This is a genomic window from Tabrizicola sp., assembly GCF_016792905.1.
In the GTDB taxonomy this organism is placed as follows: domain Bacteria; phylum Pseudomonadota; class Alphaproteobacteria; order Rhodobacterales; family Rhodobacteraceae; genus Tabrizicola.
Window position 1 is genome coordinate 1 of sequence record NZ_JAEULP010000025.1, and the last position, 46,363, is coordinate 46,363.

Annotated in this window: 47 protein-coding genes; 17 read left to right on the top strand and 30 right to left on the bottom strand. The window is 67.2% G+C overall.

The annotated features are described in order from the left end of the window. The 4 genes from JNL31_RS04770 to JNL31_RS04785 all read right to left on the bottom strand — a co-directional run. The coding region (locus JNL31_RS04770; protein WP_294970619.1) for an ATP-binding cassette domain-containing protein at positions 1 to 734 on the bottom strand (734 nt) is incomplete at its 3' end. Continuing rightward, complete coding sequence (locus JNL31_RS04775; RefSeq protein ID WP_294970620.1) at positions 731 to 1,723, bottom strand: ABC transporter permease; 993 nt, start codon at positions 1,721 to 1,723, stop codon at positions 731 to 733. The genes JNL31_RS04770 and JNL31_RS04775, both read right to left, overlap by 4 nt. Positions 1,724 to 1,784: 61 nt before the next feature. Further along, the gene (locus JNL31_RS04780; protein ID WP_294970622.1) at positions 1,785 to 2,756 is read right to left on the bottom strand and encodes a sugar ABC transporter substrate-binding protein; all 972 of its coding nucleotides are present in this window, start codon (positions 2,754 to 2,756) and stop codon (positions 1,785 to 1,787) included. 99 nt (positions 2,757 to 2,855) lie between these two features. Next, positions 2,856 to 3,872, bottom strand: a complete 1,017-nt coding sequence (locus JNL31_RS04785; protein ID WP_294970624.1) for a sterol desaturase family protein — start codon at positions 3,870 to 3,872, stop codon at positions 2,856 to 2,858. A gap of 162 nt (positions 3,873 to 4,034) precedes the next feature. Here JNL31_RS04785 and JNL31_RS04790 point away from each other — a divergent pair, with 162 nt between their 5' ends. The 3 genes from JNL31_RS04790 to JNL31_RS04800 all read left to right on the top strand — a co-directional run bounded on the left by JNL31_RS04790 (position 4,035) and on the right by JNL31_RS04800 (position 6,414). Beyond that, the gene (locus JNL31_RS04790; protein WP_294970626.1) at positions 4,035 to 5,057 is read left to right on the top strand and encodes a LacI family DNA-binding transcriptional regulator; all 1,023 of its coding nucleotides are present in this window, start codon (positions 4,035 to 4,037) and stop codon (positions 5,055 to 5,057) included. A 101-nt stretch (positions 5,058 to 5,158) separates the two neighbouring features. Continuing rightward, on the top strand, positions 5,159 to 5,863 hold the full coding sequence (locus JNL31_RS04795) for a Crp/Fnr family transcriptional regulator (protein ID WP_294970628.1): 705 nt from the start codon (positions 5,159 to 5,161) through the stop codon (positions 5,861 to 5,863). Continuing rightward, entirely contained in the window at positions 5,863 to 6,414 is a 552-nt protein-coding gene (locus tag JNL31_RS04800) for a DUF4202 domain-containing protein (protein WP_294970630.1), read from the top strand. The genes JNL31_RS04795 and JNL31_RS04800 overlap by 1 nt, the downstream gene beginning before the upstream one ends. A gap of 80 nt (positions 6,415 to 6,494) precedes the next feature. Here the strand turns inward: JNL31_RS04800 and JNL31_RS04805 are convergent, their stop codons facing one another. The 6 genes from JNL31_RS04805 to JNL31_RS04830 all read right to left on the bottom strand — a co-directional run bounded on the left by JNL31_RS04805 (position 6,495) and on the right by JNL31_RS04830 (position 11,956). Further along, a complete protein-coding gene (locus tag JNL31_RS04805; protein WP_294970632.1) occupies positions 6,495 to 6,740 on the bottom strand; it encodes a hypothetical protein in 246 nt (81 codons plus the stop codon). Beyond that, positions 6,737 to 7,237, bottom strand: coding sequence for a cytochrome c oxidase subunit 3 (locus JNL31_RS04810; RefSeq protein WP_294970703.1), 501 nt, complete (start codon positions 7,235 to 7,237; stop codon positions 6,737 to 6,739). The genes JNL31_RS04805 and JNL31_RS04810 overlap by 4 nt, the downstream gene beginning before the upstream one ends. Positions 7,238 to 7,350: 113 nt before the next feature. Continuing rightward, positions 7,351 to 9,270, bottom strand: a complete 1,920-nt coding sequence (locus JNL31_RS04815; RefSeq protein ID WP_294970634.1) for a VWA domain-containing protein — start codon at positions 9,268 to 9,270, stop codon at positions 7,351 to 7,353. Between the two features lie 8 nt (positions 9,271 to 9,278). Beyond that, positions 9,279 to 10,085, bottom strand: a complete 807-nt coding sequence (locus JNL31_RS04820) for a CbbQ/NirQ/NorQ/GpvN family protein (RefSeq protein WP_294970636.1) — start codon at positions 10,083 to 10,085, stop codon at positions 9,279 to 9,281. A gap of 5 nt (positions 10,086 to 10,090) precedes the next feature. Next, positions 10,091 to 11,488, bottom strand: a complete 1,398-nt coding sequence (locus JNL31_RS04825) for a cbb3-type cytochrome c oxidase subunit I (RefSeq protein ID WP_294970638.1) — start codon at positions 11,486 to 11,488, stop codon at positions 10,091 to 10,093. Positions 11,489 to 11,500: 12 nt separating this feature from the next. Next, on the bottom strand, positions 11,501 to 11,956 hold the full coding sequence (locus tag JNL31_RS04830; RefSeq protein WP_294970640.1) for a cytochrome c: 456 nt from the start codon (positions 11,954 to 11,956) through the stop codon (positions 11,501 to 11,503). Between the two features lie 223 nt (positions 11,957 to 12,179). Between JNL31_RS04830 and JNL31_RS04835 the strand changes: the two genes are divergently transcribed. Continuing rightward, positions 12,180 to 12,653 carry a hypothetical protein gene (locus JNL31_RS04835; RefSeq protein WP_294970642.1) on the top strand — a complete coding sequence of 158 codons (474 nt, stop codon included), beginning with the start codon at positions 12,180 to 12,182 and terminating at the stop codon, positions 12,651 to 12,653. Between the two features lie 100 nt (positions 12,654 to 12,753). Here JNL31_RS04835 and JNL31_RS04840 read toward each other — a convergent pair whose 3' ends face one another. The 3 genes from JNL31_RS04840 to JNL31_RS04850 are packed head-to-tail and all read right to left on the bottom strand — an operon-like array spanning position 12,754 to position 16,831. Beyond that, the gene (locus tag JNL31_RS04840; RefSeq protein ID WP_294970644.1) at positions 12,754 to 13,611 is read right to left on the bottom strand and encodes an FAD:protein FMN transferase; all 858 of its coding nucleotides are present in this window, start codon (positions 13,609 to 13,611) and stop codon (positions 12,754 to 12,756) included. Continuing rightward, positions 13,608 to 14,813: an NnrS family protein gene (locus JNL31_RS04845; protein ID WP_294970646.1), complete on the bottom strand. Its 1,206-nt coding sequence runs from the start codon at positions 14,811 to 14,813 to the stop codon at positions 13,608 to 13,610. The genes JNL31_RS04840 and JNL31_RS04845 overlap by 4 nt, the downstream gene beginning before the upstream one ends. Further along, a complete protein-coding gene (locus tag JNL31_RS04850) occupies positions 14,810 to 16,831 on the bottom strand; it encodes a NosR/NirI family protein (protein WP_294970648.1) in 2,022 nt (673 codons plus the stop codon). The genes JNL31_RS04845 and JNL31_RS04850 overlap by 4 nt, the downstream gene beginning before the upstream one ends. 132 nt (positions 16,832 to 16,963) lie before the next feature. Here JNL31_RS04850 and JNL31_RS04855 point away from each other — a divergent pair, with 132 nt between their 5' ends. The 11 genes from JNL31_RS04855 (at position 16,964) to JNL31_RS04905 (ending at position 26,636) form a co-directional block, all read left to right on the top strand. Beyond that, positions 16,964 to 18,724 carry a nitrite reductase gene (locus JNL31_RS04855; protein WP_294970650.1) on the top strand — a complete coding sequence of 587 codons (1,761 nt, stop codon included), beginning with the start codon at positions 16,964 to 16,966 and terminating at the stop codon, positions 18,722 to 18,724. Between the two features lie 111 nt (positions 18,725 to 18,835). Continuing rightward, positions 18,836 to 19,651, top strand: a complete 816-nt coding sequence (gene cobA / locus JNL31_RS04860) for a uroporphyrinogen-III C-methyltransferase (protein WP_294970652.1) — start codon at positions 18,836 to 18,838, stop codon at positions 19,649 to 19,651. A 157-nt stretch (positions 19,652 to 19,808) separates the two neighbouring features. Then, the gene (locus tag JNL31_RS04865; RefSeq protein WP_294970654.1) at positions 19,809 to 20,111 is read left to right on the top strand and encodes a cytochrome c; all 303 of its coding nucleotides are present in this window, start codon (positions 19,809 to 19,811) and stop codon (positions 20,109 to 20,111) included. Beyond that, complete coding sequence (locus JNL31_RS04870; protein WP_294970655.1) at positions 20,108 to 21,268, top strand: cytochrome D1 domain-containing protein; 1,161 nt, start codon at positions 20,108 to 20,110, stop codon at positions 21,266 to 21,268. Before JNL31_RS04865 ends, JNL31_RS04870 begins: the two co-directional genes overlap by 4 nt. A 1-nt stretch (position 21,269) precedes the next feature. Further along, on the top strand, positions 21,270 to 22,247 hold the full coding sequence (locus tag JNL31_RS04875) for an AsnC family transcriptional regulator (protein WP_294970657.1): 978 nt from the start codon (positions 21,270 to 21,272) through the stop codon (positions 22,245 to 22,247). Beyond that, positions 22,247 to 22,717 (top strand): AsnC family transcriptional regulator, encoded by a 471-nt coding sequence (locus JNL31_RS04880; protein WP_294970659.1) that lies wholly within the window; start codon positions 22,247 to 22,249, stop codon positions 22,715 to 22,717. The genes JNL31_RS04875 and JNL31_RS04880 overlap by 1 nt, the downstream gene beginning before the upstream one ends. Then, the gene (locus JNL31_RS04885; RefSeq protein WP_294970661.1) at positions 22,714 to 23,211 is read left to right on the top strand and encodes an Lrp/AsnC family transcriptional regulator; all 498 of its coding nucleotides are present in this window, start codon (positions 22,714 to 22,716) and stop codon (positions 23,209 to 23,211) included. Before JNL31_RS04880 ends, JNL31_RS04885 begins: the two co-directional genes overlap by 4 nt. After that, positions 23,211 to 24,419 carry a heme d1 biosynthesis radical SAM protein NirJ gene (gene nirJ, locus JNL31_RS04890; protein ID WP_294970663.1) on the top strand — a complete coding sequence of 403 codons (1,209 nt, stop codon included), beginning with the start codon at positions 23,211 to 23,213 and terminating at the stop codon, positions 24,417 to 24,419. Before JNL31_RS04885 ends, nirJ begins: the two co-directional genes overlap by 1 nt. Next, complete coding sequence (locus JNL31_RS04895; RefSeq protein WP_294970665.1) at positions 24,394 to 25,944, top strand: nitrite reductase; 1,551 nt, start codon at positions 24,394 to 24,396, stop codon at positions 25,942 to 25,944. The genes nirJ and JNL31_RS04895 overlap by 26 nt, the downstream gene beginning before the upstream one ends. Positions 25,945 to 25,993: 49 nt before the next feature. After that, positions 25,994 to 26,158: a hypothetical protein gene (locus JNL31_RS19125; RefSeq protein ID WP_366928917.1), complete on the top strand. Its 165-nt coding sequence runs from the start codon at positions 25,994 to 25,996 to the stop codon at positions 26,156 to 26,158. 67 nt (positions 26,159 to 26,225) lie between these two features. Continuing rightward, positions 26,226 to 26,636 (top strand): c-type cytochrome, encoded by a 411-nt coding sequence (locus JNL31_RS04905; RefSeq protein ID WP_294970669.1) that lies wholly within the window; start codon positions 26,226 to 26,228, stop codon positions 26,634 to 26,636. A 66-nt stretch (positions 26,637 to 26,702) separates the two neighbouring features. On the opposite strand, the gene JNL31_RS04910 is transcribed toward JNL31_RS04905, so the two are convergent. The 14 genes from JNL31_RS04910 to JNL31_RS04975 form a co-directional block, all read right to left on the bottom strand. Continuing rightward, positions 26,703 to 27,608 (bottom strand): LysR family transcriptional regulator, encoded by a 906-nt coding sequence (locus JNL31_RS04910; RefSeq protein WP_294970670.1) that lies wholly within the window; start codon positions 27,606 to 27,608, stop codon positions 26,703 to 26,705. A gap of 9 nt (positions 27,609 to 27,617) precedes the next feature. Next, the gene (locus JNL31_RS04915) at positions 27,618 to 28,604 is read right to left on the bottom strand and encodes a putative sulfate exporter family transporter (protein WP_294970671.1); all 987 of its coding nucleotides are present in this window, start codon (positions 28,602 to 28,604) and stop codon (positions 27,618 to 27,620) included. Positions 28,605 to 28,845: 241 nt separating this feature from the next. After that, positions 28,846 to 29,955 (bottom strand): Gfo/Idh/MocA family oxidoreductase, encoded by a 1,110-nt coding sequence (locus JNL31_RS04920; RefSeq protein ID WP_294970673.1) that lies wholly within the window; start codon positions 29,953 to 29,955, stop codon positions 28,846 to 28,848. Further along, entirely contained in the window at positions 29,952 to 31,028 is a 1,077-nt protein-coding gene (locus JNL31_RS04925) for a Gfo/Idh/MocA family oxidoreductase (RefSeq protein ID WP_294970674.1), read from the bottom strand. Before JNL31_RS04925 ends, JNL31_RS04920 begins: the two co-directional genes overlap by 4 nt. Positions 31,029 to 31,039: 11 nt before the next feature. Next, positions 31,040 to 32,014, bottom strand: a complete 975-nt coding sequence (locus JNL31_RS04930; RefSeq protein WP_294970676.1) for an ABC transporter permease — start codon at positions 32,012 to 32,014, stop codon at positions 31,040 to 31,042. After that, positions 32,011 to 32,970, bottom strand: a complete 960-nt coding sequence (locus tag JNL31_RS04935) for an ABC transporter permease (RefSeq protein ID WP_294970678.1) — start codon at positions 32,968 to 32,970, stop codon at positions 32,011 to 32,013. Before JNL31_RS04935 ends, JNL31_RS04930 begins: the two co-directional genes overlap by 4 nt. 154 nt (positions 32,971 to 33,124) lie before the next feature. Beyond that, entirely contained in the window at positions 33,125 to 34,609 is a 1,485-nt protein-coding gene (locus JNL31_RS04940; protein WP_294970680.1) for a sugar ABC transporter ATP-binding protein, read from the bottom strand. 75 nt (positions 34,610 to 34,684) lie between these two features. Next, the gene (locus JNL31_RS04945; protein WP_294970682.1) at positions 34,685 to 35,701 is read right to left on the bottom strand and encodes a substrate-binding domain-containing protein; all 1,017 of its coding nucleotides are present in this window, start codon (positions 35,699 to 35,701) and stop codon (positions 34,685 to 34,687) included. A 33-nt stretch (positions 35,702 to 35,734) separates the two neighbouring features. Next, positions 35,735 to 36,649 carry a sugar phosphate isomerase/epimerase gene (locus JNL31_RS04950; RefSeq protein WP_294970684.1) on the bottom strand — a complete coding sequence of 305 codons (915 nt, stop codon included), beginning with the start codon at positions 36,647 to 36,649 and terminating at the stop codon, positions 35,735 to 35,737. Positions 36,650 to 36,660: 11 nt separating this feature from the next. Continuing rightward, positions 36,661 to 37,815: a Gfo/Idh/MocA family oxidoreductase gene (locus JNL31_RS04955; RefSeq protein ID WP_294970686.1), complete on the bottom strand. Its 1,155-nt coding sequence runs from the start codon at positions 37,813 to 37,815 to the stop codon at positions 36,661 to 36,663. Beyond that, positions 37,808 to 38,533 carry an SDR family NAD(P)-dependent oxidoreductase gene (locus JNL31_RS04960; protein ID WP_294970688.1) on the bottom strand — a complete coding sequence of 242 codons (726 nt, stop codon included), beginning with the start codon at positions 38,531 to 38,533 and terminating at the stop codon, positions 37,808 to 37,810. The genes JNL31_RS04955 and JNL31_RS04960 overlap by 8 nt, the downstream gene beginning before the upstream one ends. Next, complete coding sequence (locus tag JNL31_RS04965) at positions 38,530 to 39,432, bottom strand: MurR/RpiR family transcriptional regulator (protein ID WP_294970690.1); 903 nt, start codon at positions 39,430 to 39,432, stop codon at positions 38,530 to 38,532. Before JNL31_RS04965 ends, JNL31_RS04960 begins: the two co-directional genes overlap by 4 nt. After that, complete coding sequence (locus JNL31_RS04970; protein WP_294970692.1) at positions 39,432 to 40,208, bottom strand: oxidoreductase; 777 nt, start codon at positions 40,206 to 40,208, stop codon at positions 39,432 to 39,434. Before JNL31_RS04970 ends, JNL31_RS04965 begins: the two co-directional genes overlap by 1 nt. A gap of 77 nt (positions 40,209 to 40,285) precedes the next feature. Beyond that, entirely contained in the window at positions 40,286 to 41,485 is a 1,200-nt protein-coding gene (locus JNL31_RS04975; protein WP_294970693.1) for a replication initiation protein, read from the bottom strand. Between the two features lie 495 nt (positions 41,486 to 41,980). On the opposite strand from JNL31_RS04975, the gene JNL31_RS04980 reads away from it, so the two are divergent. Both JNL31_RS04980 and JNL31_RS04985 read left to right on the top strand, forming a co-directional pair. Further along, positions 41,981 to 43,354 (top strand): AAA family ATPase, encoded by a 1,374-nt coding sequence (locus JNL31_RS04980; RefSeq protein WP_294970695.1) that lies wholly within the window; start codon positions 41,981 to 41,983, stop codon positions 43,352 to 43,354. Between the two features lie 3 nt (positions 43,355 to 43,357). After that, a complete protein-coding gene (locus tag JNL31_RS04985; protein ID WP_294970696.1) occupies positions 43,358 to 44,440 on the top strand; it encodes a ParB/RepB/Spo0J family partition protein in 1,083 nt (360 codons plus the stop codon). Positions 44,441 to 44,452: 12 nt separating this feature from the next. Here JNL31_RS04985 and JNL31_RS04990 read toward each other — a convergent pair whose 3' ends face one another. From JNL31_RS04990 to JNL31_RS05000, 3 genes are read right to left on the bottom strand one after another with little or no spacing between them, the layout of a single operon-like run. Then, positions 44,453 to 45,496 carry a tyrosine-type recombinase/integrase gene (locus JNL31_RS04990; protein ID WP_294970698.1) on the bottom strand — a complete coding sequence of 348 codons (1,044 nt, stop codon included), beginning with the start codon at positions 45,494 to 45,496 and terminating at the stop codon, positions 44,453 to 44,455. Further along, a complete protein-coding gene (locus tag JNL31_RS04995) occupies positions 45,493 to 45,858 on the bottom strand; it encodes a type II toxin-antitoxin system RelE/ParE family toxin (RefSeq protein ID WP_294970699.1) in 366 nt (121 codons plus the stop codon). Before JNL31_RS04995 ends, JNL31_RS04990 begins: the two co-directional genes overlap by 4 nt. Next, on the bottom strand, positions 45,855 to 46,112 hold the full coding sequence (locus JNL31_RS05000) for a type II toxin-antitoxin system ParD family antitoxin (protein ID WP_294970701.1): 258 nt from the start codon (positions 46,110 to 46,112) through the stop codon (positions 45,855 to 45,857). Before JNL31_RS05000 ends, JNL31_RS04995 begins: the two co-directional genes overlap by 4 nt. Positions 46,113 to 46,363 lie beyond the last annotated feature (251 nt).

Genomic DNA, 46,363 nt, shown 5'->3' on the forward strand with positions numbered 1-46,363 from the left:
CCGGCCATCAGGTCGGTGATCTCTTCGCGGGTCTTCTCGCCCTTCTTGAAGTCCGCGGCGACGGCGCCCCGGATCAGCACGGCGAAATGGTCGCCCACCGCCATCGCATGCATCACCTGATGGGTGATGAACACCACCGCCAGACCCCGCCGCTTCGCCTCGTTCACGATGCGCAGGACGTGGGTCGCCTGCTTGACGCCAAGCGCGGCGGTCGGTTCGTCAAGGATCAGCACCCGCGCGCCGAAGTGGACGGCCCGCGCAATCGCAAGGCTCTGCCGCTCGCCACCCGAGAGGCCGCCCACCAGCCGGTCGCCGTCGGTGATCCGGGTGATGCCCATGTCCTGCACGGCTTTCACCGCGATGGTGTTGGCCTTCCTGCGGTCATAGCGCTTGAACGGCCCCCAGCCTTTGGTCGGTTCGACGCCAACGAAGAACGACCGCCCGATGGACATCAGGGGAAACGTCCCGCCGAACTGGTGGACGGTCGAGATTCCCGCCTCCTGCGCCGCGCGGGGGGTGGGGAAGCTGACCTCTGCCCCGTCCATCTCGATCCGGCCCGTGGTGGGCTGGTGCACGCCCGAGAGGATGCGGATCAGCGTCGACTTGCCCGCGCCGTTGTCGCCGAGAAGGCACAGCACCTCGCCCGGCCGAACTTCGAGATTGATGTCATGCAGCACGTCGATCGGGCCGAAGCTCTTGTTCACGCCCCGCAGGGCAAGGATCGGGGCGGTCATGCCTTGGCTCCCTTCTTCCTGGGCGCGGTCGACAGCGCCATCTTGCGGAAGGTGTTGTTCATCAGGACAGCCCCGAGCAGCAGGACGCCGATGACAAGGTTGGACCAGGTCTGGTCGAACTCGGTGTAGTAGATGCCTTGCGTCACCACGGCGAAGGTGATGGTGCCGAAGAAGATGCCCAGCACCGACCCGAAGCCCCCGGTCAGCAGCACCCCGCCCACCACCACTGCAATGATGGTGTTGAAGATCAGCGTCAGCTGCGGCGTGGCCTGCACCGACTGGAACAGGATGGCCTGGCTCATCCCCACGAAGCTCGCGCAGACCGAGGAGAAGACGAAGAGCAGGATCGTCATCCGTCGGGTCGGGATGCCCGCATTGCGCGCGCTGTCCTTGTCGCCGCCCATGGCGAAGACCCAGTTGCCGTAGGGCGACATGTGCATGAAATAGGCGAAGGCGGCGGTGATCCCCAGCCACCACAGGATCAGCACCTGGAAGCCACCGACATACATGCCGAAGATCGTCTTCGCGGCCTCGGGCGCCTTGATCGAGATCGAGGTCGTGCCGGTCAGGACCACTGTCGCCCCCAGAAGCACGCCGGAGACGGCGAAGAGCGTGCCGAGCGTCACGATGAAGGACGGCACCCCGGTCTTGATCACCAGCCAGCCGTTCAGGAGGCCGACCAGCACGCCGAAGGCCAGCGTGGCGAGCATCCCCACCAGGATCGGCGCGCCGTAGAAGCCCGAGACGAGGGCGGTGATCAGCGCGCCCGCGGTGATGGTGGCGCCGACGGAAATGTCCAGCTCTCCGGCGATCATCAGAAGGCCCACGGGGATGGCGATGATGCCCAACGTGGCCGAACGCGAAAGCCAGCTGCCGATCGAGGACGGATACAGGAACTCGACCCCTCCGACGATGGCGAAGAAGACGGTGACACCGATAAGGCCGATGAGGGCACCGGCTTCGGGACGTCGCAAGAGGCCCGAGAACATGGCGTGGCTCCTGTCGTGGAGGGAAAGGTGGGCCCGCCGGACAAGGGCGGGCCCGACGATCTTAGCGCGCGCCGATCTGCACGCCCGCGATGGTCGCATCGACGTTCGAGGCGTCGACGATGCCCGGCCCGGTCAGCACCGGGGCGGTCGGCAGGTCGGTGCCGAAGTCGATATGCGCGGCCAGCAGCGTGACAGCCAGCATCGCCTGAAGATAGGGCTGCTGGTCGATGGCGAAGGCCTGGGTGCCGCCCTTGATGCGGTCCAGTGTCGCTTCGTTGAAGTCGAAGCTCCCGAGCTTGACCGCGCCGGTCTTGCCCGCCTGTTCGATGCCGACCGCAGCCGCATCCGCCTCGCCCGCGCCGATGGTCAGCGCACCGTCGACATCGGCATGTTCGGTCAGGTAGGCCTTGACGGCTTCCGCAATCGCCGCCGGGTCGCCGAACGAGGTCGAGGGCAGGGGCAGCTGTTCCGCCGTGGCACCTGCCGCGGTCATCGCGTCGATCATGCCCTGGCAACGTGCCTCGATGTTCGCGGTGCCGGGCAGCGTGTTGATGCAGACGCCCTTCTTGGCCCCGAGCTTCACCAGCTGGTCGCCACCGGCCTTGCCGGCGATGTATTCGTCCGACCCGATGTAGTTGATCGCGCCCAGTTCGCGGGCCTTGTCGATGGTGCCCGCGTTGAACAGGATCACCTTGATCCCCGCCGCGATGGCCTCCTGGATGGCCGGGTCCTGCGATTCATAGACCCAGTCCGGCACCGCGATGCCGTCGGGGTGCTGGCTGATTGCCACGCGGATGATATCCGCGGCATCGGCGGCGAAGTTGTCGTAGCTCTGCATCCGCAGGTAATCGACCTTGCCGCCGTTGGCCTCGACGATCAGGCGGGCATCATCGACGCCCTTCTTGATCTTGTTCCAGAACTGGTCCGAGTTCATGCCGCCGATGATGGCAATCTCTGCCGCCATCGCCGAGGACGCGCCCGCGACCAGCGCGGTGGTTGCCATCACCCTGGCAAGCGTCTTCATCAGTCCCATGGTCTTTCTCCTCCCTTGGTCCGCCTCTCCCGGCGGGTGTTGATGCCTTGGTCTTCCCCACGCGAACGGCCTCTCCCGCCACCCGGTGGAATGCTCTTGTCAGTTGGGGACGGCCTTCGCGTTCATTCGCTCTTTCTTCTTGCGGAACCGCTCCTTCATCCGCTCGTCGGCGGCCTTGGTGCCGTCGTGCCAGTAGCCGAACCACTTATCCAAGGGGATCAGCCCATCGCCGCCGTAGTTTACCTCGAAATACTTGTGGTGCAGGTAGTGGGCATAGGCGTGGCTATCGAGTGCGGTGTCCTCGGTCAGCTCCAGCTTGTCGAAACCGATGTGGCCATTGACCGCCCCGAACCCCGCGCCGTGCAGCTGGAACAGCGCCACGATCGGGTTCGACGGGATGATCAGGTGCCAGAAGGCTACGGCGTGGTAGAGGAACGCCTCGACCGGATGCATCGACAAGGACGACCAGGGCGAGGGGTTGATCGAGTTGTGGTGCACCGAATGGATCCACTTGTAGAGCACCGGCACATGGATCAGCCGGTGGATGCAGAAGAAATGCACCTCGTGGATCGCCGGGCTGATCAGCGTCAGGACCACAAGCCACAGCCAGTTGTCCGACCATGACAGCCAGGGCACGAAGCCGTTGGCAAAGCACCAGAGGATCAGCACCTGAACCAGCGTCCAGAGCGGGATCGAGATGAAGAACGAGCGCAGGAAGTTGTCGATATTCTGGCTCTTGAACCAGAACACGTCCGACGGGCTTTCGGCGGGGAACTTGTGGTTGTACTTGAACCGGGTGCCCTGCTTCTTCTTCACATACCAGAAGAGCTCGATCGCGCCGTAGAAGACGAAGATCGCCGCCGCGTTCACCGTGTAAAGCCACAGCGCCCAACCCCAGGACAGGGTCTTCAGCACCTCGACATCCGGCACGACGAAGAACCACCACAGAAGCGCCGTCGCCATATGGAAGGCGTTCCAGGGCCAGAGATAGCCCGGGATCCAGGCCACCACCTTCGGCAGGCTGAAGGGCTTGCGCCAGAACGGCGCAACGTCGAGGGCCTCGTTCGGGGACCAGTTGCCGCGCTTGTCGCGGGTGCCGAATTGCAGGTCGTCCATCTGTCGCCCCCGTTGATACGTTCGTTCCGAGTCGTTCTGCGATTGGAATTTTCATACTGTTGACAAACCATCCTGCATAATCCTTTCATTCATTCTGAAGCATTTCCCCTCATTTCCTTCTTTTGCCCTGCGCAAGAATGAAGGAATCCTTCAGGAGGACACATGGCTCGCCGGTTCACCATCCACGACCTCGCCGCCAGGGCAGGCGTCAGCGTCTCGACCATCGACCGCATCCTGAACGGGCGCAGCGAGGTCCGGGCCGCCACCGGCCAGCGCGTGCTGGAAGCGGCCGAGGCAATGGGCTTCTACGCCCTGCCCGCCCTGCGCCAGCGGCTCCAGGCCGAACGTCCGAAGGCGCGGCTGGGCTTTCTGCTGCAACAGTCGCACCGCACCTTCTACCGGATGATCGCCGATGCCCTGCGCCAGGCCGAAACCGAAACGCCCGGGCCGGTCGCGGTTCTGGTCGAACACATGGACGATCTCTCGCCCGAGGCGGTGTCGGACCGGATCCTGCGCCTCGGCCAGCAGGTCGATGCCCTGGCGGTCGTGTCCGCCGAACATCCCCGCGTCGCCAACGCGATCGAGACTCTGGCGGCCGGGGGCGTTCCGACCTACGGGCTGATCTCCGAACTGACCGCTGCCTGTGCCACGGGCTATGTCGGGCTTGACGCCTGGCGCATGGGCCGGACAGCCGCATGGGCAATGACCATGCAAAGTCGCCGCGCGGGCCCGGTGGCGATCATCGTCGGTAACCACCGCTATCGCTGTCAGGAACTGAGCGAATCCGGCTTCCGGTCCTATTGCCGGGAACATGGCGTCGGCTTCACCATCCTGGAACCGCTGCAGACCTTCGAGGACAAGTCGATCGCCCGGGACGTGACCGAACAGCTTCTCCGCCGCGAGCCGGACCTTGTCGGCATCTACATCGACGGCGGCGGGGCGGCGGGCGTGCTGGAGGCCATGTCTTCCCTCGGCCGCGACCGGGGCATCGTCGCGATCGGCCATGACCTGACGGAACACACCCGGATGGGCCTGATCGACGGGCTCCTGTCCATGGTTCTCTCGCATCCGGTCCAGCGCCTGGCCAGCGATGCCGTCGGCCACATGATGAAGGAACTCGACGCGGGCACCGGCCCGACCAAGAAGGTGCTGGCCTTCGACATCTACGGTCCCGAGAACATCTAGCCTGCCGTCCGGCAGATGCTCGACCCCGTGCAGCTAGCGGTGGAATATCCGCCCGGATCGGGTTAGGGAAAGAACAGCGGCTGACAGTGCATGGACCCTGAATGAAACCCGAACTCATCGCCCTTGCGCGCCGGTCGCTGCTTCTCGCCGCCGCACCCGAGCATGTGGCGAAGACCGTGCTCGACAGCGCGCGCGTGCGCAGCTTCTCGCGCGGCGAGACCATCTTCCTCCAGGGTGAGCGGGCCAGCGCGATCTACATCGTCGCGGATGGCTGGGTGAAGCTCTACCGCATCGCGCCCTCGGGGACCGAGGCGGTGGTGGGGGTCTTCACCAAGGGCGCGAGTTTCGGCGAGGCGGTGGCCTTCCGCCACGATACCTATCCCGTCGCGGCCGAGTCGGTGACGGACTGCACCCTGATCCGGATCGAGGCGGATGTCCTCCTGCGCCAGATCCGCGACAACCCGGAGGTGGCGATCTCGATCCTGTCGGCCACCTTCGCACATCTTCACGCGCTGGTGGGGCAGGTCGAGGCGCTGAAGGCGCAGACCGGTGCGCAGCGGGTGGCGGAATTCCTGCTGGAGCTGGCCCCCTGCCCCGACGGCGCCTGCGAGGTGACGCTGCCCTACGACAAGGTACTGATCGCTGGGCGTCTGGGGATGAAACCGGAAAGCCTGAGCCGGGCCTTCGCGCGGCTGAAGGACCAGGGCGTGACGATCAAGCAGAACACCGCGCAGATCGACGACGTGGCGACGCTGCGCGACTATGTCGAGGAAGATCCGGCGCTGGCCTGGTCGAAGGGGGGCTGATGTCCGATCGCCTGCGCCGGGCGCTGGCCCTGATCGACGCGGCGAACGTCGCCGATCCGAAGGGCGAGGCGCTGGTCTATGGCCAGCGGATGAGCACGGAACTGGCCCGGCTGTTTCCGGCCGCCTCCGAGGGGCTGCAAGTCGCGGCGCGGGGGCAGCATGTGGAACGCTGGCTCTTGCCAAGGGGCGACTATCCCGAGGGCAAGGCGGGCTATCTGGACTGGCGCCGCGAACAGGGGCGGCGGCATGGGCTGCGCGTCGCGGCGATCATGACCGAGGCGGGCTTTCCCGAGGCTGATGGCGCGCGGGTCGGGGTGCTTCTCCGCAAGGAGGGGATCAAGCGCGACCCGGAGGTGCAGGCTTTGGAGGACGTGATCTGCTTCGTCTTCCTGAAGTGGTATTTCTCGCCCTTCGCGGCCGACCGGGATGCGGAGCAGACCCTCGATATCGTGAGGAAGACCGCGCGGAAGATGTCGGCGGAGGGCCGGGCACGGGTACTGGCGGAGTTCGACCTGCCCGAACCGCTGGCCGGAGCCTTCCGGGCCGAGTGAGGGGCTGTCCACGGTGGACAGATTTTCTGACCCTTTGAAATCAAGGGGTTGGTTGCGGGCGTTTACCACATCTTAATCTGTCACGCCGCCAGAGCGAGGCCCGCGAAGGCCAGGATCAACAGGCTCAGGCCCAGGTCGAAGCCGCGCAGCCAGCCGGGCGCGACGACAAGGCCAAGATAGTCGCGCAGGATCACATGCGCCTTCAGACCCGAGAGCGCCAGCACCGGCAGGGCCAGCGCCGCGCCGATCAGGCCCGATGCCGCAAGGGCGGTCGACGCGGCGGAGAGGGCCAGCAGCAGAATCCAGGCTTTGGTCGCGCGCGTCATAGCAGGTAGACCACCGGGAACAGCAGCACCCAGACCAGGTCCACCATGTGCCAGAAGGCCGCCCCGGTCTCGACCGCCTTCGGCGTGCCAAGCCAGCCGACCAGCGCCAGCAGGACCATCCCCGCCAGCACATGCGCGGCATGGAAGCCGGTCAACAGGTAGCTGAAGGTATAGAAGGCATGGGTTTCGGTGCCGATGCCCTGCGCCCAGAGATCGGCATATTCGGTGCCTTTCAGGATCAGGAACACCGCGCCGAAGCCGATCGCCACGGCAAGCAACAGACGCAGCCTTCGCCTCTGCCCGGCCTCGGCCGCCCGGGTGGCCAGCGCGGCAAGCCAGCCCGAGGTCACAAGGACCAGCGTGTTCGCGGCAGCGCCCGTGCGGTGGAGGTGGGACTGCGCCTCGGCAAAGCCGGTGGGGTCGGTCAGGCGCACGGAAAGGAAGGCAAGGAGCCCCGCACCGAAGACGGTGATCTCCGAAAGGATCAGCACCCACATGAGGAGTTCGCCGGGAAGCTGGCCGGAGGGGGGCTCGTCGTGCGTCTTCGGCTTCTCTTCGCCGGGCGCAAGCGATGAGGCACGAAGTGACTGAGGAGAGTCCGGCGGAATCGTCATCCGGTGACAAGCTGCCGGTAGATCTGCGGCAGCGCCTGGGTCAGTTTCTCGGGATGCGGGATCAGGGCAAAGGCGCCCTGGCCGAACAGTCGGGGGAACCACGACTTGCCGTCACGGTCCACGGTGATGCCGAAGACGGCGTGTCCGGCACGGCGGGCTTCCTGAACCGCCATCCGGCTGTCCTCGATCCCGTGGCGGCCCTCGTAGTGGTCAAGGTCGTTCGGCTTGCCATCGGTGATGACCAGTAGCAACCGCCGCTTGCGGGCTTCCTTGGCCAGCAGCGCCGACATGTGCCGGATCGCCGCCCCAAGCCGGGTGTAGTGACCCGGTTTCAGCGCGGCGATGCGGTGTTCCACCGCCTCCGCCATCGGCTCGGCAAAGCGCTTCACCTCCTGCACGAAGACGCGGTTCCGCTTCAGCGAGGAGAAGGCGTGGATCGCGAAACTGTCGCCGCAGGCATCCAGCCCCCAGGCCAGCGCCGCCAGCGCCTCGCGTTCGATGTCGATCACGCTGCGCCCGTCATGGCCGTGGCCGGGGATCGCGCTTTCGGTCGAGCGGGAAATGTCCAAGAGGATCGACACGGCGAGGTCGCGGCGCTCCGGCCTGGTCTGGCGCCAGACCCGATCCGTCCCCTCACCGTTGGCAAGAAAATCGACCCGCGCGCGCACCGCCCGTTCGGTGTCAAGCACGTCGCCGTCCGGGTAGCCAGGCATCGAGACGAGGCTGGGACGCAAGGCCTCGAACTGGCGGCGGACGGCGCGGATCCGGGCGGAGGCGCGCGGGTCAGCCCGAAACGGGGGCGTCAGGTCGCTGGCTTCAGCCCGGGAATGAAGCACCCGGGCGTGTGAGGGAAGGTAGCTGGCGGTGCGGACGTCCCATTCGGGATAGGTGAAGCTGCCGGAAATCTGTTCGCGGTCCACGTCTTCGGGCGCGAGGTCGAGATGCAGTTTCAGGCGGGTGGCCGGGGCCTTGGAAACCTGGGCAAGGCCGATCTCCTCCTGATCGTCGGCAGCCTTTTTCGCGGTGTCCTCGTCGTCATCCTCGACCCGGCGGTTGAGGTTGAGGAATTCGGTCATCGACAGGATGGCCTCGAACTTGTGCAGGATGAAGCTATCGTTGCGGTCGGCCTGGTCGGCCTTGCGGCGGCGGGCCTTGCGGGCGGTTTTTTCCTCGGACTCCTCGGGCGGGCCTTCGGTGGCGCGGGCCTCGACGGCGGTATGCTCGCTGCGGGCCAGGACGCGCAGGTCGGGCCAGAGCGGCACCGGCTTGAACGGACGATAGCCGCGCGGCGCCTTCGCGGGCAGCGGCGGGAGGGTGACGTTGGCGCCAAGGGCGGCCCGGATGCGCGCCTCGACGGCGGCCTCGACGGGGGGAAGGTTCGGGGTGCGGCGGAAAAGGAGCGTCGCCTCGCAGAGGTCGGCATGGAGTTTGGTGTAGCCGGGGGCAAGGCGCAGGGCTGCGGCGGTCATCGTCTTCGCGGTTTCGAGCGCGGCGAGATCGGCTTGCAGCGGATCGGCGTCCTCAGAGGGCGTCAGGTCGCGCAGGGCCACGGCGGCGGCGGCAAGCCAGAGGTAAAGCGCCGCATTGGCGCGGGGGTCGGGAAAGGCGGCGAGGCTTTCCGGCAGGCGCAGGGTCGCGCCATCGAAACTGGCGCGCGGGGTCGCTTCGGCCCAGGTGCCAAGGCGGCGCAGGAAGGACAGCCGATGGTGGCTGGTTTCAGCGGCCACCGGCTTGATTTCCACCGCCGGATCGCCGCCCAGGCCGCGGAAAAGGACTGCCAGCCGTCCGCCCACCTGTGACAGCGGGACACGGGCTCCGTCGTGGATGGGGTCGCCATCCAGACGGCTGGCAAAGGCGTGCCACAGTTTCCCGACAGATTCCTCGGGTTCCCATGGCTCGAACTCGATCCGTGACATTGCCGGCCTCACCCGAAAACGGCAGTCACGAGATCGCGGAGCCCGGCCTTCACATCCGGGTCGTCGGTCAGGGGTTCGATCATCGCCGCGCGGATGGCGCGATCGACGGGCATGCCCCCGTGGATGAGTTGCGCGCAATAGACGACGAGGCGGGTGGAGACGCCCTCCTCGACATCCTGGCCCTTCATGGCGCGGAGCTTGTTCGCCAGCCGGACCAGCGGCTGCACCTGCGCTTCGGGCAGGCCGGATTCGCGGGCGACGACGGGGACTTCGTGTTCCGGCTTCGGGAAGCTGAATTCCAGCGAGACGAAGCGCTGGCGGGTGGAGGGTTTCAGCGTCTTCAGGATGTTCTGGTAGCCGGGGTTGTAGCTGGCGACCAGCAGGAAGTCGGGATGCGCCACCAGCTCCTCTCCCGTGCGGTCGATCGGCAGGATGCGGCGGTCGTCGGTCAGGGGGTGGAGGACGACGGTCACGTCCTTCCGCGCCTCGACCACCTCGTCGAGGTAGCAGATCGCGCCTTCGCGCACGGCGCGGGTGAGGGGGCCGTCGACCCAGACCGTCTCGCCGCCTTTCAGCAGCCAGCGGCCGATCAGGTCGGCGGCGGAGAGGTCGTCATGGCAGGCGACGGTATGGAGCGGGCGGCCGAGTTTCGCGGCCATGTGGGTGACGAAGCGGGTCTTGCCGCAGCCGGTCGGGCCCTTGAGGAGGATCGGAAGGCGGTGGGCGGCGGCGGCCTCGAAGACCGAAACCTCGTCGCCCTGGGGGAGGTAGAAGGGGGCTTGCGCCCCCCTCGTGTCGATGTGGGAACCGTCCATCAGCATCACTCCGCCGCGACGTGGTCGGGGTCGTGCTCAAGCCGGTCGCTTTCCAGCGGGCCGGGGGTCACGATCTCGCGCCGCGGGAAGGCTGTGGCATAGATGAACAGGATGGCGCCCAGGACCACGGCCGCACCGGCGCCGAAGCGCATGGCGTAGAAGATCCAGAGCTGGTCCTGCACGTCCATATAGGCCTCGCCGTTGACGCGTTGCAGGTGGGTTTGCAGCGCACCGGCGAAGGTCAGGACCACGGTCATGAACACCACGCCCGAGGACATCAGCCAGAACGAGGCCATGTTCAGGACCTGGTTGTAGGGATCGCGTCCGCGCAGGTGCGGCATGGCATAGCTGATGATCGCAAGGTTGAGGCAGACATAGGCGCCGTAGAAGGCAAGGTGCCCGTGCGCGGCGGTGATCTGGGTGCCGTGGCTGTAGTAGTTGATCCCGTGCAAGGTGTGCAGGAAGCCCCAGACGCCCGCGCCGAAGAAGGCCAGCGTGGCACAGCCGAGCGACCACAGGAGCGCGGCCTTGTTCGGGTGGTCGCGGCGGCCTTTCCAGACCATGACGAAGGCGAAGGACATCATCGCGAAGAACGGCACGATTTCGAGGCTGGAGAAGATCGAGCCGATCCATTGCCAGTAGCCCGGCGTGCCGATCCAGTAGTAGTGGTGGCCGGTGCCGAGGATGCCGGAGAAGAGCGCCAGCGCGGCGATGACGTAGAGCCACTTTTCAACGACCTCGCGGTCCACCCCCGTCAGCTTCAGCATCAGGAAGGCGAGGATCGAGGCCATCACCAGCTCCCAGGTGCCTTCGACCCAGAGATGGACGATGTACCACCAGTACATCTTGTCCAAGGCCAGGTTGTCCGGGTTGACGAAGGCGAACAGGAAGAGGAGCGCCAGCACCCAGAGGCCCAGGAGCAGGATGTTGGTGATCGCGGTCTTCTTGCCCGCCAGCACCGTCATCGAGATGTTGTAAAGGAAGATCAGCGCGGCGACGACGATCCCGGCCTTGACCCAGCGCGGCTGTTCGATGAACTCGCGCCCCTCGTTGCCCAGAAGCCAGTTGCCGTCGAAGAGGTTGAAGAGATAGGTCACGACCACCCCGGCGGTGCCGAGGACGAAGATCGCCAGTTGCAGCCAGGCGAGCTTGGTCGAATGGATCTCGCGCTCGCTTTCCTCGGGGATCAGGTAGTAGGCGGCCCCGAAGAAGCCCAGAAGCAGCCAGACGATCAGGCTGTTCGTATGCAGCATCCGGCCGATGTTGAAGGGAATCAGCCCGGACAGGAAATTCGGGCTGACATATATCCAGCCCAGGACAAGACCCATCGTCACCTGCACGGCGAAGAGGGCGAGCGCGACCGAAAAGTAGGCCAGCGCGATCTTCTGCGATTGGTATTTCATGATGGCGTCTCCTCAGCCCGCGTCATTCGGCGGCCAGTCCTGCGCGCGGATCGTGTCGACCCAGAGCAGGAAGTCGGCGAGGTTCTGGTATTCGGCGTCGGTCAGGCCGAAGTTCGGCATCTGCCGACGGCCCTCGACACCCGAGGGCATCGCGTCCATCCAGGCCTTCAGCGCATCGAACGCGGCCACATGGTCGCCGGGTTCCACGCCCCAGCGGGTCATCACGTTGCCAAGTTCGGGCGCGAAGTAGGCGCCTTCGCCCAGAATCGTGTGGCAGTTGATGCAGGAGTGCTTTTCCCACAGGTGTTTGCCCGCCGCGACACTTTCGGTCAGCGTGGCTTTGTCGGTCGAAGTGGAGGTGATGTAGAGGTGTGACTGGGCCGTAAGGCCCACGAATATCAGGATGAAGAACAGTGACCCGCCGTAGAAGATGTTGCGGGCCATGCTCTTGGTCATGACTTCGCGCATGGCGGAATCCTTTCCTGGAGCGTTTCAGGTAACGCGGGTGTGACCGTTCGGGCAGGACAGGGCCTTAACAAAAGTCAACCATCTGACAGGGATATGCCCGGTGCGACAATCCGGCAGGTCTTGCCGCCGCCTTGGTCCCGGATTAAGCGCGGTTTCGGTGCCGGTAACAAGAGGGATCATGGCAAGTCTTGGAAAAGTCGCGGGAATAGCAGCCTTGGCGGTCGTGGCCTTCGCAGGCCTGGTCGGGGGCAAGTGGTATCACACCGCCGCGCTGGAGAAGATCGACCCGCAAGAGGGCATCTATGGCATGGCCGGTCTGGAAATCTGGATCGACCTCAACGCCCGGATGCCTGCCGCCCTGCGGACTTGGGGCTGCGACACCCTGCGCGCGCGAGAGCGTGAGGTTCTGGGCGGTCAGAACAGCCTGCCGCCCTATAGCTGCCAGCCGGGATTCGGCGAGATGGCGGACAAGACCGCCTATCAGTCCACGGTCGATGCCAATCTGGCGCAGGCGGTGGCGGGGCTGGATGCGGCGAAGGCCGAGGCGGTGAAGGCCTGTTTCGAGGCGAAGATGGCCGCAGCCGTCACGCCGGAAGAGGTTCAGGCGATGAACGACTTTGATCAGGCGGTCATGTCCAAGGTGGTGCTGGCGATCAGCGACAGCGCCCGCACCTGCAAGGATGAGGTCGCGGGCTGAGGCTTGCTGCTGGCGGATCAAGGAAAACCCCGTCCCGGGCCTGACCCGGGACATCTTTCGCCACCCTTGGCCCCGGGTCAGGCCCGGGGCGGGGTCTCTGTCAGGCCAGCGCCTCGATCCGGGTGCCGGGGAACCGCGCCAGCGCCGCGTCAATGCTGGCGCGGTCCATCAGGCAGAAGGCGGTGGACAGCGCATCGGCGACGGCGGCGCGCGGGGCGCTGACGCTGACCGTCTGCCACAGCGGCGGCTGGCCCTGCGGCCCCAGGATATGCGGCTGGCCGTTCACCAGCGTCCCGCGCGGGGAGGACGTGGCCAACGCGCGGTTGGTGAGGCGGGTTTCGGCCAAGGCTGTGCCGTCGGGGCCGGTGATCCGGGCAGGCCAGCCGCTCTCGCCCAATGCTGCAATCTCGCCCATGTCGACCAGCGCTTCGGTAAAGCCCTGCGCACGGAGGAGGTCGGCGATCCGGTCGGCGGCCCAGCCTTGCGCGATGCCGTTCAGCGTCAGCGCCTGACCCGCGTCGAGGCGGAGTCCTTCGGGCGAGAGGCGGATGCGGTCCCAGCCGATCAGGGCGCGGGCCTTTTCGCGGTCGGTGCCGTTGGCCAGCGCCAGCCACAGGGGCTGCACGGTCGGTTCGAAGGTCCCGCCGGTCGCAGCATGGACCTGACCGGCGAGGGTGAGAAGGTCGATGAGGTCGGGCGAGGGCCAGGCGAGGTGGCCGTCACGGTTCAGCCGGGTCAGCGCCGAATCGCGGTGCAACGATGCGAGGGTTTGGATGCGGGCGATCTCGGACTCGACCCGGGCGAAGCACTGGCGCGCGCGGTGCGGGTCGGTCCCGACGAGGCGGAGCGAGAGGCTGGTGCCAAGGCCGCTGCCTTCCCATGTCGTGACCGTTCCGGCATGACCGGGCAGGGGCGCAAGCGCGGCGGCAGACAGGCACAGGAAGCGGCGGCGGTTCATGTGGGCGCGGCTCCGGCCGGGCTGCGCTTGGCGCGCGGACCCCAGAACACTGGCCAGAGCGCAGCGGTGAAGAGGCCGAAGGCCAGAAGCCAGAGCGCCCCGGCGGTGAGGATAGCGGGGGTGGCGAGCGACGGGATCTCGGCCCCGAGGCAGCGGGCCAGCGCGGCAAGCGGGATCAGCGCATAGGCCAGCGCGACGGGGCGGGGGGCGACAAGCGCGCGCCCGGTGTGGCCGAGCGTGGCGCGGGACATGATGGCAAGGGTCATGCCGCCGACCCCGCCGATTCCCAGCAGGTGCAGTGCGGCGATGTCGGTCGTGAGGCCGAGGTCGGCAAGACCAAGCGTCAGGAACCCCAGCGCGTTCAGGGCGTAGGAGAGGTGCAGGGTCCAGAGGATCGGCTTGTTCCTGGTCCAGAACCCGCGCCAGAGCGCGACGCGGATCAGACCGGCAGTCCCGGCGATCAGCGCAAAGGGGGCGAGCCAGCTTTGCGGTGCCCCGACAAGGTAGCCGAGGGGCTGGGTCAGGGCTGCGGCGATGGCGATGGCGGCCAGCGGCATCGGGTTCAGCGGCAGGCCCTGCTCGCGCCCGGACTGGACCATGGCGTTCCTGGTGAAGCCGGGGGTGACGCGACCACCCAGCACCATGATCATCGCGCCCAGCGTCAGAAGCCCGGCGCGCAGGCCCGCCCAGGCGGTGTCGGCGGTCAGACCGGTCCATTCCAGATGCACCATCAGGTTGGCGATCCAGTAAGTCGTGAGGATCGCCAGGATGATCATCTGCTGCGGCTTCGGACGCTTTATCAGCTGGGTGAGCAGATTCGCCGCCAGCACCGGGACAAAGCCAAGGTCCAGCACTGCCACCAGCGCGGACGGCAGGCTCCCCGAGGCCCAGACGGCGATCCTGCCCGCCAGCCAGAGGCCCGCGACCACGGCAATGAAGCGGTGCGGGGCGGACTTCGCGCCGGTCCAGCTTGGGACGGCGGTCAGCAGGAACCCGGCAAGCGCGGCGGACCCATAGCCGAAGATCATCTCATGCGCATGCCACAGATGCGGCGGCGCGGCGGTGGGCAAGTCCAGCACGCCGCCAAGCGCCTGGACGATCTGGTAGAACTCCCAGACCGCCATCGAGGCCAGCGCGAAAAGGCCCGCCGCCAGGAAGAAGACGCGGAAGCCGTCGCCGAAGAGGCGCTTGAGCGGGGTCATGGGGTGGCTCCTTCCGCGCGGGCGCGGCGTTTCAGGACGGGGCATTGCGTCCCGTCGTTCATGATCACCTGGCAGCGCAGGCACAGGACGCATTCGTTGGCGTTGATCCGCCCGATCGCGTCGATGGCGCCGACGGTGCATTTCGTCTCGCACATCCGGCATTCGCGGCCGCATTGCGGGCGGCGCTTCAGCCAGTCGAATATCTTCAGCTTGGCCGGGATGGCGAGGCCCGCGCCGAGGGGGCAGAGGTAGCGGCAGTAAAACCGTTCGATGAAAAGCCCGGCGGTCAGGAGCGCGGCGACGAAGAGAAGGAAGGGCCAGGCGCGCAGGAAGCGGAGGGAGATGGCGGTCTTGAAGGGCTCGGCTTCGGCGAGGATCAGGGCGTCGCGCATCGAGTAGAAGGAGAGCGCGAGGATAGCCATGAAGAGGGTGTATTTGATGACCCACAGCCGTTCATGCAGCGCCTGCGGCACGGCGATTTGCTTGACGCCGAGCTTCTGGGCGGCGGCGTTGGTCAGTTCCTGCAACGCGCCGAACGGGCAAAGCCAGCCGCAGTAAACCCCCCTGCCCCAGAACAGCATTCCCAAGGCGGTGAAGCCCCAGAGGATGAAGATGACCGGCTCGATCAGGAAGGTTTCCCAGCGGAAGCCGGTGAGGAGGGAATGGACGAAGGCCACCACCTGCACGACGGAAAGCTGGCCGTTCAGCCCCATGCCGAGGACCAGGAAGGTCGAGGCGAGGAAGGAAAGCCGCCCGATCCGCCAGAGACGGGGCCGCCGGGTGATCCATTCCTGCGCGAAGAGGATCAGGGTCAGGACGGTCAGCATCAGGCCGACGATGGCAACCTGCGGGCGCTTCGACTCCCACGCCTGTTTCCACAGGGGTTCGGGTTCCGGCGGCGGCGCGAGGCGGAAGGCCTCGGGCAGGGTGTAGGGCACGGCGACGGTCATGGCGACCTCGCCCGTCGCGGTGGGGCGGGTGGCGCGGATTTCGACCGTCAGCGGTTTCGTCGGGTCGATCTCGGGCGGCAGGGCGAAAAGGCTGATCTCCTTCATCTTCGGCGCGCCCGTCAGCTCCAGCGCCTTCAGCATCTGGTAGCGGTCCTCGGTCGGCTGCCAGCGTGTCGCGCCCTGCACGACAGTCACCCGGTCGAACACCCCGGTCTTCTTCCACTCGGTCCCCCGGTGCGATTGCACCCCCTGCCCCATCACGATCAGCGCCGAGCCACCGGCGCCCAGATTGCCCACAGCCCGGGTGAAATCCTGCTGGCCGAGGAGGTTCTGACCCACGGTCGGCGTGTCGATCACCCCCACCCAGAGGCGCAGGAAATCGCCCTCGCCCGGCTCGACCGGAACCTTGGCGCCCGCCAGCGCCTTCGACGCCTCGGTCATCGTCACCCGGACTTCGGCCAGCGCGCCCATGCCCAGAAGCTGGTCCCAGGTCGCAGGCGCATAGGTCAGCCGGTCCACCCCGCCGCCCGCCGATATCAGGCCCCGCCCGATGGCCAAAGTCCGCGCCGTGCGCAGGATACCGTCGCGGATCACCCCGGTCGAGACGGTGGCGCGGGAGATAACAGGCGGCAGCGCGCTGGTGTCCGGTTCCGGGGCGCCGAGGTCGAAGCCCCTGAACCCCGCGACATAGGCGGCGATGTCGGCATCCGAAATGCCCAGCGTCAGCACGGGTTCGTTGTGGCGGACCAGCACCGCCCCCGCGATCCGCGCCTGCGGCGACACCGCCACCAGCACGTCCAGCGGGCGCCCGGAATAGCCGACCGACCCGGCGATCTCCCAGGTCGAGCCGATCTCGCCCATCACGCGGCCATCCTTCAGGACGCTCCAGCCCGGCACGCCCGCGTCGATACGCTGCACCTGCACCGGGCCCGCCAGGTCCAGCAACGCCGCCGCCTGCTCCGCAGTCGGCGCCGTCACCGCCAGCGCATCGTCGGCGATCAGCCCCTCGGCCCGCGCCAAAGGCACGGACAGAAGCAACGCCAGGACGGCAGCGAGAAGCGCGCGCATGGGGCAGGGGCCTTTTCCAGTGCCCGGACCCTGCGGCGACAGGCCTTGCCGCGCCTTAACGAAAGTCAAGGTAACGGCGGCGTGACTGGCACAGGGTCCGCGCAGCCTCACCAGCTGAACGGAGAGATTCCCATGACCACCCGAGCAAGACCCGCCAGGACGTTGTTACTGGGCACGGCAGCCTTGTTCCTGGGGCTGGCCGCGCCCGTGATCGCGGAAGACAAGCCCAAGGACCACGCCGACGGACCTGCCGCATCGTATGAGCCCTCGATGACCACGCTGGGTCAGATCAAGGTCGAGATTCCGGGCTTCAAGCCCGACGACCCGGTGATGACGCCAGAAGAGTTCCAGAAGGCGGCCACGATCTACTTCGAACGCTGCGCAGGCTGCCACGGCGTGCTGCGGAAAGGGGCCACGGGGAAACCCCTGACCACCGACATCACCCGCGAGAACGGCTACGACTACCTGCAAAGCTTCATCACCTACGGCTCGCCCGCGGGCATGCCGAACTGGGGCACCTCGGGCGCGCTGACCGAGGAAGAGGTGGGCATGATGGCCCGCTATCTGCTCCTGGAACCGCCGCAGCCGCCGGAATGGGGCATGCCGGAGATGATGGCGTCCTGGAAGGTCCTGGTGAAACCCGAGGACCGGCCGAAAGAGAAGATGAACGACATCGACATCGACAACCTGATGTCGGTCACGCTGCGCGACGCGGGCCAGGTGGCCCTGATCGACGGCGGCACCTATGAGATCAAGGCGGTGATCGACACCGGCTATGCGGTGCACATCAGCCGCATCTCGGCCTCGGGGCGCTATCTCTTCGTGATCGGCCGCGACGGCCTCGTGAACATGATCGACCTCTGGATGGAGACGCCCGCCACGGTCGCCTCGATCAAGATCGGCATCGAGGCCCGCTCTATCGAGACGTCCAAGTTCGAAGGCTGGGAAGACAAGCTGGCGATCGCCGGGGCCTACTGGCCGCCGCAATACGTCATCATGGACGGCGAGACGCTGGAACCGAAGAAGATCGTCTCGACCCGGGGCATGATCTACGACGAACAGACCTACCACCCGGAACCCCGCGTGGCCTCGATCCTGTCGTCGCACTTCAAGCCCGAGTTCATCGTGAACGTGAAGGAGACGGGGAAGATCCTCTTCGTCGACTACACCGACCTGAAGAACCTGAAGGTGACGGAGATCGAAGCCGAACGTTTCCTGCATGACGGCGGGTTCGATTCGACCAAGCGCTACTTCCTGGTGGCGGCGAACCAGCGCGGCAAGATCGCGGTGGTCGACACCAAGGAAGACAAGCTCGCGGCGCTGGTGGAAACCGGCGGCCAGACCCCGCATCCGGGGCGCGGCGCGAACTTCGTCCACCCGGTCTACGGGCCGGTCTGGGCGACGAGCCACCTTGGCGATGAAAGCGTGGCGCTGATCGGCACCGACCCGGAAGGGCACCCCGACCAGGCCTGGAAGGTCGTCGACAGCTTCTTCGGGCTGGGCGGCGGGTCCTTGTTCATCAAGACCCATCCTGCTTCGAACCATCTCTACGTCGACGCTCCGCTGAACCCGGATGCCGAGATTTCCGGTTCGGTCGCGGTGTTCGACATCTCGAAGATGGGCGGCGATCCGAACGTGGACCCGGAATACACCACGCTGCCGATCGCGGAATGGGCCGGGATCCCGGAAGGCCAGCCGCGCGTGGTGCAGCCCGAGTTCAACAAGGACGGCACCGAGGTCTGGTTCTCGGTCTGGAACGGCAAGGACCAGGAATCGGCCATCGTCGTGGTCGATGACAAGACGCTGGAACTGAAGACGGTGATCAAGGATCCGAAACTGATCACGCCCACCGGCAAGTTCAACGTGCTGAACACGAAGGATGACGTCTACTGAGGCGTTCCCTTGCCCCTGCGGCCGGTCGTGCTGCAGGGGCAACCTGGCGGGGGCGTCCATTCCCTTTCACCCCCGCCTCTTTTTTGCCAAAGCCATCGGGATCCGACAGCCATGAAAATCATCAGCCGTGCGCAGCTTCCGGGCCCCCTGTCCGGCCATGTCCACCTGATCGGTGCTGGCCCCGGCGATCCCGATCTTCTGACGCTGAAGGCGCTGCGGCTGATCCAGTCGGCGGATGTCGTGGTGCATGACCGGCTGGTCTCGCCCGAGATCATGGCGCTGGTGCCCGCGGGCGCGCGCCGGATCGACGTTGGCAAGCTGCCGAAATTCCACAAGGTTCCACAGGAAGCGATCAATGCCCTTCTGGTCGACCTCGCCCGCGAGGGGCTGGTGGTCGCCCGGCTGAAGGGCGGCGATCCGCTGATCTTCGGGCGCGGCTCGGAAGAGGCCGAGGCCTGCCGCGCCGCCGGTGTCGCCGTGAGCTACACCCCCGGCATCACCTCGGCGCAAGGGGCCGCCGCCTCGACCGGGGTGCCGCTGACCCACCGGGGCCTGGCGACCGGCGTGCGCTATGTGACCGGCCACCGGGCGAAGGATGCCGTGCTGGACCTCGACTGGGCCTCGCTCGCGTCGGAGGACACGACGCTGGTCGTCTACATGGGCGCGGGCAACATCGCCGAGATCGCGCTGCAACTGATGCGGCACGGGCTGGCCCCTGCCCTGCCGGTGCTGGCCGTCAGCGCGGCGACGACCCCGCGCGAGACGCGGCTCCTGTCGACGCTGGGCCAGATCGGCACCGACGTGGCCAAGGCCCAGCCCGAGGCGCCGGTCCTGTTCGTGATCGGCCGCGTCGCCGGGATGTATCCCGAGATCGCCGAACTGGACGCGTCCCTCTGCGAGGGGGCCGGGATGGCGGCCTATGCGTGATCGTCTTCCAGCGATGTCAGCGCCCCCCACCCCCAGCCCCTCCCCACAAGGGGGAGGGGAGGCGCGGATCGCCGACCGCTCCGCCTGCTTCCCCATCAGTTTTTCGCACCGCCGGTTCCACAAGCGCCTCCCTCCCCCCGCGTGGGGGAGGGCCGGGGTGGGGGGGCTGGCCCTTGCCATCGGGCTTGCGCTCCCTGCCGCAGCCGACATCCCCCCGATCCGCGCGACGGAACTGGAGCACATGGTCCTGCAGGACTGCGGATCGTGCCACGGCCTCACCCGCAAGGGGGGCCTTGGCCGTCCCTTGACCACCGAGGCGCTGGCCCATGCCGACCGGGAGGGCCTTGCGCTCATCATCCTCGACGGTGTGCCCGGCACCGCCATGCCGCCCTGGCGCCCGCTTCTCACCGAAGCCGAGGCGCTGTGGATCGCCGATTACCTGAAAGGGGAAACCCCATGACACGCCCCACCTTCCTCGCGGGCCTTCTCGCCGCCTTCCTCGCCGCGCCGCTCTGGGCCGGAACGGATGACCTGACCGCCACCGGCGACCTGGGCCTCGTCATCGAACGTGCCACCGGCAGCCTTGTCCTTGTCGACCGCTCCGACCGGGCCGCCGTTGGCCGCATCGAGGGGCTGGGCGACCTGTCGCATGCCTCGCTCACCTATTCTCCCGATGAACGCTTCGCCTATGTCTTCGGGCGTGACGGCGGGCTGACCAAGGTCGACATCCTGACCCGGACGATCGTCGCCCGCACCGTGCAGGCCGGGAACTCCATCGGCGGGGCGATTTCGGACGACGGCAAGCTGGTCGCCGTCTCGAACTACGAACCCGGCGGGGTCAAGGTCTTCGACGCGGACACGCTGGCGCTGGTCGCCGACATCCCCGCCGACGGCAAGACCATCGGCCTGGTCGATGTCCCCGGCCGCCGCTTCGCCTGGACGGTCTGGGACACTGGCGAGGTGTTCCTGGGTGATTTCTCCGGCCCGCAGCCGGTGATCACCCCGCTCGGCAACGCCGGGAAGAACCCGTTCGACGCGGTTCTGACCGATGATGCCCATACCTACCTGATCGGCCTTTTCGGCGAGAAGGGCGTCACCGCCTTCGACCTCTGGGATGACCATCCCGAACCGCAGAAATTCCTCACCGACTACGGCAAGGAGGGTGAGGACATGCCGGTCTACAAGATGCCCCACCTGCAGGGCTGGGCATTCACCGAAGGGCAATATGCCCTGCCCGCCGTCGGTCGCCACGAAATCCTCTGGGTGAACCGCGACAGCCAGGAGACGGTGGCCACGACGCCGGTCCACGGCCAGCCCGTCTTCATCATCGCCCAGCCCGCCAGTCCTTTCGTCTGGGTCAACTTCGCCACGCCGCTGAACGATACCGTGCAGGTCGTCGACAGCCGCAATCACGAGGTCGTCGCCACCCTGACCCCCGGCAAGGCGATCCTGCACATGGAATTCGCGCCGCGCGGCGCCGAGGTCTGGATCAGCTCGCGCGATGACAACAAGGTGCTGATCTACGACACCCACACCCGCGAGAAACTGGCCGAGATCCCTGCCGAAGCACCGAGCGGCATCTTCTTCACCGCCCGCGCGCACCAGACCGGCCTCTGAGATGGACCGGATCGACCCCATCGACCTTGCGCTTCTCGACGGGTTCCAGCGGGACTTCCCACTGGTCAGCCACCCCTTCGCGCGGATCGCCGAAAGACTGGGGCTGAGCGAAACGGAAGTGATCGAGCGCCTGTCCCGGATGCAGGCCGCGGGCCGGATTACCCGCGTCGGCGGCACGGTCCGGCCCAACACCGCGGGGGCCTCCACCCTCGCCGCGCTGGCGGTCCCGGAAGACCGGATCGAGGAGGTCGCAGCCCTTGTCGGGGCCGAGTCCGGCGTCAATCATTCCTACCTGCGCGAGGCCGAGTGGAACCTGTGGTTCGTCGCCACCGCACCGGATGCCAACGCGCTTGCCGCGATGCTGGCCCGGATTGAAAATGCAACCGGCCTCCCCCTTCTCGACCTGCGCCTCGTGCGCCCGTTCAACATCGACCTCGGTTTTCCGCTGGCGGGAAGCCCGGTCACGATGCCCGTCGGGCGCGGGGTGGAAACCGCCGTCCTGCGCGCGAATGACCGGCCGCTTCTCGACGCCCTCAGCCGGGGGCTCGACCTTACTCCCCGGCCCTGGGCCGCGCTGGCCCTGCGGCTGGGGCGGGATGAGACCGCCGTCCTCTCGCGTATCGGGGTCCTGCTGGCTGCGGGCATCCTGACCCGGCTGGGCGTCATCGTCCGGCATCGCGCGCTGGGGTTCACCGCCAACGCGATGGTGGTCTGGGATGTGCCCGCAGACCGGACGGAAGCCGCAGGACACGCGCTGGCCACCCTGCCCGGCGTCACGCTCGCCTATGAACGCCGCCCGGTTCCGGGTCTCTGGCCGTATCGCCTGTACTGCATGATCCACGGCCGCTCGCGCCCCGAAGCGCTGGCCGTGCTGGACACCGCCCGCACCCTGCCCCAACTGGCCGGGGTCGAGCACCGCATCCTCTTTTCCACCCGCTGCTTCAAGCAGTCCGGGGCCAGATTGTCGGAGGCCGCCTGATGCGCACCACCCTTCCCCCGGACGCCCTGGACCGGACCGACCGTCTCTTGATCAACCGCCTGCAGGACGGCCTGCCGCTGGTCCATGCCCCCTTTGCCGCCGTCGCCGCCGAGGCGGGCATCCCCGAGACCGAAGTCGTCGACCGCATCACCCATCTGCGCGAGATCGGCGCGATCACCCGCTTCGGCCCCTTCCTTGATGCCGAGGCGATGGGCGGGGCCTTCTGCCTCTGCGCCATGGCGGTGCCGGAGGGCCGCTTCGACGAGGTCATGACTTTGGTCAATGCCCATCCCGAGGTCGCGCATAATTATGAACGCCAGCACAAGCTGAACATGTGGTTCGTCCTGGCCTGCGAACGGCCCGGGCAAATCGCGGAAGCAGCCGAGCGGATCGAGCGGGAGGCGGGGCTGACGGTGCTCCGCTTTCCGAAAATGAAAGAGTTTTTCATAGGCTTTCGGGTAGAGGCATGACCCCCCCTGCGACCCTTGACGCGACCGACCGGCGGATCCTGAAGGCGACGGCTTCCGGCCTGCCGCTGACGCCACATCCGTTCGAGGAAGTCGCGCGCTGGCTGTTCCTGCCGGAGAACGAGGTCATCGCCCGGATGCAGGCGATGCAGGACGACGGCGTGATCCGTCGCGTGGCGCTGGCGCCGAACCACTATGCGCTGGGGATGGCCGCCAACGGGATGAGCGTCTGGGACCTGGACGATGCACGGTCAGAAGCGCTTGGCGCGCAGGTGGGCGCCCTGCCCTTCGTCTCGCATTGCTACCTGCGGCCGCGCGCCCTGCCCGACTGGCCCTACAACCTCTTCGCGATGCTGCATGGCCAGAGCCGCGACGAGGTCGAGGCGAAGCGCCTGGAAGTTGCCGCCCTGCTCGGCCCCGCCTGCCGGACAAACGACATCCTCTATTCCACCCGCATCCTGAAGAAATCGGGCATGCGCCTTGCCGGAGAAGGCTGATGTTCCGCCTGACGCAATACATGCGCGAACTCGTGCATCCGACGCCAGTCCGCCGCCGGTCGGGTCCGGTCAAGCCGGTGGTGATCTGGAACCTGACCCGCACCTGCAACCTGCGCTGTCGGCACTGCTACACCACCAGCGCCGACGTGCCGTTTCCGGGTGAGCTGAGCCATGAGCAGGCGATGGGGGTGCTGGACGACCTTGCGGGCTTCGGCATCCCGGCGCTGATCCTGTCGGGGGGCGAGCCGCTGTCGCGGTTCGACTTCTTCCCCCTTGCCGAGCGGGCGCGGGAGTTGGGGTTCCGGCATCTGTCGCTGTCGACGAACGGCACCAGGGTGGCCGAGCACATCGACCGGCTGGTCGAGCTGGACTTCGACTATGTCGGCATCTCGCTGGACGGGATCGGCCAGATGAACGACTGGTTCCGGGGCGTCGACGGGGCCTATGATGCGGCGCTGGCAGGGGTGCGCGCCTGCAAGGCCAGGGGGGTCAAGGTGGGCCTGCGCTTCACCATCACCGAGGACAACGCCGACATGCTGCCCGCGATGATCGACCTCTGCGATGCGGAAGGGGTGGACAAGTTCTACCTGTCGCACCTCGTCTACGCCGGCCGCGGGAACAAGAACCGGGGCGAGGATACCGCGCGCGCGCGGACGCGGAAGGCGATGGACCAGCTGATCGACCGCGCCTGGGTCGCCGTGGCCGAGGATCAGCCCTTGGAAATCGTGACCGGCAACAACGACGCCGATGCGGTCTGGTTCCTGCGCTGGGTCGAACGCAACTTCCCCTCGCAGCGCGCCGCCCATGTGGCGCAGCACCTCGAGGCCTGGGGCGGCAATTCCAGCGGTCTGGGCGTGGCCAACATCGACCCGCAGGGCAAGGTCCACCCGGATACCTACTGGTCCGACTACACGGTCGGCAGCGTCAAGGACACGCCGTTCAGCACGCTCTGGACCGGGGCCGACCCGATGCTCGCCACCCTGCGCCAGCGCCCCCGCCCGCTGAAAGGCCGCTGCGGCGCCTGCGCCTTCAAGGACATCTGCGGCGGCAACACCCGCATCCGCGCCCTGCAAGTCACGGGCGACCCCTGGGCGGAAGACCCCGCCTGCTACCTGACCAACGCCGAGATCGGGGTGGACGAGGCCGACCGCATCGCAGTCAGCCCCTTCCGGGGAAAGAGCCATGATCCCGAACATCGTTTCCTTTAGGCTGCTGGCGCTTCTCACCACCCCCGCCCTCGCCCAACCCGACGGCGCGACGATCTATGCCGACCTCTGCTCCTCCTGCCACGCGGAGACGCGGCTTGGTGGCAAGGGCCCGGCGCTGATCCCGGAAAGCCTGGGGCGGCTCAAGGGCGAGAAGCTCGCCGCCACCATCGCCGAGGGCCGGGCGATGACGCAGATGCCCGCCTTCAAGGACACGCTGAAACCGGAGGAAATCACCGCTGTCGCCGATTTCATCAGCCAGCCGCTGGTGGCCCCGGTCTGGGGCGAGGCCGAGATCGCCGCCTCGCGCTCGTTGCGCGACGACTACACCCCCGCCGCCGCCCCGGTCTTCAAAGCCGACCCGATGAACATCACCCTCGTGGTCGAAACCGGCGACAGCCACATCTCCGTCCTCGACGGCGATACGTTCGACGTGCTCGACCGCTTCGAGACCCCCTTCGCCGTGCACGGCGGGCCGAAGTTTTCCTCCGACGGGCGCTTCGTCTTCGTCATGTCGCGCGATGGCTGGGTGCAGAAGTATGACATCTGGTCGCTGCACGAAGTGGGCCGGGTCCGCGCGGGCCTCAACAGCCGCAACATCGCGATGAGTTCCGACGGGAAATACCTGGCGGTGGCCAACTACCTGCCGAACACCCTGACCATCCTGAACGCCACCGACCTGACCGTCGCCAAGGTCTTCGACGTCAAGGGCCGCAACGGCGAGGCCTCGCGCGTCTCCGCCGTCTACCAGGCGCCGGAACGCGGCACCTTCGTCCTGGCGCTGAAGGATGTGGCCGAGATCTGGGAGGTCGCCTTCACCGAAGACGGCGGGCCCTATACCGAAGGCTTCGTCCACAACAACGAAAACGGCATGGAAGAGGTGATGGGGGCCGAGAAGGGTCTGTTCGCCCGCCGCCGGATCGAAATCTCGTCCCCGCTCGACGATTTCTTCTTCTCCCCCGACTACCGCGAGCTGATCGGCGCCAACCGCGAGGGCGAGACCGGCGTCGTCGTCAACCTCGACGTCGGGCGCGAAATCGCCAGCCTGCCCCTGCCCGGCATGCCGCACCTGGGGTCGGGAATCAGCTGGGAAAGGAACGGCCACCGCGTCGTCGCCATCCCGCACCTGAACGAGGGCAGAATCAGCGTGATCGACATGGAGGACTGGAGCCTTATAAAGACCATCGAGACCTCCGGCCCCGGCTTCTTCCTGCGCAGCCATGACGGCACGCCCTATCTCTGGGCCGATGTCTTCACCGGAGAGCACAAGGGCGAGATGCACATCATCGACAAGCAGTCGCTGGAGGTGGTCAAGGTGCTGAAGCCGGAACCGGGCAAGACCGTCGCCCATACAGAGTTCACCAAGGACGGCAAGTATGCCCTCGTGTCGATCTGGGAAATGGATGGGGCGGTCATCGTCTACGACGCCGCAACTTTCGTGGAACTGAAGCGCCTGCCGATGGTTAAGCCGTCAGGGAAATACAATGTCTGGAACAAGATCACCTTCGAAGACGGCACCAGCCACTAGGCCCTCCTGGCGGCTGACGGCAATGCTATGGCCTTTTGCCACGGCGGCAGTGGCGATCAACCTGTTCCTTCTCGGGCTGATCGGCCTTTCGGTGGGATTGCCCACAATCGCCCCGTTGACGGCACTCTGGCTTTCGGTTCCTTTGGGCCTGCCCGCAACCTGGCTTGCGGCGCGCTGGGTCGCCGGACTGATCGCCGAGGCCGAGCAAACCTGACCTAAGTCAAGGCCGTGTCGTATCCCTCGTGCCAATGACCCATCCAGCAAACCGGAAAGGAAAGCCCATGTTGACACGATTGCTCCCCCTCGTTGCCCTTGCCCTGGCCACGCCCGCCTTCGCCGCCGACCCGGCCAAGGGCGAGGACAGCTTCAAGAAGTGCAAGTCCTGCCACTCGATCATCGCGCCCGATGGCACCGAAGTGCAGAAGGGTGGCAAGACCGGCCCGAACCTCTGGGGCGTCGTCGGACGGGTCGCCGGCTCGGCCCCCGATTTCAAGTATGGCGAGGGGCTGCTTGAAGTGAACGCCAAGGGCACCGTCTGGGACGAGGCGCAGATTGCCACCTACCTCGCCGATCCGACCGCCTGGGTCGAGGCGGCGAGCGGCGACGCTGCCGCCAAATCGAAGATGAGCTTCAAACTGCCCAAACCGGAGGAAGCTGCCGACATCGCGGCCTATCTCGCCACCCTCAAGTAAGCATCGGGGCCCCTGCCCGACCACGGGCGGGGGCCATCCGACGCACGGCGGCGTCGCCCGGCAGGATCAGGGCGATTCGTCGCGTCCCTGCGCCTGATCGTCCGTGTCCGGCAGCACCAGGTCCAGAAACGCCCGCGCCGCTTCGGTCAGGTGGCGTTCGGGGTGACGGATAAGCCGGAAGGCGCGCAGCGCCGGGCGACTGTCCAGCCGGACAAGGCGGCCCGAGATCAGGTCATCTTCCGCCACCAACCGCGACAGCAGCGTCGCCCCGCCGCCCGCAAGCACCCCGGCACGAACCGCTTCGTTCGAGGGAAACTCCAGCGCGGCCTGTGGCGACAGGCCAAGCTCGGCCATGGCCTCGTCCATCCGCGCCCGTGTGCCCGAGCCCCTTTCCCGCATGATCCACGGCCCCTGTGCCAGTTCGGCCGGGCCGGGCGCCTGCACGGCCCAGGGATGACCCGCCGCGACCACAAGATACAGCTCGTCCCGCCCGATCTCTCGGTCGACCAGATGCGGAACCGGGGCGCCTCCCTCGATGAAACCAAGGTCGGCCTGCAGGCTTTCGACCTCGGCCACGATCTGGTCGGAATTGCCCTGGATCAGGTCAAGCCGGACGCCCGGATAGCGGCGATGGAACTGCACCATCCGGGGCGGCAGCCACCAGCTTGCCAGCGTCTGGCTGGCGGCAAGGGACAGGCTGCCGCGCGCAAGGCTGGCGTGATCGTCCAGCACCCGCTCGGCTGCGGCGGCCCGCGCCAGCACCGCGCGCGCTTCGGGCAGGAAGGCGCGGGCCGCCGCCGTCAGCCGGATCCCGCGCCCGATCCGCTCGAAAAGCCGGGTGCCGTGTCGCGCCTCAAGCGCCGCGATGGCGGCAGAGGTCGCCGATTGCGTCAGGTTCAGCGCCTCGGCGGCGCGGGTGACATGCTCGCGCTCGGCGACGGCCAAGAAGATGCGCAGTTGTTCAAGCGTCATGCGGGCAGGCTAGGCAGCGATCCGCACCAAGGCAAGCGTCAGCCCGGCGATGAACACCGAGGCCAGCGCCCCCAGCGCAAGCGGTCGCAGGCCCCGGGCGGCCAGCCGGCGGACATCGGTCTGCAGGCCCATCGCGGCAAGACCCATGGCCAGAAGGCCCTGCGTCAACGGCACCGAGGCGGCCGTCACCGATGCCGGAACCAGCCCTGACGAGGCGACAAGCACCAAGACCAGAAAGCCCAGGACGAACAGCGGAAACGGCGCGCGGCTCTCCGACCCTTGCGCCCGCGCCATCAGCAGGATCAGTGGCGCCAGCAGCGCGACCCGCGTCAGCTTGGAGATGGTGGCGAAGGCCGCCGCTTCGGGCCCGTGCTGCGCGCCTGCGGCCACGACCTGCGCGACCTCGTGGATCGACGCCCCGGTCCACAGCCCGTAGGCGCGGGGGTCAAGCCCCTGCCCCAGCAAGGGTAAGACCAGCATTGCGGCGGTGCCGAACAGCGTGACGCAGGCAATGGCATAGGCCACGTCCTCGTCGCTCTTGCCGCCGACGGCGTGGGCCGCAAGCACCGCCGAAGCGCCGCAGACCGAAGTGCCGGTGGCGATCAGCCGCGTCAGGTTGGCCGGGACCCCCAAGGCGCGCCCGGCGAGCGTGGTGAAGCCGAAGGTGGCGCAAAGCCCGGTGACGATGATGGCCACGCCGGTCAGCCCCACTTCGGCAATCTGGGACAGCGTCAGTTGCAGGCCAAGCGTCACGATTCCCAGCCGCAGCAGGCGGCGCAGCGCGAACTGCATGCCGGGCAGCGCGGCGGCGGGAAGGCCCAGGGCATTGCGGAGCCCCACGCCGAGGACCACCGCAAGGATCAGCGGGCTGAACATCGACAGCGCCGGAACCAGGCGCAGGGTAAACGCCGCGACGACGATGCCCGCGGTCAGCAGAAGACCGGGTGCAAAGCGGGAAGCCGGGCTCTGGCGCGGCAGCGAAAGGGAAATCGTCATCGGGCGCTCCTGTTGCCCCTGACAGATGCCCCGTTCTCATTTCACCGTCCAACGCAGAATTTCGTTCGGTTTCATCGCCAGTTTCGATGAATTCATCCTTTGGGCGCCAATCCCGAAAGCCGCTCACAGAAAGGCACCAGTTGCACCCACCCTTTCCGCGACTGCCCCCGGAAGCGGCGCGGACTCCCGCAGAGAAAGTTCTTGCCCGGCCCAACTCGTGCCGGGCAGCGCCTGGCCGGGATCACATCGGCAGGCGCATCGCGGTTCCAACCGCAACCTCACGTCCGGTCCGGCGGGATTCGATGGCCGCGAAGGCAAGCGCAAGGCTGCCAAGGTTCTCCGCCGCCCCGTTCGCGGGCTCGGTATCGTCCTCGATGGCCACCAGAAGCGCTCCCATGGCGCCGCGAAACCCGTCGTTGAACCAGGTGCCGGACAGGAGCGGCCGGGCGCGTCCGGCGGCGGTCGTCAGCGTGACATCCTGTCGGCCAAGATCCGGACCATCGCTCATCAGGCTGCCGCGCGTGCCTGCGATGAAGGTGGTGTCGCGTGGCCCGAAGGCTGTCGCCCCGTCAAAGACCAGCGAGGCCTGTCCGCCCTCCATCTGCACCAGCACCTGCGCCAGAAGCGGTGCGGCGGCCATTTGCCCGCTCGCCCTGGCGGCGGTCGCAATGATCGCGTGGGCACGGGCACCCACAATGCTGTGCAGGAAGTCGAACCAGTGGATGCCGAAATCGTAGAGGATCAGATCCTCGATCTTCTCGAACGGCGTTCCCGCAATCCAGCCGTGGTTCCAGTGGATGCTGGCATGGACGCTGATCACCTCGCCGACCACCCCGGCCCGCACCGCCTCGCGCATCCAGGCCAGATGCGGCGCCCAGCGGCCGTTCTGGTTTACCGCCAGCTTCACACCCTGCGCACGGGCCAGATCGACCAGCCTTTGCCCCTCGGCCAGGTCCAGAACGAAGGGTTTCTGCGACAGCACATGCTTGCCCGCCCGCAGCGCCGCCTCGATGATCGGCAGCCGGTCGGCGGGGTGGGGGGTGATGTCGACCACGTCGATGGCGGGGTCGGACAGGACATCCTGCCAGCGGTCGGTGACGCGGGCACCGGGAGCGAACTCGGCAGCCTTGGCTTTGGCCTTCGCCAGAGTCCGGTTGCAGATCGCTGCGACCTCCCAGCCTGCCGTGCGGTAGGCGTCGAGATGCGCGCCGACGATCCCCCCGGCCCCGATGATCCCGATCCGGGGCCGATACTGGCGCGGCATCGGCGGCAGCCAGGGCAGGTCGGGGGCCGGAACCTCGGCCAGCACCGCCGACTTCAGGGCATAGGTGTCGGCGTCGGGTTCGCTCATGGCACAAGCGGCAATGTGCGCTTTTCGCGCGCGGACAGGGCGGCGGTGTCGACGATGCGCTGGCCGGTCAGGCTGACGGCGGGGTCCAGGGGGCCGGTCAGGGGTGCACCGCGCGCGATGCAGCCAAGGACATATTCGATGGCATTGCGCCCCCCCGCCGGCAAGGGGTCCGCCGGGATCGGATGCGGTTCGGGGTTCGCGCGGGTCTGCACGGTGACATGGTCGGCATAGTCCCAGCTGGCGATCGTCCCTTCCGTCCCCACCAGCACGAAGCCGCATTTCGGTTGCGGCTGGATCACCCAGGGATCGGTGAAGGTGCCCCAGCGGGTCTCCATCTTCGACAGGCCCTTCCGGTAGCGGCAAACGACGATGGCGTGCTGGTCGACCTCGATCCCCGGCGTCTCGTCGGTGACGCAGGTGACTTCCAGCGGCGCCTCGCCGTTCCGGTACCAGGTTCCCAGCGTCGCGCCATAGCCGAGGTAGTCGAGCAGGCTGCCGCCGCCGGAGGCGCGCTTGTACCACCAGGAGGTCGGCTTCTGCCGCTCCACCTCCTCGCGCGTGACCTCGATCTTGTCGGCAAGGTGGTAGAGCGGCCCCCGGTTGCCGCCATACGAATGGATCTCGATCACCTCGCCGATCATTCCTTCGTCGACCAGGCGCTTGGCAGTGACATGGCTTTCGACCCAGCGCAGCGGCCAGTTGATCGCGAGATACTTGCCGGTGGGCTTCACCGCCTCGATCATCGCCCGGGCATCGGCGACCGATCCGGCGAAGGGCTTTTCGACGAAGACATGCACGCCGTAGGCCGCGAGGCGTCGGGTGTAGTCGGCATGGTCGGCGGTGGCGGCGCAGAGGATGGCGAGGTCGGGCTGAGTCGCGTCCATGCAGGTGTCGAAGTCGGTGAACACGCGATCTTCGGGGATACCGAAGGTGTCGATGGCGCGTTGCATGGTGCTGCGGTCGGGGTCGAAGATGCCCGCGATCTCGGCGTCGGGGTGGTCCTGCACGCAGCGCAACAGGTCGCCCATATGCATGTGGTCAAAGCTGATGCCGACGATGCGGAACCTTTCCATGAAAACCCCTTTCAGCTGCGGTCGGTCAGACGGATGAAAAGCGCGGTGACGGCAAGGATGATGAGGCCGAACAGGATGCGCCGCCCGCCTTCGGGAATCTGCATCAGGGTCAGCATCGAGGTCAGCACCGTCAGGATCAGCGCCCCGACGATGGTGCCGCCGAAGCCGCCGCGACCGCCGAAGATCGAGGTGCCGCCGATGACGGCTGCGGCGACCGAGGGCAGGTCGAGGGGCAGGGCGAGCGAGAGCGAGGCGGTCTTGATCTGCCCCAGATACAAGAGCCCCGTCACCCCGGCGATCAGGCTCGACAGGGTGTAAAGCGCCAGATGCACCTGCCAGACGCGGACGCCGGACAATCGCGCCGCCGCCTCGTTCGCGCCGATGGCATAAAGGAGCCGCCCGAACCCGCTGCGGCGCTGCGCCCAGATGATCAGCGCGGCAAAGGGCACGAACAGGACCAGGCTGTTCGGCAGGCCGCCGGTCTTGCCGGTGCCGAGCCAGATCAGGAAGTCCGGGATCAGCACCCCGGTCGCGATGACATAGCGCTGGTAGACGAGCAGGCAGCCGGTGGCGATCAGGGCGGTGCCCAGCGTCATGATCAGCGGATGCACCCGGCAGACGGCGATGCCGAAGCCGTTCACCAGCCCGATGACCACGGCGGCGGCAAGCGCGATGGCAATGGCAGGGGGCACGCCGATCATCGGCGCCAGGGTGGCGGTCAGGTAGGCGGCGATGGTGGCGACGGTGCCGACGGAAAGGTCGATGCCGCCGGTGAGCATGGTCAGCGTCTGGCAGGCGGCGAGCATGGCCAGCGGGATGGCGATCTTGATCGTGTTCCCCGCCCAGAACATGCTGAGGACGCCGGGGTTGAGGATCGCAAGCACGGCGACCAGCAGGATCAGGAGGCCGATCAGCGGCAGGAGCGGCTGGTCGATCATCAGGCGGCCAAGGCGGTTCAGCGGGGTGGGGGTGTCGGTCATCGTCATGTGCGTCTTCCCCGGGTGGCGAGAACCGCGCCGAACATCACCACGGCGACCATGATCGACCCCTCGATGATCGCGGCGACGTTGGGGTCGACGGAAAGGAGGGTCAGGTCCATCCGCACGGTGCGCAGGATCAGGACGGCGAGGATCGGGCCAAGAAGGCCACCCCTGCCGCCGCCCAGCACGACGCCGCCCAGCACCACGGCGGCGACCGAGGCGAGGAGGTAGGGGCCGGGAATAGGCTCGCCGATGCCGGTGCCCATGGTGACGCTCAGGCCCCCGAGCGCGGCGAAAAGGCCGCAGAGCGCGTAGGCGGCGATCCGGGTCTGGCCGACGGGAACACCGGACCGGAAGGCGGCAAGGGCGTCGGAGCCGATGGCGTAGAGGCGCAGGCCGAGTTTGGAGCGGCGGATCGGCAGCCAGATCGCGGCGGTGACCACCGCAAGGAAGACGATCCCGCGCGGCAGCCAGTCAAGGCCCGGCAAGGGCAGGCCGCCCGCCGCGATGCTGCGGAGCCAGGGCGCGGCGCCGCCTCCCGGCGCGTTCAGGATCAGAAGGGCGACACCCTGCCAGACGAAGAGCATGGCAAGCGTGACGACGATGTCCGGCACCTTGGAAACCACGATCAGCAAGCCGTTGATCGCCCCCATCGCAAGTCCGAGGAGGAGGACACACAGAACGATAACCACGGATTGCAAATCCGTGGCGCCCTGCATCAGGACCGCCCCGGTCACGCTCGCCACCGCCATCATCGCGGCGATGGAAAGGTCGATGCCCCCGGCAATGACGACGATGGCCATGCCGACGGTCGCAAGCGCAAAGGGCAGCGCGGCGCGGGCGAGGCTGTCGAGGCCCGAGGCGCCGAAGCCGGGCTGGATCAGCTTGGTGGCAAGGAGGAGGAGGGCCAGTAGGACGGCAAGGCCCAGTGTCCAGCTGTTCGCTTCGATCCAGCGCTTCATGGGTGGACTCCCGGCAGGCTGCCCCTCTCTCCACGAGGAGGAGAGGGGGCTTCTTGCCCAGTCCGGGCGCCAACCCATGATCCCGAAGCGCTTCCCTCCCCCCCTGTGGGGGAGGGAGAGGGTGGGGGGGCGATGGACGGGAAGACAGGACGCGTCATGCCGGGGCCTTTTCGGTCAGGCCATAGGCCGCCCGCATCAGGGTCTGCTCATCGGCATCCTTCGCGTCGATCACATCCACCACGCGACCGTTGAAGATGACCACGGCCCGGTCGCAGGCGAGGCGAATCTCCGCGAGTTCAGACGTATAGTAAAGGATCGCCGCGCCCTGATCGGCCAGATCCCGGACAAGGGCATAGATCTGCCGCTTGGTGCGGATGTCGATGCCGCGCGTCGGATCGAAGAGGAGGAGCGTCTGCACCCCCTTGGCGATCCAGCGGGCAATGGTGACTTTCTGCTGGTTGCCGCCGGAGAGCCTGCGCACCTCCCCCTGGGCGCGGGTGTCGATCTGGAGGGTCTCGATGGCCGACGTCACTTTCGCCGCCTCGTCAGCCATGCGGATCGCGCCCCAGTTGCGAAAGCGGGCGAGCAGCGGCACGGCGATGTTTTCCCTGACCGAGCGGGACATGAACAGCGCGTGGGCGCGGTCGCCCGGCACCAGGGTCAGCCCGGCGGCGATGGCGTCGGCCGGGTGGGTGAAGGTCTGCGCGGCTCCGTCCACCTCGACCGTCCCGGCGCTCGCCTTGCGCTGTCCGGCGAGGGTGTCGAACAGCTCGTCCTGTCCCTGGCCCTCAAGGGCGACGACGCCCAGAACCTCGCCCTTGTGCAGATCGAAGGACACATCGGTCAGCCTTGTGCCGGTCTTCAGGTTGCGGACGCTTAGGCGTGGCGTTTCCGTCGAAGCCGCGCCAGCAGGCCGCGTTTCGGTCATCGCCGCGGCGACGGCGCCGCCGAGCATCATTTCGACGATGCGCTCCTCGATCCCCGGTTCGATGGCGACATCGCCCACCGTCAACCCGTCACGCAGGACAGTCGCCCGATCGCAGATCGCGGCGATTTCGGTGAAGCGGTGGGAGATATAGATGACCGACCGCCCGGCATCGGCCTGCGCGCGGACGGTCCTCAGCACGCGCTCGACAAGGTCGGTCGGCAGGGCGGCGGTCAGTTCGTCCAGCAGCAGGACATCGGGCTCGATGGCCAGCGCGCGGGCAAGGTCAACGATGCGCAGCGACGCCAGCGGCAGCGACCGGATCATCGCCTCTGGGTCAAGGTCGGGCAGCCCCAGCTCGGCCACCCAATGCCGGAACGGCTCCAGCGCCGTGTCGCCAAGCCGCAGGTTGTCGGCGACGGACAGGTCGGGGATCAGCGAGGGTTCCTGGTAGACCGGCACCAGCCCCCATTTCCGCGCCCCCGCCGGGTTGGTGACAGTGCTTTCCCGGCCCCTGATCCTGACATGGCCGGAATCGGGTTTCAGGACGCCGGTCAGGATCTTGACGAAGGTGGATTTCCCGGCGCCGTTCGCGCCCATCAGCGCCACGACCTGCCCCGGCCCCACCTGAAGCGAGGCGTTCTTCAACGCCTGGACCGCGCCGAAGCGCTTGGCGACACCCGTGGCGTCAAGAACGGCGGCAGTCTCCGGCATGGCGGGCTTTCGGTCAGGAAAAGGCGGCCCCCGGGGTCGGTCCCCCGGGGGCCGGATCGGATCAGCCGGGCAGGCTTATTCGCCCGGGCCCTTGCAGGCGATGATCTGGTCCATCGTGTAGGTGGTCCAGCCGGGGATCGAGACCGAGACCGGCCATTCGGGCGACAGGTTCGGGTTCGCCGCCGCCGCCAGCTTGGCCTTGCCTTCCTCGCTCACGTTGTCCCAAAGCTCCGGGTTCACCAGCACGGTCTTCTCGGCCGGCATCTTGCCGTCAAGGATCTGGATCGCCAGCGCCACGCCCGCACCGCCGACCGAGCCGGGGTTGGTGACGGCCGCACCCTGCAGGCCTTCGACCGACGACAGCTGCCCGACAAAGCCCGCGTTGTCGGCACCCACCACCGGCACCAGCGGCGCGCCCGATTCCACCAGCGCGTCGACGATCACGTTGTCGATTCCGCTCGTCCAGATGCCCTGGAACGGCACGCCTGCGGCAATGATGTCGTTGATCTGCTGCTTGCCCTGGTCCTGCTGCCAGCCGGTAAAGACTTCCTGCGCCACGGTGATGTCGGGGAATTCCGCCATCGCCTTCTTGAAGCCCACGTCGCGGTCGTTGTCGGCACCTGCGCCCGCCGCGCCGCGCATGTAGACCACTGCGCCCTTGCCGCCCATCTGGGTGAACAGCCATTTGGCGCCCAGATAGGCATATTCGGTCTGGTTGTTCGACAGGATATAGGCCGAAGGTTCGGTCACGGCCTGGTCGACGGCGACGACGACGATGCCCTTGTCGGTCGCTTCCTTGATCGCCGCGTTGATGCCGTCGGCGTTGGCCGGGTTGACGACGATGGCCTGCACCCCGGCCTGGATCAGGTTGCGGATGTCTTCCAGCTGGCCCGCCGCATCGGTGTTGCGATGCGCGATGTTCAGGCTTTCGACCTTGCCCGAGGCCAGCGCCTCGGCCTTCATCGCGCAGACCATCTCCTCGCGCCAGCCGTTGCCCTGCACGGTGTTCGAGATGCCGATCTTGTAGCCTTCCGCCGAGGCCATCCCGGCCAGGCCCATGGCCATGGCGGTTCCAAGAAGCAGTCTTTTCATCGTGATCCTCCCAGATCGTTGGTTATCGTTGGTCTACTTGACGTAAGGGCGCAGGACATCCCGCGCCAGGGCGAAGCCGCGTTTGATCTTGTCGTCGCTGCCTTCGAAATTGCGGTCCTCGTGTTCGATGATGATGGGGCCATCGTAGCCCGCGCGATAGAGGGTGGCGAAGAAATCTTGCCAGTCAACCTCGCCGAGGCCGGGCATCCGGGGAATCTGCCAGCCGATCCCCGCGGAAAGGATACCGTGGTCGTAAAGCCCGTCGCGGTCGATCATCAGGTCCTTGGCATGGACATGCACCATGCGGCCCCCGAATTCCCGGACGAAACGATTGGCGTCGATCATCTGCCAGACAAGGTGCGAAGGGTCGTAGTTCATGCCGACGGCATCGCCCCAGGTCTCGAAGATCCGCCGCCAGATGCGCGGGGCATAGGCGATGTTGTGCCCGCCCGGCCATTCGTCGTGGGAAAAGATCATCGGGCAGTTCTCGAAGGCCAGCGTCACGCCGGTGTCGCGCGCATGGGCGACGATGGGGGCGAAGATCTCGGTCGCGCGGGTCCAGTTCTGGTCGACCGTCAGCGCCCGGTCGCCGCCGACGAAGGTGTTGACGACCCCGACGCCCATCATCCCGGCGGCGGAGATGACTTTCTTCAGATGGCCGATGACGGCCTCGCGGTGGCTGGCCTCGGCGTGGAGCGGGTTGGGGTAGTAGCCGAGGCCCGACACTGTCAGCCCCCTGCCCTTCAGCATCCCCATGATTTCGGAACCCCTGGCAGGCGTCATCTCCTCGATGGGCAGATGCGCGGTCCCGGCATAGCGGCGCTTCTCGCCACCAGCCTGTGGCCAGCAGGCGATTTCCAGCGCCTCGAAACCTGCACCGACGGCATAGTCGGCGACCTGCTCCAGCAGAGTGTCCGGGAACGGGGCGGTGAGGATGCCAAGCTTCATCTGAATGTTCCTTACCCTTTCGCCACGTCGACCCAGGCCCCGCGCGCTGCACTGGCAAGAACGGCGTCACAGAACAGCATCTCATAGTGTCCGTCGTCGAAGCTGGCCCAGGTCGACTCGGGCCCCCGACCGCCACGGGCAACGTCACGATAGACCTGGGTGAAGAAGGCGGCCCAGGTGTCGGCAAAGCCTTCCGGGTGGCCGCCGGGCATGAACGCCGCCGCCGCGCCGGTCGGGTTCATCAACGAGGGGTCACGAAGCAGGATCTGGTTCGGCGCCTCGCGGTGGCCGATCCAGAGGTCCTCGGGATGTTCGGCAGACCATGCCGCCGAGGCTTTCGAACCCGAAATGTCCCATGACAGAAGCCCCCGGCGGCCATGGCTGACCTGGCTGGTCGACATCATCCCCCGCCCGCCATTGCCGTAGCGGAGGAGGATGGTCGCAGCGTCGTCGGTCTCGATCTTCCGCGTCTCGGTCGCACCCTTGGACGTGGTGAAAGTCTCCACCGGCCCCAGCGGCTTCTGCCGTTCGGGGATGAAGGTGGCCAGTTCGGCGATCACCGACACCGGCTTTTGCCCGGTGATGAAATTGGTCAGGTCCACCCAATGCGTGCCGATATCGCTGACCGACCGCAGCGGGCCACCCTCCTCCGCCTCCAGCCGCCAGTTCCAGTCGGTGTCCTTGGCCAGCCAGTCCTGATGGAAATGCCCGGTGATCAGGCGCAGGTCGCCCAGGTCGCCCGCCCGCATCATGCCGTGGGCGTGCTGGTTCAGCGGATAGAACCGGGTGTTGTAGCAGACCGCCGCCACCTTGCCCGAGGCCTTGGCCATCGCCAGCATCTCCGCCGACTGGGCCGAGGTCATCGCCAGCGGCTTTTCGCAGATGACATGCTTGCCCGCCGAAAGGATCGCCTTGACCTGCCCGTAATGCGCGACGTTGGGCGAGGTGACATGCACCACCTGGACGCCCGGGTCGGCCAGAAGTTCGTCCAGCGAGCCATAAGCCTTTGCCACGCCAAGCGCCCGCGCCCGGTCCGCCCCCCGTGCGGCGCTGGAGCCGAGGACGCCGACGATGGGAATCCCCAGCCGCCGCAGGGTGGTCAGGTGAACCGAGCCGATGAAGCCAGTCCCGATGACAGCGGCACCGATGGTGGAAAGCTCAGGCAACGGAATACCCCCCGTCGATGGCAAGGCAGGTGCCGGTCATGAATCCGGCGGCCTGGGATGCAAGGAAGAGGACCGGCCCGGCAATATCCTCGGGCTGGCCCCAGCGACCCATCGGCGTGCGGAGGTTGACCGCCGCGACATGGGCCGGATCGGTGCGGCTGCGGGCGGATTGCTGGGTGACGATGAAGCCGGGGGCGACCGCATTCACGCGGATGCCGTCCCCGGCCCAGGCAATCGCCAGCGACTTGGTCAGCTGCACCACGGCGGCCTTCGAGGCGCCATAGGCCGGGTTCCGCGGGCTGCCGAACATCGCATACATCGAGGCGATGTTGATCAGCGCCCCCTTCGCCGCCTTCAGCTGGGCGTGGAAGGCCTCGGCCATGCGGAAGGTGCCGTGCAGGTTCACGTTGACGACATGGGCGAAGAAGTCGGGCGCCATCTCCTCGCCCCGCGCGGTGATCGCGGCGCAGTTGACCAGCACATCCACCTTACCCTTCCGCGCGGCGAAGTCCCGCACCGCCGCCCCATCCGTCACGTCAAGCTGGCTATAGCCGAAGCGCCCCGCATCCTGGGGCGCGGGTTCCGGCTCGGCCCCGGTGATCTCTACCCCTGCCCCCGCGTCCTGAAACGCCCGCGCGATCGCCGCCCCGATTCCCGCACGGCTGGCGCCGACCACCACGACATCCGCGCCCGCAAAGTCGAACCGGCTGTGCATCATGACGTCCTCCCCCGGCCATCCTTGGCTATCGCCCGAGTCGATGCAACGAAATTTTCATTTTCCAGATTTTGAGCGATTCCAACCGAGCCGAGCCGCCGCCCCAGCCCGACGATCATCGCCTGCGCCACCACCATCGCGGGCACCTGGCTGCGGAAATGCCCGAGCCTGGCCTCGTTGACATAAAGCACATGGGTCGCGAGCCCCGCCACCGGGCTGAGCGCGTTGTCGGTGATCACCAGCACCCGGTTGCCCTTCGCGGCGGCCAGCTTCACCACCTCCACCGTCTCCGGCGTGTAATCGTCGAAGGTCATCGCCAGAAGCGTATCCCCCGGCCCCATCGCCGCGACCTGCATGCCCCGCATCGCGCCCAGATTGTCGATCAGCTGCGCCCGCCGCCCGATGCTTCCCAGGCCATAGACCGTATAGGCCCCCAGCCCGAAGGCCCCCCGCGCCGCCGCGACATGGACCACGTCGGTAGCCGCCAACACCTCGACGCAAGCGGCAAGCTGGTCGCGATCCAGCGCCTCCTGGATCCGCAACAGCGATTGCACCGCCGCCTGCACGAAACTGCCGAACACTGCGCCCGGCTGGTCCAGATCGCTGTCGCCGATCCCCGACACCCGCTCGGCATAGGGCAGGCGCGGCCCCAATAATCGCTCGCGGAACACCAGTTGCAGCTCGGCAAAGCCCTGGAACCCCAGCTCCTTGGCGAAGCGGGTGATCGTCGCCGGCGGCACCGCCGCCAAGTCGGCCAGCCGGACCAGCGTCGACACCGCCACTTCCTCGGGATGGTTCAGGAAGAACTGCGCCACCTGTGCCAGACGTTTCGACAGGGTGCCGGACCGGGCCACCAGCGCCGCGCGCAACGCCTCGAAATCGCGGGGGGCGGGGTCCTCCATCAGATCGCCCCCGCCACTTTCTGCTCCAGGTCGATCACCGCCCCGCTCATCGGCACCGAGGCGTCGGACAGCAGGAACACTGCCAGCCGCGCGCATTCCTCGGCCGTGACCAGCCGACCCAGCGGCAGCCCCTCCGCCGCCTCCGCCTCCCAACCCGGCCCCCGGCCCATGACCTCGGCCTGCATCCGCCGCTCCGCCGCGGTCGCGACCCAGCCGAGGTTGATCCCGTTCACCCGGATGCGGTCCGCCATGTGGGCATGCGCCGCATTCTTCGTCAGCGTGACCATCGCGCCCTTGGTCGCCGCGTAGATCGCCAGTTCCGGGATGCCGCAATGGGCGTTCATCGACAGGATGTTGACGATGGTCCCCCCTGCCCCGCGCGCCCGCATGTCGGCAATGGCCGCCTGCATCAGCAGGAACCCAGCCCGGGCATTGACGGCGAAGAGCTGGTCCCAGACCGCGGCCGTCCCGGTCTCGAACGACCCCCGCGTCGTCAGCCCCGCCGCGTTCACCAGCCCGTCGATGCGGCCGAACCGCTCCCGCGCCGCCGCGGCCACGGTTGCCGCAGCCGCCGTATCGCCCAGGTCGGCCACCACCAGCTGCACCGCGCGGCCCGACCCCAGCGCACCCGCAACCCGCTCCAGGCCCCCGGCATCCCGGTCGGTCAGCACCAGCCCGCCGACGCCCTCGGCCGCGAGGCCCCGCGCGATCGCCGCCCCGATCCCGCTCGCCGCGCCGGTGACGATCACCGCCTGCCGCTCAAGCCCAAGCTCCATTCGCCGACTCCCACGCCTGCCCCGCACAGTGCCGACAGGACAGGCCGCAGGGAAGGCCCCATTTTCGCACCCTGCCGTCAGGGGGCCTCGCCCTCGTCCGCCGCGGCATCGAACAGCCCGGGGTGGATGTCCTCCCAGAACGCCCGGATCGCCTCGGCGTTCAAGGGGCTCATCCAGCCGAAGCGCTCGAAGTCGCCGCGTGCCGCGCCCTCCAGCCGCGACAGGAACAGCCGCCGGTCCGCGTCGCGCTGCGTCGGCGTGCGCCGGGCCACCACCTCCTGGATCCGCCGCAGCCGTTCGGCCCTTGCCTGGATCTCGGGCGTCGCCGCCGGGGTGGGTTTGGCCGGCCCGGCCGGGTCTTTCCGCAGCGCCGCCGTCAGGTAGCCCACCGGGTTGCGCACCTCCCCCTGCCCTTCCACATAGTCAAGCTTCGCCACCAACAGCGCCTCGCCATGTTCGGCGATCCACTGGCGCGCCAGCCGGTCCGAGGCGCCAAGCCCCTTCAGCCGCTCGTAGACCGGCGACCTGCGCACCCCCTCGCCATCGTCGAGGTCAAGGATTGCAAGCTGCGGGTTCTCGCGGATCAGGAAGCGGATATCCGTCACTGCCCGGCCCATCTTGCGCGTCTCCGGCGTCACGATGATGTTCGACGACCGGTTCACCTCCTCGACCGCCGGCTTGATGATCTTCGCGTTCAGCTGCTTGAACACCTCGTAATAGGCGCTGTCCCCGACCCCCATCAGCCGCCGGAACAGCTCGATCGGCCACCAGCCGGTGCTGCCGGTGCGCACGAAACGGTAGCAGTTCTCGTACAGGGCCAGCGCATGGCCGCTGGTGAAGCGGCGCTGGATGTTCATGTTGATCAGCGCAAAGACCTTCGGATCATGCAGCTTTTGCGCGAGGGCCGGGGAATAGCCGTATTCGCAGATGCCGCCCTTCAGCTTGGCATAGGCCAGAAGGCTCGACACCCCCCATTCCTGGCGCCCCTCCCCGTCCAGCATGTCCCATTCGGCAACGGTCTCGGCCAGCCCGCGCAAAGCCGCCTTCAGCGTGTCGGTGTCGTTGCTGTTGTAGCCGATCATCAGGCACAGCGTCCGCGCATCGATCCGGTGCACGCCTTGCGTCGTCAGCGTGTCATAGGCGTTCAGAAGAAGCACGTTCGACAGGCGCCGCTGCAGAAGCGTCAGCTTGCCCGAGACATGGATCGCCGCGACATGCTTCTTCACCGCTGCCCGCCGCAGGGCGCCCGTCAACTGGTCGCGCGGAATGTCGTCCATCGCCTCTCCTGCTCCGGGCCCTTGCCGGGCCTCTCGCCGGTAGTCTAGCCTGAAAGGTACCCTTCGGCAACGGTGTGGTGGGAACCATAATCCGGGGCAGGACTGTCGGACGAAAGGTACCCGTTTCCGGGAGCCCCGATCCCGGCCCCTGCCCTCCCCCGCCGGAAAACGGCTCTATTCCGGCTGAATTTGCGAATCACCCGGCACCTTCCCGCGAATCGGCACGCCTGATCCCGTATCCTGGTACCTTTTGTCCCGGATGCGGGCACCTATCCTCCCGTCGCCGGGTGCCGAGAGTTCCGCAATCGTTTGATTTACAAATGGTTTTTCTGTCGGAAAGATCTTAAAGCTTCTAAGAATCCCGAAACAGCGCCCCTGCCTTGACCAGATATTGTGGTCTTGGGGCAGGATTTGCCCAATTCGATTCCCTTTTCTCCCGAGATGTGCGAGACATCGGTGCATATCACGCGAACCAACGCACATCCGGGTTCCTGCATGGCAAACTCCAACGACCTCCCCCCCTATTTCGGCATCGATCCCGAAGCTGCCGCCAGCCGTCTGGCGCAGCCTATAGATACCACGCGATTCGCCAAGGCCGCTGCCTTCGCGGCCCGCGGACGGGATGACCTCGCCCGCCGCGGCTATGCGCCCGATGGGCAGAAGCGCCTGCGCAAGTTCTCCACCTGGGAGGTCTGCCGTTACCTGATCCCGGTCAATCCCGCGCATCTGCGCCGGGTGCTGAAGCAGAACCCCGACCTTCCGCAGGGCTCGGGCGAAAGCGGTGCCAAATGGTTCACGCTGGAAGAGGTCCTGGCCCTGCGCGACCATTTCGCCACCGAAGGCGCGGGCTGGCGCGAGTACAAGGCCTGGCGCCCCGAAGGCCTGCCGGCCAAGGTGGTCGCGGTGGCGAACTTCAAGGGCGGCGTCGGCAAGACCTCAACCGCCGCCCATCTGGCGATGTCGGCCGCGCTCGACGGCTACCGGGTGCTGGTGATCGACCTCGACAGCCAGGGTTCGATGACCTCGATCATGGGCGGCAAGGTGGCCGACGAATGGCAGACCGTCTTCCCCCTCCTCGCCCGCGACTATGCGATGCATGTCCAGGCCGAGAATGCCGTGCGGGTGGCGGCCGGTCAGGGCGAACTCCCGCTTGACGAAACGTTAACCGAGGCGTTGCAGGTTTCGCCGCGAAACCTCGTGCAGAAGACGCATTGGCCCAACATCGACCTGATCGGCGCGCAGCTCAATCTCTACTGGGCGGAATTCCAGGTCCCGGTCTGGCGGATGCAGCTGCGCAACTGGCCGCTCTGGGACAGCCTGGGGGGGGCGCTGACCGAAACCGGGATCGTGAACGACTATGACATCATCCTGCTCGATACCCCGCCAGCCCTGGGCTATCTCACCATCAACGCGCTGTCCGCGGCCGATATCCTTCTGGTGCCGCTTGGTGCCTCCTTCCTGGAATTCGACAGCACGGGCCGGTTCTTCGACATGATCTATTCGACCTTCGCCTCGATCGAAGAGGGCGAGAACCGCACCCGACGCGCACAGGGCCTGCCTGAAATGCGTTTCGAATGGGACGCGGTCCGCGCGCTGATCACCCGCTTCGACGCGGCGCAACAGACGGACCTTGCGAATGTGATCCAGGCCTATTTCGGTGATTTCATGACCACCTACCGCCAGGAAGTCACCGCGATGGTGGGCCAGGCGGGCGAGCAGGTTTCCGGCATCTACGAAACCGATTACCGCGACTTCAACCGCGATACCTATGTCCGGGGGCGCGAGACCTTTGACCGGACCTGGGCCGAGGTGAAGCAGGTCATCCTGGGTGCCTGGTGGCGCGATCTGAAACTGATGGAAAAGGGCTAGACCATGGCCAAGCGCAAGACCCTTGTCGCTCCCTCGTCGGAAGACCTCTCGCGGCTCGAGGACGAGTTTCGCCGCGAAACCTCGGGACGGCCACCGCTCGCCGCGCCGATCGCCCATGTCGCGGCCGAGACCGCCGCCGCGCTTGATCCGCGCCCCGCCGCCGACCGCGCCGTCGAGGCCCGGGACAGGGCCGATGCCCTGCGCCTGCGCAGCGCCGAAGAGCGCGGGCTGGTGATCCGCGAGATTCCGCTGGAACTGATAGACGCCGACGCGCTGGTGCGTGACCGCATGGTGCTGGATGCCGACGAGCTGATGGAGTTGCAGACCTCGATCGCCGCGCATGGCCTCCGCCTGCCGATCGAGGTTTTTGAAACCGTCGGGACAGGGCAGGGCACCCCGACCTATGGTCTCCTGTCCGGATACCGTCGCCTGCGCGCCGTGCAGAACCTGCGCGGGCTCAGTGGGCAGGCGAAATATGCGACGATCAAGGCCATGGTGCGCGATCCGGCCTCACTCGGGGGTCCCTTCGCCGCCATGGTCGAGGAAAACGAGATCCGCTCCAGCCTTTCGCATTTCGAGCGCGGCCGCATCGCGGTGATCGCGGCGCAGCAGGGGGTGTTTCCGAATGTCGAGGCGGCCGTTGACGGGCTGTTTTCCCAGGCTTCCAAGGCCAAGCGGTCCAAGATCCGCTCCTTCGCGCTGATCTTCGAGGAACTGGGCGACATGCTGTCCTTCCCGGATGCCTTGCGCGAAAAGGATGGGCTCCGCCTGGCGGCAGCACTGCGCGAGGGGGCCGAGGCCCGGTTGCGGGACGGCCTGGCCGAGAATGCGCCCGAGACACCGGCGGATGAACTGGACCGCCTCATGGGTATTCTTGACCGGCTTGAACCTGCGCCGCAGCGGCCTGAACGGGGTGGGCGACCGACGGGGCCGCGCGGGCGCAGTACCGCGTTGGCGAGCGGCGTGCGTTTGTCCTCGGGCCATGACGGACAGCACTGGTTCATCCGGATCGAGGGAAAGCGGGTGGACGCAGTCCTGGTCGATGACCTGTTGCGCGAACTGGAGCGTCTTCTCGGCAGGGCCTAGGGGTGGGTCGCTTCAGTCGCCCAGCAGGTCGGTGGCCGGGTTCGCGGTGATTTCGACATCGGCGTAGTACTTCTGGGCCTGCACGGCGGAGCGGTGCAGGCTCAGCTTCATGGCTGCCGCCAGTGGCGCGCCGTCCAGAGCGGCCTGGGTCAGGAATCCGGCGCGCAGGCCATGCGGTGTCGCAAAATCTTCCGGCATGCCTGCCAGTTGAAGTCGATGGCGCAGAATGGTGCGCAGCGCGTCGGAGGCGAGACGACGGGGCAGGGGACGGTCCGAGGTGCTGACGGGCCGGAAGAGGGGGCCTCCGGTCAACGCTGTCACCTCCAGCCAGTGCACCACCGCGCGCGCCGCGCGACCCTTCAGGGGCAGGCGCGGGGCCTGCTCCTTCCGCGTTGTCTTGGTCTCCAGAAGCCGGATCCAGAGCACCCCCTTGGCGTCGAAGTCGTCGCGCCCGATGTCCTCGACGTTCAGCGCCGTCACCTCCGAGCGCCGCCGTCCGCCCGAGGCGAAGGCCAGCATCAGCATGGCGCGGTCCCGTATCCCGCGATGGCTGTCGTCGCAGGTGGCGAGCAGGGATTCGAGGATGTCACGGGTGATCGGCTTTGGCGACTTTGGCGCCCGTGGTCGGGCGTTGGCGCGACGGGCCTTCTGGCGGGCCTGTTGCACGAGCGGGGCGGCGAACGGCGAGGTAAGGTTCCGCATACGATGAAAGGCCTGCCAGCTGGCGATCCGGCGGTCGAGAGTGGCCGGGGCAGGGCAGGTGAGGGCGACGCGGAGGCCGAGGACGATGAGTTCGAGCGCGGTATCCCGGGCGGGGCCATGCCTGTCGGTCAGATCCTGGGCATGGTCCAGGATGAAGCGAAGTGCCACCTTCTCGTCCTCGGGCCAGGCCAAGGGCTGGCCGAAGGCGGCCATCTTCCAGGCCGCTACATAGGCCAGATCCCTTTCCCAGGCGCGCAGCGTGTTGGGCGGCGTGCCGCGCCGGTAGAGATCGGTCAGGGCGGCCTCGTCGGCATCCGACAACTGGGCATAGGAAGGCAAGGCGAGGGTGGTCATGGCCGGGTCTTGCCCAGAAGCCGCACCAGCATATGGCGCTGGTGGTCCTGCCCACCGAAGAACACGGCCAGAACCCGAACCTGCCGCGTGGTGGCGTCGGCGATGAACCAGTAGACCGCACCGTCCAGCGCCAGGTGCCGAAGGCCCGGCATCAGTTCCGCATGCGCCTCGCCCCGGAAAGGGGCCGCTGCCAGACGCTCGGCGGTGGTGATGATTGCGTCCATCCGCGCCCCGGCGTGGCGCACCGCTTCGGCTGGAGTTTCTCCAAACTCCCGATAGGCGCGGGTCAGGTGGGTTTCGATCAGGGCCAGGTCGTCGACCGCACCCGCAGCGAAGACGACGGTCCAGTCAATCTCGGTCATTCCCGGGTGGCAGGGCGGCGATGTGCAAGCTGTGCGCGCAGGGCATCCCCGGACACGAAGGCGCCATTGGCGCGATCGGTCAGCAGCGCCAGAAGGGCAGCGCGATCAGCCCGCGCATCGGCGTCCTGCTGGCGCAGGAGATCGAGCCCTTGCTGGACGACAGCGCTGACCGAGGGAAATCGACCACCATCGACGAGGCTTTTTGCGAAGGCGTGTTGGTCATCGCGCAGGGAGATGGAGCTTTTGATCGTCATGGCATCCTCCGTCGAAGTAGTATGACCAGGTAGCACCATTCTGGCAAGTAACAGGCTGGGCCACGTTGGGTTTCGCCAAGAGACTATCGCCAGATCCCCTTTGGTTCAACAGTCATGATAAGGCAAACTTATCATGTGTGACGGATCCCAGACCAATCCGCTTCAGTAACGCGCAAAAATGTGACATATTGCGCGTATGAAGAGACCCGAGCCAGTCCTGCCAGACGATGACGCCGGACTGCCCGGCCCCT

What these genes read in the sequence shown, in the direction of transcription:
- JNL31_RS04845 (WP_294970646.1), bottom strand. Translation starts at nt 14,813, where the DNA reads ATGACCCCGCTCAAGCGCCTCTTCGGCGACGGCTTCCGCGTCTTCTTC.
- JNL31_RS04945 (WP_294970682.1), bottom strand. Translation starts at nt 35,701, where the DNA reads ATGAAAAGACTGCTTCTTGGAACCGCCATGGCCATGGGCCTGGCCGGG.
- JNL31_RS04895 (WP_294970665.1), top strand. Translation starts at nt 24,394, where the DNA reads ATGATCCCGAACATCGTTTCCTTTAGGCTGCTGGCGCTTCTCACCACC.
- JNL31_RS04880 (WP_294970659.1), top strand. Translation starts at nt 22,247, where the DNA reads ATGCGCACCACCCTTCCCCCGGACGCCCTGGACCGGACCGACCGTCTC.
- JNL31_RS04910 (WP_294970670.1), bottom strand. Translation starts at nt 27,608, where the DNA reads ATGACGCTTGAACAACTGCGCATCTTCTTGGCCGTCGCCGAGCGCGAG.
- JNL31_RS04790 (WP_294970626.1), top strand. Translation starts at nt 4,035, where the DNA reads ATGGCTCGCCGGTTCACCATCCACGACCTCGCCGCCAGGGCAGGCGTC.
- JNL31_RS04775 (WP_294970620.1), bottom strand. Translation starts at nt 1,723, where the DNA reads ATGTTCTCGGGCCTCTTGCGACGTCCCGAAGCCGGTGCCCTCATCGGC.
- JNL31_RS04875 (WP_294970657.1), top strand. Translation starts at nt 21,270, where the DNA reads ATGGACCGGATCGACCCCATCGACCTTGCGCTTCTCGACGGGTTCCAG.
- JNL31_RS04915 (WP_294970671.1), bottom strand. Translation starts at nt 28,604, where the DNA reads ATGACGATTTCCCTTTCGCTGCCGCGCCAGAGCCCGGCTTCCCGCTTT.
- cobA (WP_294970652.1), top strand. Translation starts at nt 18,836, where the DNA reads ATGAAAATCATCAGCCGTGCGCAGCTTCCGGGCCCCCTGTCCGGCCAT.
- JNL31_RS04805 (WP_294970632.1), bottom strand. Translation starts at nt 6,740, where the DNA reads ATGACGCGCGCGACCAAAGCCTGGATTCTGCTGCTGGCCCTCTCCGCC.
- JNL31_RS04870 (WP_294970655.1), top strand. Translation starts at nt 20,108, where the DNA reads ATGACACGCCCCACCTTCCTCGCGGGCCTTCTCGCCGCCTTCCTCGCC.
- JNL31_RS04850 (WP_294970648.1), bottom strand. Translation starts at nt 16,831, where the DNA reads ATGCGCGCGCTTCTCGCTGCCGTCCTGGCGTTGCTTCTGTCCGTGCCT.
- JNL31_RS04855 (WP_294970650.1), top strand. Translation starts at nt 16,964, where the DNA reads ATGACCACCCGAGCAAGACCCGCCAGGACGTTGTTACTGGGCACGGCA.
- JNL31_RS04985 (WP_294970696.1), top strand. Translation starts at nt 43,358, where the DNA reads ATGGCCAAGCGCAAGACCCTTGTCGCTCCCTCGTCGGAAGACCTCTCG.
- JNL31_RS04780 (WP_294970622.1), bottom strand. Translation starts at nt 2,756, where the DNA reads ATGGGACTGATGAAGACGCTTGCCAGGGTGATGGCAACCACCGCGCTG.
- JNL31_RS04935 (WP_294970678.1), bottom strand. Translation starts at nt 32,970, where the DNA reads ATGAAGCGCTGGATCGAAGCGAACAGCTGGACACTGGGCCTTGCCGTC.
- nirJ (WP_294970663.1), top strand. Translation starts at nt 23,211, where the DNA reads ATGTTCCGCCTGACGCAATACATGCGCGAACTCGTGCATCCGACGCCA.
- JNL31_RS04980 (WP_294970695.1), top strand. Translation starts at nt 41,981, where the DNA reads ATGGCAAACTCCAACGACCTCCCCCCCTATTTCGGCATCGATCCCGAA.
- JNL31_RS04940 (WP_294970680.1), bottom strand. Translation starts at nt 34,609, where the DNA reads ATGCCGGAGACTGCCGCCGTTCTTGACGCCACGGGTGTCGCCAAGCGC.
- JNL31_RS04925 (WP_294970674.1), bottom strand. Translation starts at nt 31,028, where the DNA reads ATGGAAAGGTTCCGCATCGTCGGCATCAGCTTTGACCACATGCATATG.
- JNL31_RS04905 (WP_294970669.1), top strand. Translation starts at nt 26,226, where the DNA reads ATGTTGACACGATTGCTCCCCCTCGTTGCCCTTGCCCTGGCCACGCCC.
- JNL31_RS04820 (WP_294970636.1), bottom strand. Translation starts at nt 10,085, where the DNA reads ATGGACGGTTCCCACATCGACACGAGGGGGGCGCAAGCCCCCTTCTAC.
- JNL31_RS04840 (WP_294970644.1), bottom strand. Translation starts at nt 13,611, where the DNA reads ATGAACCGCCGCCGCTTCCTGTGCCTGTCTGCCGCCGCGCTTGCGCCC.
- JNL31_RS04930 (WP_294970676.1), bottom strand. Translation starts at nt 32,014, where the DNA reads ATGACGATGACCGACACCCCCACCCCGCTGAACCGCCTTGGCCGCCTG.
- JNL31_RS04920 (WP_294970673.1), bottom strand. Translation starts at nt 29,955, where the DNA reads ATGAGCGAACCCGACGCCGACACCTATGCCCTGAAGTCGGCGGTGCTG.
- JNL31_RS04830 (WP_294970640.1), bottom strand. Translation starts at nt 11,956, where the DNA reads ATGCGCGAAGTCATGACCAAGAGCATGGCCCGCAACATCTTCTACGGC.
- JNL31_RS04960 (WP_294970688.1), bottom strand. Translation starts at nt 38,533, where the DNA reads ATGATGCACAGCCGGTTCGACTTTGCGGGCGCGGATGTCGTGGTGGTC.
- JNL31_RS04885 (WP_294970661.1), top strand. Translation starts at nt 22,714, where the DNA reads ATGACCCCCCCTGCGACCCTTGACGCGACCGACCGGCGGATCCTGAAG.
- JNL31_RS04825 (WP_294970638.1), bottom strand. Translation starts at nt 11,488, where the DNA reads ATGAAATACCAATCGCAGAAGATCGCGCTGGCCTACTTTTCGGTCGCG.
- JNL31_RS04795 (WP_294970628.1), top strand. Translation starts at nt 5,159, where the DNA reads ATGAAACCCGAACTCATCGCCCTTGCGCGCCGGTCGCTGCTTCTCGCC.
- JNL31_RS04965 (WP_294970690.1), bottom strand. Translation starts at nt 39,432, where the DNA reads ATGGAGGACCCCGCCCCCCGCGATTTCGAGGCGTTGCGCGCGGCGCTG.
- JNL31_RS04815 (WP_294970634.1), bottom strand. Translation starts at nt 9,270, where the DNA reads ATGTCACGGATCGAGTTCGAGCCATGGGAACCCGAGGAATCTGTCGGG.
- JNL31_RS04970 (WP_294970692.1), bottom strand. Translation starts at nt 40,208, where the DNA reads ATGGAGCTTGGGCTTGAGCGGCAGGCGGTGATCGTCACCGGCGCGGCG.
- JNL31_RS04810 (WP_294970703.1), bottom strand. Translation starts at nt 7,237, where the DNA reads ATGTGGGTGCTGATCCTTTCGGAGATCACCGTCTTCGGTGCGGGGCTC.
- JNL31_RS04785 (WP_294970624.1), bottom strand. Translation starts at nt 3,872, where the DNA reads ATGGACGACCTGCAATTCGGCACCCGCGACAAGCGCGGCAACTGGTCC.
- JNL31_RS05000 (WP_294970701.1), bottom strand. Translation starts at nt 46,112, where the DNA reads ATGACGATCAAAAGCTCCATCTCCCTGCGCGATGACCAACACGCCTTC.
- JNL31_RS04800 (WP_294970630.1), top strand. Translation starts at nt 5,863, where the DNA reads ATGTCCGATCGCCTGCGCCGGGCGCTGGCCCTGATCGACGCGGCGAAC.
- JNL31_RS04950 (WP_294970684.1), bottom strand. Translation starts at nt 36,649, where the DNA reads ATGAAGCTTGGCATCCTCACCGCCCCGTTCCCGGACACTCTGCTGGAG.
- JNL31_RS04990 (WP_294970698.1), bottom strand. Translation starts at nt 45,496, where the DNA reads ATGACCACCCTCGCCTTGCCTTCCTATGCCCAGTTGTCGGATGCCGAC.
- JNL31_RS04975 (WP_294970693.1), bottom strand. Translation starts at nt 41,485, where the DNA reads ATGGACGACATTCCGCGCGACCAGTTGACGGGCGCCCTGCGGCGGGCA.
- JNL31_RS04995 (WP_294970699.1), bottom strand. Translation starts at nt 45,858, where the DNA reads ATGACCGAGATTGACTGGACCGTCGTCTTCGCTGCGGGTGCGGTCGAC.